Origin of the sequence: Chitinophaga sp. (assembly GCF_019236475.1) — a bacterium.
GTDB lineage: Bacteria > Bacteroidota > Bacteroidia > Chitinophagales > Chitinophagaceae > Chitinophaga.
This window is the reverse complement of the sequence record NZ_JAFAIX010000003.1, coordinates 1-57,671: the sequence shown is the minus strand read 5'-3', so window position 1 is coordinate 57,671 and position 57,671 is coordinate 1. Positions and strand designations below refer to the sequence as shown.

Genomic DNA, 57,671 nt, shown 5'->3' with positions numbered 1-57,671 from the left:
TTCATTAGCTTTACTTTCCAAAGTGACCACTTTGTCGGTCTGGTTGGTAACAACCAGGATATTAGAGAAAGTATTTGCCCTTTCTATTGTTACCGTATCCTGTTTAAATGAATAGGTAATGGGCGATTGTTGTGCTGTCGCTGTCTTAATGCCTCCAAAACTTATGAGCAACCATAGCAAAAAGTGATGCCAGCTATTAGAGGTACTTCTTCTTGTTTGTAAGGTAATCCTATTCGCTTCATATTTATCCAACTTTTTGTTCATTAAACCGATGTTTATTCCCACTTTCCTGATAGTCCCGCCAGAGACTAGGAGACTACATGTTAAAGTAACCTTTCCCACGTTTCACCAATCCCCCAAAAACCCAAACATGAAACGGGGAAAGGTTACCACAAATCTGAATGCAAAATTACTTCTCACCTCATCTTCAATTTTTGCACTGAATCGTGAAAAAGTTGTACAATTTATTAATCATTGATCTTGTGATCTCAAGAGCCTGGTTGTTGTTAGTTATAAATTATACCAGTATTTTTAGGTATTGTCCAATAAACGGTGTGGGTTATAGTGGTAATTTCGTTCATCTTCTTACAGAGTATTAACAAAATTACGCTCAATGAAAAGGGTTGAATTTGAACTTGGACAGTTTGCCCATTGCGCAGATAAAAATGCGGAAAAATTATACCAAGCTGTTCTGGAGTTACTGGTAACGGATGGGCATAGTGGTGTAACGCTTGATAATGTGGTTAAATCGTCAGGACTGGGAGTCTCCACAATTGAGCGTTCATTTGGAAGCCTGAATGGTCTTAAAGAATCCTTTATTGAAAGAATGCTTGACAAAGTGGAAAAAGAACAATTGTTTCAGCCGTTTCAAGTTCCCACGGGAAAAGCTTTTGGGTGTGAAGTGGTGGGAGATTATTTAGAGCGATTGATGGTACCGTTGTACAAAAATCTGATTTATCAAAAGGTGCTTATCTGGAGTTATGGAGAACGAAGTACAGCCCTTGACAAGGTTAGGAGTTGTTGGGAAGGGCTCCAGGAAGAATTGTTTAAACAATCTGAAGCTTATTTTGTAGGTACTGGTATAGATTACCGAACGGGTTATGCACAGTGTATTGGCGGTGTATTTTACTTGTTCCAATTAGATGACGGAAATCCCCGGGGCGTGGAAGGTCTGGTCCCTAGTAGTTGGAATCAGCAGGTATGCATTGCCAACAATTTGAGAAGCCAGGTTTGCGCTCTTTTTAAAGAGGCAGATGATCAAAAAAAAGCGAGAAATTGATAAGAAATAAATGATTGGCGTATTCCCTAAACAATTTTGGCTAATAGATAGGGTCATGTGATTTATTATATATCATAATAAAAAAGGTATTTAATTACCGGGTTATTGTTATGGATCTATACCCAGAGCGTAAAATCGATGAATTTCGATTAGAATTGGATGCAGCGCATGATGTGCTGTATTACCCATTGAACGGTGAAAACGAGATCTCAAAACCCCATAGTCATAATTTCTTGTTGTTGGTCTTATTTGAGACCGGTAGTGGCGTGCATAGTATTGACTTTATCAATTACGACATACGCCCCAAACAACTTCACATCCTGTTCCCGGATCAGGTCCATTCTTGGAAGCTGGACGCCAATAGTAAGGTACATCAGTTGATGGTTGACAGTAAGGTTTTTGACATTATCGGGAATGCCTTTCGGTTTGGCTTTGCACTTTATCGCAAACACCCGGTATTTGACCTGGAACAGGCAGATTATGACAAGTTGCTTCATGAATTTCTGACCGTACGTAACAATCTTGATGAAGTGCCCGTATTGCTAGATTTGGTGGTTGCCCGCATGTATGTGGTGATACTGATGATGAGCCAGATCGGAGAACGAGTATTTGACAACCTCACTGTATTTCTCAAACAGCCCATTTTAACAGATTATTTGGCATTGATCGACAAACATTTTTTGGAAGAACGATCTGTATCTTTTTACGCTGCACAATTAAATATTACCGCCAATTACCTGAATGTCTTGTGTAAGAAACACTTCTTTTGTAAGGCAACCGATATGATTGATGAACGAGTACTTTTAGAGACGAAACGACTACTCATTAGTGGGCACACAATCAAAGACACAGCTTATAAACTGGAATTTTCAGATGTGGCTTATTTTTCAAGATATTTTAAACTGAAGACAGGCTTAACGCCGAAAGAATTCAAGGATCAGTATTCCTGTTCCTGAGAAGGGCTCTATGAAATATGTGATTGCCTCTAAAAGCCAAACATTACCATTTGTAAATTACAAATACTAAAAACTGACCGAATTAGTGTCAGCGCCATTCTTAATGCTCCAGATTCTATAGTGTGCAAGAGCCGCAAGTATTTCAGCACACCTGCACTCCTCAGAAACAACATCAGTTAAGCATTAGAACAATTAAAGAGTTGCTTAGTGATGTGCTGGAAAAGCTGTATCTTCCCCACCGGGCAAATTTTTCCTTAAGGCATATTTATACCAAAGGCGGTGCTACCCACCAGGTAGACTTTAATGAGGATAATGGAGCAAAAAAGACGTGTGGGCGATATACAGACACTACTGTTTATGGGCCTTCCATCGTCTTGGAGGATATAGATTGGGCCAATAAAATTGTATTCAGATAAAAAACGAAAAATGAAGATAGTCGCTTTTGGAGCTTCATACAGCAAAAATTCAATCAATAAAAAACTAGCCATTTATGCGGCATCCTTCTTTAAAAAATCAGAAATAGAAATTCTTGACCTTAATGATTATCTGTTGCCGCTGTTTACCGTTGATGTGGAAAAAGAAATTGGAGTGCCACAGGCGGTAAAGAATTTCATAGCAAAACTGGATGAAGCTGACTTGTTAATTATCTCACTTGCGGAACACAATGGAAGCTATACTGCCGCCTTCAAAAACCTGTTTGACTGGACTTCTCGCTTTAAAATGAAAATGTTTGAAGGGAAAAAGATGCTTTTATTATCCACATCACCGGGACCAAGAGGTGGGCTGTCTGCTTTAGAAGCTGCCATGAGCAGGTTTCCGAGACACGGGGCCGAAATCATTGGCTATTTTTCGCTGCCTAAATTTGATGAAAATTTTTCAGCGGAGGAGGGGATCAGTAATACAGCAATAAAACAGGAGTTCGATTATTTCATCAGCACAGCGCTACAAAATATGAAGTATGAAAATTACGCGGGTATTTAGCGATCAGAATGGCGATACGCATTTCGATGAAAGAGAGATAGCATTGACCGATAACGGTGCCATCGGCTTCCTGTCGGAAAAGTATGCCGTAAAGGCATTGCAGTTCAGAAAAGTGTCGGCAGATTACGACTATGATTTTCATTGTGCTCCACAACAGCAGTACATTGTGCTGTTGGATGGCGGCGTGGAAATCGAGACCTCTTTAGGAGAGGTCAGGCAGTTTCAGACGGGGGAAATATTACTATTAGAAGATACAACCGGAAAAGGACACAAAACAAAAAACCTGGAACCAAAAGAACGGACCTCGCTTTTTATTCACATATGAATTATTGGTGCAACCCATTCTTGATTGGGGAACAGCAGTGCAAAAGCTTCTTTCAGTGGAGAAATGGCATCCTCATTCCTGTTTTAGGAACGTAAGTTATAATTAGTTATAAAGGCTCCTGAAAAGGGAGCCTTTGTTATTTATTTGAATTCCACATTAACCCGTAATTAGTGAAATATATTGGGTTAATAGGAAAGTCTTTGACCTGCCCAACCTGTAGTGCGTAAGAACTGCGCCCAATTCAGTGTGTCAGGGTTTATTTGCCTGCTCCACAATAGGTCGCGGTCTTTTCTAAAATACCCGTAATCAACGGTATACCCTACCATCCCTAAAATTTCCTGTACTAAAGGCTCATTTGAATGGAATTCAGGGAAATGATTAAGTAATTCCTCTCGTGTAAAGGCAGAACTATACACCGCCTTTTTGCCTGTTATCTCGGTAAAGGTATCTACCATTTCTTGGGGAGATATAATATCGCCGACTATTGGCAATGACTTACCAGCATACAGACTTGGGTTTGAAAAAATTTCCAAAACAGCCGGTCCGGTGGCTGTAAGAGGGTCAACAAAAGGTGCACGAAAATCTTTGGGTAAATACATGGGAAATACAAGTGTATCGCCCTTTAAAGTAGGGGTGTAAAATTCAATCAGATTAGTATAAAATAGGGACAAATAAATGAATGAACTGGTAACAGGTAAGGTGCGAATATATTCTTCGATATTAGCCTTGTCCGTAAAATGCGGAGCGGACATTTTTCCTCCTGTAATTTTATCCACGTTTTCCAAACCACTAAAAACAATATGATTTACTCCTGCTTCCACTGCGGCATCTGCCAGTTGTATGCCTAATTCCATTTCGTGGGTTGCTGGTGGGGGAAGGTTTGGGGTCATTATGAAAGCTGCATCTGCGCCTCGGAATGCTTCTACAAACTCTTTTTTATATCCGAGGTCAAGCGGTATACTCACCAGCTCAACTCCCTGTTGGGCTAATTCAATTGCCTCCGGGGAGTTAATCCTTCTGGTTATACCACGTACGCGGTAATGTCCGTTTTCTAACAGCGAACGTGCCACACTAATGCCCTGCTTACCCAGAACACCCACAATGGTAATAAGAGGATTGTCCTTTTGTGTAATTGTTTCTCGTTCTCTTAAATTGGTTGCCATTTCTTTTTTTGCGAATTATATAACTATAATTATTTTAGTTGCAAAACTATTTTTAGTACACTACTTTTACAATAACTATCGAAATAGATAGGTCGAAAAAAGCGTAAGATGAAAACAGAATGTATCGGTGATTATGTAAAACTGAACGGGAAAACTTACCCATGTACGGTAAGTCTTACAATGGATTTAGTAGGTGGAAAATGGAAGGCTGTAATCTTATATCATTTAAAGGACGAGCCGAAGAGATACAGTGAGCTGCGTAAAGAAATGCCAGCCATTACGGAAATGACACTGACCCTACAATTAAAGCAATTAGAAAAAGATGGCTTGGTGTTAAGGAAAGTATATGGGAAAAAACCACCTGTAAAAGTTATTTATAGCTTAACCGATTTCGGGAAAAGTTTTGTTCCTGTTTTAGAAGCGATTACCAAATGGGGAAATGAGGTGGTGAGGGAGAGTGGGGAATTTGTAAAAGCCTCTACTGAGTGATAGTGAAGAAGGAAATCAACTCGCCATTAAAGAGCAAGATCTTAGACTTTCCTCTTTAATGGCGAATAGAATACAATAGTAGATACCATCTCCCGGTATCTTTAAAAAGATTTTGCTAAATAGACGCCATAAAAATTAGGTGCAACAGCCGGCATTAATAATGCGTTGGAAGACTTCTTATTCTTTGAATGCGCCTTTATTTTATTGTAAATCCAATAGGTGGTGGTAGTGGAAGCAATGCCAATTCCTGCTCCTGCACACACATCTGCTACCCAATGTTCATCTTTGGCCACTCTGATGATAGCTGTGGTGGTAGCAGCCGCGTAACCTGCAACGGTATACCAGGCGGATTGATCCCCGTACTCACGTCTTAAAAATTCTGCGGAAGCAAATGCGATGGCCGCATGAGAAGATGGGAAAGATTGAAAGTCGGTATTATCAGGCCGCAGCACTTTTGTTGTTCCTTTTAATGGATATACGATAGCGGAAGTAAGCCCCGCAGATACCGCGTAAAGCAATACCTGCTCTGCGGGTGTATGTTTGCCATGTACACCTGCCAGGTTTAACGCAAATACTGCTGCTGCCGGCGCAAAGGCGGTATAATTTTCGGGCTGCATGAATATGCTGGGTTCCTTTTTTGTGGTGTTGAGCGCGACATTTTTATAATCATTTTGATGGACCCTAATGATCGTGGCTGTGGTTCCGACACCTATCAATGCCGCTGGAAGAAGGTATGACTTGTAGGTGATTTTATGTGGAGCAAAAACAGGAGATTTATCTTTACTTGCCGTAACTGTTGTATCCGTTTGGGCAGAGGTGGCTGTATACGTAAGTAGGAATACCAAGCCAAAACCAAGAGACGCAAGGGCTTTTATCGATTTTTTCAATACAAATAGATTTACGATAGATAAAAAATGATGAGATCGGAGGCACAATTTAGTGAATTACGGTCAATTTCTTTTTTGCCTAAGTTGAAAAGCATTATTGTTTGTATTGTGTATTTTCGTACTATGAACAAGCGGGAAGATATTTCAGGCTTTTATGAGCGTATCCATTATCTGGCTCCGGAGAGGATAGGGGCAGACAAGCCTCATATAAATGTTTTTGAGCGGGCATCCTGTATAGGAGCAGTTCCATTTTCCCGAAGAGATTATTATAAAGTGACTTTGATATTAGGAACCGGAAGGCTCGATTATGCTAATCAGTCTATTTATATTGATCGCCCAGCTCTTGTGTTTTCCAACCCCTTGATTCCTTATAATTGGAATCCTGATTCATCTGACCAACATGGATGGTTTTGTATATTCAACCAGGCATTCATCCAACAAAGAGAAGGATTGCTTAATCATCTACCGATGTTTCAGATTGACGCGGATAAGGTTTTCTTTCCTGATGCAGATAGTGTAGACGAAATAGCGGCTTTCTTTAAAGCTATGATGAGAGAGAATACGGAGAGCTATGTCCATAAAGATGATATTTTACGAAATTACCTTCATCTCATCATTCACCACGCCTTAAAGATGCAGCCTGCCCGGGATTATGACCGGGATTTGAACGCTGCTGCCAGAATAACCAATTTATTTTTAGCGCTGTTAAATAGGCAATTCCCTGTTGATTCGCGTCAGCATGAACTTCAACTCCGTTCCGCCAAGGATTTCGCCAAACAGCTTTCGCTACATACCAACCATTTGAATAGGATGGTTAAAGAATTTACCGGCAAAACAACTACCGAGCATATAGCTGCCAGGATATTGTTGGAAGCCCATGACCTGCTGCTACATACTGACTGGCCTATTTCGGAGATTGGGTATCGTCTTGGATTCCAGTATCCGGGCTATTTTAATAGCTTTTATAAGAAACATGCCGGTACGACCCCAAATGAAGTAAGGAAGCAAGCTGTTTGAATTTTAGAAGTATCCGCTTGAATAGTTTTATTATGCCATTGTTCGCCGGACTAATTTTGCTTCAAATTGTAAATTCAACATACATGGAAACTACAGCAAGTATGACCGAAGTAGCAGTGGAAAAGCAGTTGATCCTTCTTCCCTTAAACGATTATCTGGAAGGCCGTCCTGTTAAAGACATGGAAAGACTCCGGCGCGCCTTCCACCCAGATGCTTACATCAGGATGGTTGTAGACGGAAAACTGGCTCAGTGGACGGTGCCGCAATACCTCGATGCCGTTGAAAAAGCTGCGTTACTGGAGTGCCAATCCGAAATCCTTTCCTATACCTGGGATGGAGATACCGCGTCTGCCCACGTGCAAATGACTTTCCCCACTTTTCGGTTTATAGATCGGTTTAACCTGGTAAAGTTAGATGGGAAATGGCTGCTCATGGATAAGATCTCTTATCGCCAAGCGCTGTAACAACCAGAATTGATAAGCATTGCTGGCCTGTGGAGATGATTACAAAAGATGGATGGGGCCCCCCCAAAAAAGAGGGTGCCTTTTGAGACACCCCCTTTTGCACCCAATTATACCTAAATTTAACCGCGCTTTATTGACCAACAGGTTACCACCGTAAGGTTTCCACAAAAAAGGAACCGTTTTCCATCAGGGCATCAAAAAATATGGGCTTGGTAGCCAGTCGGTTCCAATCCCTTTGCAGCTCACAGGCATACTGTGTAACAGAAGATAATTGTACACCGGCTTGTTCCATTCTTCTAAGTGCCGTTTCGTGGGCGATAGTAGAGGTGCCACCTACGGCATCTACAATTGTATAGACCTCGTATCCCTCTTTTATAAGATCCAGCGCAGGGAAACACAAACAGACTTCCGTCCACAACGCGCAGATGACAAGCTTCTTTTTGCCAAGTGCTTTTACAGCGTCCTGGAACTCTTTGTCTTCCCACGAGTTTACAGTCGTTCTGTCAATTTCCTTTATATCCGGCAAAACCTGTTTGAGGTGCTTGATGGTTGGTTTATTGATACCACTTTCAACGTTAACCGTGGTAAGAATAGTTGGGATGTTGAACCCTTTGGCCAGCTTGGCAACCGTTACAATATTTTTGACAAGTTCCTCATGGTCCATTGATTTGACTGAATTGACCTGTAATGGCTGATAGTCAATAAGGATCAGGGCTGAATTTTCAGGGGAAATCAAATGGTCTGTCTTAGGGTCCCTGATGGGCGTTATGCTGGTCATTTTTGAAAAAATTTAAGTGATGAATTATTTGATAGCTGTTTTTGGGATTCCATCAGGAGCATGCATACTGCTCCCTGAAATCTTTCGGTGTTATGTGCATCTTTAGTTTAAAGTATCTTGAAAAATAAGCTACATCCGAAAATTTCAGTTGATAAGCTGTTTCTTTGATCGTAAGTCCGCTGATGAGCAATCGTTTCGCTTCTAAGAGTACCCGTTCGTCTATCAGATCGGTGGCTTTACAAGAGAAGTGCTTTTTACACGCGACATTCAGATAATTGGCGGTAATATTCAATTGTGCAGCGTAAAAAGACACAGATCGTTCCCCCACAAAGTGTTTCTCGATCAAGGCCAAATAATCTGTTAGCATGGGGGGGCGTTGAATAACGGTGTGGTTATCAAATATCCGTGCTGCCACCTGGCTGATCATGAGCCCTAGCACGTATAGGCGCGCTATCACGAGATCTTGCAATACCGGCTCTTTATGGAGGTGATTGCGCACGTTCAGAAATTCAGTGAGCAATGCTTCATAATCCGACTGTTCCAAGTCAAAGACTGGATGGTTCCGATAGAGGGCAAAGCCAAACCGGAAGGATTTGCCAATAATGTCAAAAACCTTGTGGTCTATTATCAACTGATGAACTTTGCTATTGTGGCCCAGCTCCCAGGAATGGACCTGGTCCGGGAACAGGATGTGAAGTTGTTTAGGCAGTATGCTGTAATTGATAAAGTCAATACTATGCACTCCATCTCCGGTTTCCACCAAAACCAACAGCAGAAAATTATGACTATGGGGTTTTGAGATTTCGCTTTCACCGTTCAACAGGTAATAAAGCACATCGTGTGCTGAATTTAATTCCAATCGAATATCATCAATTTTCCGCTTTGGGTATCGATCCATAACAACAACCCGGTAATAAGGTACCTATTTTTCTTAAAAAAAACACATCGCTACATCTATTAGTTCATATTGTTACAAGGAATATTGCACTAATAGACTTCACTTTTGATCATCCATTGTTCCAAAATAATCTCGCCACTTCAGAACCAAAAACTTTTCCAGCGGGCACCTGGAATGGCTCGCATAATATTGTTTTTGCTCTGGCAGGAAACAGCGCGAATTTACCATTATTAAACCTGCCAGCTTTGGACGATAGCGAGAAATTAATGGATTATTTATTACTAAAAGGATCACATTTCTATACAAAAAATAAACAATGAAATGCTATTGCGACGGTCTTTTTTCTAGGCACTCCTCACACGAGACAGTGTAAGAATGGGATCGAAGCTGGAACAGGCCAAGGGTAGTTTGGATTTTTAAAAGGATTTTGTATTTTGAGACTCCCAATAACATCCGTACCTACAATTGTCATTATGTTCCGCATTTGCATCCTATTTCTGAGGATTATACGATGGCCTAACCTTGTATTTATCTTCCTGACACAATTATTATTTCAATACTGCGTCATTCAACCGCTATTGTTGAGAATGGGCGTATCCTCACACCTTCGTATCTCCGATTTCCTGATGATTGCCGGGATATACCAGTTAATCGCTGGAGCAGGTTATATCATCAATGATTATTTTGATTTGGCAATTGATGAAATCAATAAACCCGATAAGGTATATATTGGCCGGGGGATCAGCAGGAACGGCGCTTTGATAGCCTATCTTATTATGAACCTATTGGCGCTGATACTGGCAGCGATCGAAAGCTTTACGCTGGGAAATATCAGTCTTACCATTTGTATTGCATTGTGCGAGTTGTTTTTATTCTGCTATTCTGCAATATTCAAAAAGAAATTCTTGATCGGCAACGTCATCGTTGCTGTGATTACTGCTTCTGCAATCCCGGTGCTGCTGCTAGCAGAACCATCGCTGGCTGCCATAAAGTATGGGGTTGTATTACCATCGACGTTTCGTTTTATCGTGAATGTTACACTGATCTATACCTGTTTTGCCATCGTTATCTCCTTTGCGCGGGAGTTGATAAAAGACTTGGAAGATGTAAAGGGAGACTACACCTATGGCGGTCGGACGATTCCTATTGTACTTGGTAGACGAGTGGCGCATTATATCGTTACGTTAAGCCTGCTGGGGGTAGTGGGAGGGGTGGCATTCCTTCAGCCGGTGTTATGGGAGACAAACATCCTTGGAAGTAAAGTCTTGTCTATCTACTCCATTCTCTTAATCATGTTCCCGCTTTTATGGATTATTCGGAAGATATCTTCTACAGAGGAAGCGGAAGATTACCATCGACTGAGTAGCTATATAAAAGGAGTGATGTTAACAGGAATATTATCTATGGTGCTCATTCAGTATCTATTTAAATAGGGTGGCATGTATCTTTTGAGATTTGGGGCAGGCATTGTACAGCGGGTGGTTCAGATAATGGTACGACGAAGAAAAGAAATGCGCTGGGCAGCGACTTGTCTTGCTGAATTGGAATCCAATGCAGGAGCAGTATTGCCAGAAGGTGCACGGAAGAAAGTGTTGACCTCCTACAGTATTTATCTTCCGATGGTGATAGATGCATTTGCAGCGGTGCGTGGCCGTTCAACGTCGGAGGGCGAAAGAACGCGGATGCTGCAATACTTCATTTGCAGTACTACCTTCGATAATTTTACGGACGAGGGAGAACTGACGGAAGGTGAGCTGAATGATATAGCCTATGCTTCTGAACAATTTTTGCCCAGAACTCCACAGGAGCGGATGTTCTTACAGTCTCACATTGCACTCAAAGATTTTGTGGAGGATAAGTTGCATTACGAGGAAATAACCCGTTCCTTGTATCAGGCACAAGTGAATTCCAACCGGCAAACAGATCCCGACCTGACAGATGAAGAGTTATACAGTATTACCATTGGGAAAGGAGCATTTGCTGTGTTACTGTGTAATTTTTATATGGATGATCTGGGGATATCCAATAACTGGCAACGATGCTGGTATCTGTTGGGAGGTATCATACAGTTGACAAATGATTTGTTTGATACCTTTAAAGATCTTCAGGCTGGCATACAAACATTGCCGACAAGGATGAAGGATGCAGATCAGCTCTATCAAACATTCCTAAAAATGGTAGATGAGTTAGCGGGAGAGATATCGGCATTACCTGTTCCGGAAGAACGGAAGCAAAAATTTCTGTTGAATATGATGGCTATCTGTTCTTTCGGGGATATGGCACTCCACCAATTCCGTTCCATACAGCAAACTTATGGTGTAATGCCCGATCTCCGTACGCTCCCCCGCAAAGCGCTGATTATTGATATGGAGAAAGCAGGGAATATCTGGCATTGTATGCGGTTTACCTACCGGAGATGTCGCCAGGCAAGCCACTAGTGCTGGTTGCCACTGCAGGCTGCCGGTTCAGTGGAATGTAATTCGAGATTCTCCCCATAAAGTAGTTTTTTCCATATTTTGCATCCCATTCAAATGCAAGAACTGGAGAAACAATATTATGACGCCTGCTTCCATTGATCTGTTGCAAAGTATTTTACATCACCTCACAGGTGTATTGCCTGGCGATACTGGGCCTTTATTTGCGCTTACCAGGCGTTTGCACCTGGAAGAAGGAGAAGTATATATCCGTGAGGGAGATACCGCCCGTAAGCTTGCTTTTATTGAGAAGGGGATCATGCGGGTGTATGCCATTAAGCAGAGTGGGGATGAAGCCACGTTGTTCCTCAGATGGGAGGAGCAGTTCATCGCCTCGCACGATACTATTATTCACCAGCAGCCGGCCCGTTTTATATACCGTGCCCTTGAGCGAGTAACCTTGCTGGAAATAGATTATGATAAACTCGACACCATACTTCGTGAGCACCCGCAGTTCGAGCCACTCCGTGTACATTTCCTTCAACGTATGATAGGGGAGGCGCTTAAAGTGGTGGAAGACTTCGTGCTGCTGTCGCCGGAAGAGAGATATTTGCAATTGGTAGAAAAACGCTCCGATATTGTTAACCGCGTATCAGATAAATACATCGCTTCCATGTTGGGTGTTACACCAGTATCACTGAGTAGGATTCGCAAACGAATTTACGATAGAGGGAAGAAGTAAGAGCGAAAATTATCTTTTGTTAATTAGCTTCTTATCCATTGTTAACCGCAGGAGGCGGGTATTGTTTTTATTTTTGAGGGATCAAAATGAAACAGCACATGAACGCCACTCTGGAAGCAATTATCCATATCTTAAGTTTCTCCGCAGCAAGGTACTTTTTAATTGCAGGTATACCTTTCGCCGTGTTTTATATTGCCTTCCCCTCCAGGATGAACCGCATGAAAATACAACAACGACTGGCATCGAAGAAAGACTTCCTGCGGGAGATATGGTATTCCATGCAGAGTACCCTGGTATTTACCCTTATCTCTGTTGCCATACTGGCTACGCCGTTAAGGCGCTATACTTTGGTGTATGATCATATCAGCGATTTCCCGTTATGGTACCTGGGTGCCACGGTATTCATAGGGCTCATTATTCATGATACTTATTTTTACTGGATGCATCGCCTGTTGCATCATGATAAGCTTTTCAAACTTACCCATCTCGTGCATCACCGTAGCACCAATCCCTCTCCCTGGACATCCTATAGTTTTCATCTCCTGGAAGCCATTGCGGAGGGGCTCATTCTCGTGATATTGTCTTGTGTGATGCCCATGCACCCCCTGGCTATACTGTTATTTACTATAGCTGCCTTTATCATTAACGTATACGGACATCTAGGATATGAACTGATGCCGCGGAGTTTCCGCCACAGTTGGCTATTTGAGGTGCTGAATTCATCGGTGTATCACAACGTGCATCATAGCAAATTTAAAGGTAACTATGGACTGTATTTTCGTATATGGGACAGGGTAATGGGAACTGAACATCCGGATTATGTAAAAGAGTACGATAAGATACAGGCACAGCGATTTGGGACTGCAAGCCTTCCTGAGAGCGGCCTTTAAGCGCTCCAGGAGGGATGGGAAAAAACAAAAGTGATTTTATAAAATGCGGTACTATCGATAACTTTTCATCTTTGCGATTTCTTTTTTTATTTTAGGGATGATATCAACTCTGGCTCCCGTAAAAACAAATATGGTTGTTCCGTATTCTCTTGCAAATCGATTGGTGATGGAATCAGCGGCTATAGAGGTAAGAAAATAGGGACTTGTTTCTTTCAGTTCATTACCTTTCTCATCATAATCTTTCACCCGGATTAGATTGGTAAACCGTTCATCTAATACAAACCAATTGATATAATCTGCATTGAATGATACAGCTTTGATACCTTTTTTAGAATAATAGTTTATTGCGCCAGCTTGCCCGTAATTATCACAAAGAACAAGTGTATTATTGGGGGTTGAAAGACCCGCATAAAGACTATCCACTTTGTAAGCCAATTCTTTCCAGCCTAACATATCTGCGAAGTCTTGTGGTATTGCGTGATCTTTGCCATCTTCCCAATGAAGGCGTCCCAATTTCTTATATGCTTGTTGATTCTCTAAAATATATTCAGGGCTTTTATTTGGAAAAGCTACCTGGTACATGGGAATAAAAAAGAGCAGGGGAATAATAACCACCACTGGTCGCAAATATCTTTTCCAGTCACTTGCTAACACATTAGAAAGGAAAACCGCTCCAAAAGCCATGTAAATTGGATATACTCCGATGGCATAATAATCTTTTGCTCTAAAATAAATAAAGATGGATAGTGTGAAAATCATCGACCAAAAGAAAAGTTTATATTTTCTAAATGGTTTATAGCATAACAATGCATATAATCCTCCAATGATCACCACAAAAGCGCCAATAAAGAAAATCAGTTGTGATCTTAGAAATCCCCATCTGTCTACATTCACTAATTGGTAGTCTGATAATTCTTTCAGATGATGAATGACAGGGAAATTATTATTGAACTGCCATAAAAGATTAGGAAGAATAAGTAAGAGCCCTGTTAACGCAGCTACATAAAATTGCTTTTGGGCTAATAGCTTGCGCTGTGGAGTTATAAGAATGGCAGGGAAAAGTCCAAGGAGTAAGAACACAATATTGTATTTATTTAGGAACCCTAAAGCAAATACAATTGCTCCAACAAAAAGCCATTTCTGCTTTTCTGAATTGATATACTTTATGACACAAAAATAGAAGGCTGTCCAACTGAGTACGTCTAATGAATTCGGCTGATACAGGGTGTTTAAAGCTAAAATGACGGAGAATAAAACACAGGTTGCTCCTGTAATCAATGCAAATAGATCTCCGCCAAGCTCTTCAATGGTTTTCCAGACAATCAGCATAGTTAATGCCCCAAAGAGCGCGGGGAAAAACTTGATCCAGAATACCGTATTTCCCAATGTAATAATTATATAGGAAATCCAGGAAGTTACAGGTGGAACTGATAAATATCCCCAGGCCAGGTGGTGTGCCTGATCGAGATGTAGATATTCATCTCGTTGCAAATCATACTCCGGGCTTATCAAGATATATTGTAATAAAAATTTCAAAATGATGAATCCTATTAAGACGATGGTACTTTTTTTCATAAGTAATTCCTATTTTGATCAATTTTCAAACAATGCAGTTTGCTGGGTTTGTTTGGGAAAGTTAAAGGGATAAAACGCAAAACAAGATAAAGATATTTTATTAAAATGAGAATGCCGGGGACAACCTCCGGCATTCTCATTTTATGCTTCTACTAATTGCCTTAATGCGTAGGCCTCATAGCCATACAAATGAAGTTATAAGTTATACTATTGAAGTTATGAATTATACAAGCATTTGTTATGGTTGAATAAGCGCCACTCTTTAATTTCGCAATTGTAAATCAGACATTTGTTGTTATAGTCATTGAAGTTTGGATGATGTAGCCATTGAACAAAGTTAGTATGCATATTTTTATTGTTTTAATGCATACCCACACTGTTTTTACCTGTAATATAAATCCCCGATGTTTCCCAGTTGTCCAATATTAGTATTCTCGGAACCTCAAAATGGGATAGTATTGCTTCGCAAAAAATTGCTTTTTAATGGAAGGAAACGAAGGTGGGATTCAAAGCGTCCACAAACCTGACTAAGTTTTTCAGCGCGAATAAGGGAATGGCACCATTAAAGTTCAGACGAGTTTTGGTAATAGCGCACATAGTCGGTATGTAACAGCATTTAAAGAGATAAATACAGGTGAAAAAAAATCCTATGGGAGATGGTAATAGAACAAGCGGGTTAAATGATCCCGCCCCACTTGGTTACGATTGGTTTTCATCCATGAGATCAGAAATTTCAAAATATATTGAGGCTGCTGGCATTTTTAGTCTATTGTTAAAGAGTGGAGACGTGATACATTATATCCCTCAGGATAAATGTGCATTTAGAAAGTGGCTGTATTTTCATGGCATAACGGATGTCAAAGGGGAGCATTGTGATTGGCGATTCCCTCGAGAGTAAATATTTAGGGCCGTTCTGAAGCCAGTTCACTAATAGGAGGAAAGGTGGCTTTGTTTCCATATTTGATTAAAATTATCAATATTCTCTGCGGCAAAGAAGGGGCGCCTTATATAAATAAGGGGCCCTGACTTTTTGATTTCTATATATCATTATTTAACCCAAAACTTCCAAATGTTTATGAAAACACAATTATTCGCTGCATTGCTGGTGGTATCGCTATTGGCTTCCCCTAAAAAACTGATCTCACAGAGCGTTTCCTGTTTTGATCCGAAGCCAAACTATTCCTTCGGGATCCCCACAGTTTATAATATTGCAATGTCATACAGTACTGCTGATTTCAGGTTGTATATTCAATGGCATGATAATCCCGGCGAAGTACATGGTGGTCTGATACCTATACAGGTGGGGGCACAGTATAAATTGGTTTTATATGGTGATTACGTCACGTCATTTGATATGAGCGGTGGACCTATTCAGCCGAATGTAGAACAGGAAATGTACTTTAATAATGGTAAAGTGAAGTATATATGGAATGGTGTTACCGTTACTGTAACTTGCCAGCCTAGTCCCGCCGGTGGCTGCCCATCGATGTAATACAATATGCATATGGGGCCTCATTACTTTAATGAGGCCTTGCTGGTCTTCGTCGAAGCCTGTAATTTTATTGATCTTCTTCTTGTCGGAAATCTGTTGGAGTCATGCTTGTATGGTGTTTAAAGAATTTTGCAAAATGCCCCGGATCATGAAAGCCAAGGTCGTAGGCTATTTCTTTTATGCTGGCCGTTGAAAGTTGAAGCTGGCGTTTGGCCTCCAATAGAATACGTTCTTTGATGAAGGTACTGGCCGTTTTTTGCGCATGCTTTTGACAAAGAATATTCAAGTAATTGGGAGTGATGTTCATCTGTTTAGCATAGTATTCTGGCAGTTTCTCCGTTTTAAAATCTGCTTCTAAAAGTTTAATAAACTCCATCAACTTGGGAGAATAGGCGATTCTTTGCCGAGTGTAAACTTGTTTTTCAGCTTCGCGTTGTATTATTTGTAGAATGATCCGGATGCGCGATTGCAGTATTGCGGATTTATATATTGCAGGAGATAACTCTTTTTTTATACTTCTGAATTCATGAATAAGGTCTTGAAAGTCATCTTCTGTCAAAGGAATAACCTGCCTTTGTTTAAAGGAAATAGTATTGAAGTGTAAGGTGTTGGCGATTAGCTCAAATTTTCTGACACTAATCATAAGTTGGTACGCTATAGTATCATTTGCCAGATCCCAATGGTGAACCTGTCCCGGAAATAAAATGTGGATTTGAATTCCTTTAACCTCATAGTCAAGAAAATCTATGGTGTGGGTACCATTACTACCTTTCGTTAATAACAGCATGTAAAAGGTGTGGCTATGTGGATTTTCTTTGACAAGGGAATTACCTTCCCATTCAAAGTACAGAAAATCCATATCCCGATTGCTGTTATCTCTATAATCATTCAAGGAATATTTTTGAGAATTGCTCATGGTTCGGATTAGTTAAAAAACGTTGGGGAGAATATTTTAATAGTTCATAGCAGCATCAGTTTCTTTCATTCGTCAACCTATTATGATTAAAATATAATGCGTTAAGTATGCATTAAAGGGGCGGTAAGGTAGTCTTAATTCCTGGCAATTATATCAATTTGAGATGTCTGTATCCAATATTCTATCATTTGGTAATTTCTATATGATGGTTTTAGTACATGGGCTGGATATTCGCTCCATTTTAATAGCTTTTCTTGAGATGGCGGCTAGTGGCTAATATTAGGAATGTTGACTTTGGATAAGTTTAAATAATATAAGATTGTATTTGTTAGATATTATCATTTGGTAAGATTTTATGATGGCAGTTAGGCTACGTAAAATCTCAAACAAATACAGCTTTTATGTCATGAATGACGGTAGTTATAATTTGTCATAGTTTTTATAGGAAATGTACAATGCTGGATTGTGTAAGATGTATTTTATTTGCGGTCGAAAAGATCGATAAACATATGTAAAGAGGGAAATTGCCTATTAGCTATTTTATAGTTGATAGTTTAGGTGAGCAAATGACTAACTAAAAACCTCCCAGCTATATCCATAGAAGGGGAGCCTATATAACAGATGGATTATTATTCAGAAAAGAGATGGGGTTTTAGCATTGATGTTAAGGAGTATTCGGTACAATCCAAATTTAATGTAGACTTCCAACTCGAGACACAAGAAAACGAGAGACCCTTTTTAAAAAGGGTCTTTTTTTTGATTATTTGCGATTGTTTGGTAAAGCCAAAACAAATGTAGGATCCAGCTTTATAAACGAATTTGTTCTGGGTATACTGCTTAAGTGCTATGTAAGTATGGAAAATTCAAGACTAGCTCAATTTTTATTTAAGGAAGTTAAGATAGACAGTAAATTTGCTGCACAACTGCTCAATAATCTGAAATTAATGGCTGTGCCGAAAGGTGCATTTGTATTAAAGATGGGGGAGATTGCCAATTGTGTTTATTTCATTGAATCTGGTTTGCTAAGATATTATTCTGTGGATAATTCGGGTAAGGATCATATTCTTCAATTTGTTGCGGAAAATAATTTTATCGGTAACCTAGAGAGTATTTTAACGGGTGACCCAAGCAGGTTTTATATCCAGGCATTAGAGAAGACAATTGTGATAGTATTAGAAGAATCTTTCTTTTTACAGTTTATAAAAAGACATCCTAACCTGTCCTTGATGAATAAGATGTTCCTACGGGACTATGTAGTGCATTTACAAAATAGAGTGATAGAATTGCTTTCTTTCTCCGCAGAACAAAGGTATGAGGATTTTATGAAGCAGTACCCGGGAATCATTACAAGGATTCCGCAATTAATGCTGGCTTCTTATCTGGGTATTACACCGGAAAGTCTTAGTAGAATAAGAAGGGAATTTCAGCGGAAGATGTGATAGTTAATTTGACATTCTTAGATGGACATTTTTGGGAAGGAGAGCCTTTGTCTGCCAGTAATAATACAAATTAAGACTTTCTTAAACATGTTATTGAATACCAGTTTATATTAGCGAGAGACCCCTAAATATACGCCCTTTTTGATTGCCTTACGCTGCTGCCATTCGGCAGCAGGCTCTTCCATTTTAACTATTCTGGCGATGCAATGGAGGGAGACGGGAAAATGGCCGTCTTATAAGTACTACAACTGATAATCTGATGCCGCGAACCTTAATCTGTACTTGCAAGGGGTGGGTTGTGTTTTTATGTTTACTATTATCTGCGAAACAGATTTGGGCACAACGCACTACTATTACCAACGGGAAGGTGGTGAATAAATTCACAGAAGAGCCCTTACCATTTGCTACCGTCTACTGGAAAGCTGCCGGCTACGGTGTTATGACCGATAGTGTGGGTAATTTTCAACTCACCAGAAGTTCCCGGAAAACCGACACGCTGATCGTGCGTTATGTGGGATACGAAGTGAAAGCATTGCCATTGGAGGCTACCAATGTATCGCCATTGGTGGTAGAGTTGGAAGCGGCTGTGAAAATGGGGGTGGAGGTAAAAGGAAAGATGGACAAAGGGCTAGTATGGTGGCGACAGATAGTGGCCCATAAAGAAGAAAACTCACCCGCACATTATCAAAGTTATTATGCTGAATTGTATAATAAACTGGAAATAGACTTATCCAATATCAACCGCCAACGCTGGGAGAAATCAAGGCTCATGAAGCCCTATGCTTTTGTTACCAAGCAAATAGATACTACTTCGGAACAGCGTCCCTTTCTGCCAGTATTTCTCAGTGAATCCGTATCGGATTATTATGCAGCGGGCACTCCTCCTAATATCAGAGAAGAAATTCGAGCGCTATATAACAGCGGGATAAAAAATGAGTCCGTAATGCAGTATCTGGGCGGCATTAATCAGAAGATCAATAGTTATCAAAATTCCCTGTATATCTTCGGTCGTGAGTTTATCAGTCCTGTTAGTAGTGTAGGCGATCGTTATTATCATTACAAAGGCCTGGACACTGTTATCCAACATGGAGAACAATATTACCATCTTGCGTTTACACCGCGGCGGGAAGGCGAAAATCTATTTGCCGGTGACTGTTGGATACAGGCTTCCACCTGGGCGATACAGAAAATCAGCATGTCGGTGGCTGGCGCGGTAGATATCAACTTCGTAAAACGGTTAGATATCATCCAGGAATTTACCCAATATAAAAATAAAGAATGGGTAGTGACAAAGGATCGCTTTATCGTTGAACTGGCGCCGCTGGGTAAAGACAGGACCACCTTCATAGGGCGTAAAACCACGTTGTACAATCATATTAGCACAAACGAGGCCTTTATCACAGAAAAGCTCATTGCCAACCGCAGAAAAGAAGAAGTGGTGGTACCTGACAGTGCAGTGGCATCTGGTAAACAATATATGGAGGACCATCGTCCGGAAACATTGACCCGCAACGAAGTTCATGCTATAACGTTGGTGGATACCCTAAAGTCAATGCCGGCTTTCCAGCGATTGAACAATACCATTACATTTCTCGTAGATGGACATAAAAAACTAGGAAAAGTAGAAATTGGCCCGTGGTATAAATGGATTAGCCGTAACCGGGTAGAAGGGCCGCGGTTGCGATTTGACTTGGGCACAACAGCAGCATTCAGTCGTAATTGGCGCTTAAATGGTTATCTCGCTTATGGCACGAAGGACCAATCGCTGAAAGGTAGTATGGCAGCCACTTACATTTGGCCCGGCGACCAAGGTTGGCAGATGACGGCCTTTTACAAAGATGATCTTGATAATAATCAGCGGGGCTTTAATGGAGAGGAAGTATCATTGGATAATATCTTTGGTCAGCTTGTTCGCCGACATGGTATCCCGCAGAAGTTTATCCGTGAAGCCACTGCAAGCCTGACGCTCATCAAACAGTTCCCACAACAGTTCTCCCTGCAGGGTACCATTGCCCGTAGTTGTTATAAAACATTTGATCCGCTTCCTCCGCACAAGCTATTCCTGTCGGAAGAAAAGGGACAGGTCGCGAATACGGAGCTACAGTTGAAATTCCGTTATGCGCCTGGAGAGAAAGAGGTGCGTACCTTCCGTAAAGTAAGGCGTGTGCGCAGCAATCTGCCGGTTGCCGAAGTAGCTTATGCATTTGCACCCACTGATATGTTCAGTAGCAAATACCAATACCAGAAAGTAAGTTTTAGTGTTCGGCAACAGTTTCCGCTGCCTGGCTGGGGAAAGGTGAACTATATGGTTTATGCTGGTCGAATTTTCACAGATCGTTTGCCTTTCATGCTGTTGCAAATGCATCCCGGGAATGAGACTTATTACTACAATAAAGAGTCTTTCAGCCTGATGAAGAAATATGAATTTTTTAGCGACCGCTACGCAGGATTAAACATAGAGCACAATTTCAACGGGAAATTATTGAACCTGTTGCCATTCATGCGTAGAACCGGTGTGCGCCAATTCTGGAATGTGAAATCGGTGATTGGTGATTTGTCTTACAGTAACCGCGTGTATAACCATATGGAATTCGGCGGTTATGGCATGCGCTCTCTTAAAGGGAAAGTATATACGGAAGTGGGTACTGGTTTCGATAATATTTTCCGGTTCTTCCGGATTGATGCGGTATGGCGGATTTATCCACAGCAGACAGCTTCCGCACATACTAGCGATTTTGGATTGTTTGGTAGTTTCCGATTGCAGTTTTGATAAGTGTATATTTCAAAAGCCTTCCGCATTGGCGGAAGGCTTTTGTGTATTTGGTAGTATCCAGATTTTTCGGGAAACTATTTGAATTTTGTGTAATCCTTGATATAATTCATGTTTGGTTTCTCAGATGAAACTTCAAATTGTTTCCGGGTTAGCTCTGCGCCATTGCGTAGAAATTTTACTTCCTTATGATCCGAATCTAAAAAGGCACTATCTCCTATAGCAATAGCAGGAAGAATAGCTGTATAGATTTCTGCATAATTCTTGTAAATCCTGTAAGGGAAAAAACCAGCATCTACTGGAACATAGAGGCTATCAACAGTTGCACTATCTATCGAAATGCCAATAATTCCAAAATTGTGATTAGATGACTTGTTCAGCGTGACCACCTTACCTGAAAAAGTAACATGATTCAACAGTAATTCCTGATGCTGGTCATATTTTTCAGAGCCGGATCTGAACCATAAAATGCCGATTAAAATACCTACGCCAATAACTGCTATTGTACTTATAAATCTCATATATATATTAATGTTTTAAACTTTTCAATCCGTCGATACCATACCTGATAATGGCAGAATGAACAGGTAGTAATTCATTAGAGATTTTATCGCCCCAGCTTCTTTCTGAAGTTGGCTTAACGTCATTTAAAAGCACTGAATACGATGTCTGTTTTCCCGCCGATCCAAAGTTAACACCACCACCAACACCAACGCTGACACCAATAGATACGCCTTTCCACCCCTTTTCTCTTGGATTTTCTGTGGAGGAGAACAACGAAAAGGACCAACCACCACCAACCAGATCTTTTATATCTCTGGATACAACTGCGGAATAAGTATATCCTGCAAAACCCGCTGGACTATCATCATCACTTGTATTGTATGCAGCAAAAATACTTAATCCGACATTTGCGCTTGCTGAAGCCTGAATTCCTCCTGTTGCGGTCATGTGTGCGCCTGCATAAACATAATTATAACCGCTATAGGCAGCACTTGTGAAATTGACAATTGATAGATCAAGGCCATAGTCTATACTGCCAACGAACGCAACCGAAACATCCGCACTCAAGTTAAAACCAAATGCAAGTTTTGCTGGGTCCCTATCACTAATGCCTATATCAAAAGTCTTGTTTACTACCAGTGGTGCAGGCACATCTATCACTTTGTCAACTCCAGCTGTTTTAATTCTAATCTCGTTTTTATCTACCCCCCTAAAAACGATGTCTGTTGGGGATCGTCCATCCATGTCCACATGGATGATGGGGTTGTTTAAAGCATAGTTATATGGAGATACTGATTGGAATTTTTCCAACAGCGGATCAACCACATGCCATCTGCCGATTTGGGCATCAAACATTCTTGCACCGTAATCGTACCACTCTAGCCCAGAACTATCTTTAAACTCCTGGTTTTGTATCTCTTTGCCATTATATTTCAGCTTGTTCACAGGATAATCTGTGCCTCTCAAGGCAGTAGTAGAAATCCCTGCCATCGTCAATCCAAACGGATAGTAATGGGTTTCTTCGAGCAATGGCCCATTGTTATGCACTACGGCCAGGTTATCAAAGTAAACATCCTCACTGCTTTCATCCGAAGTATAAATATAAACAAATCCGGTTTTCTTTATTACTATATCACCTGTCCCTAACTCTTGTATTGCATCAGGAGTACCTTGTACTTGTCTAACCCCACTATTTTCATCCACTAGTTTAAACTGATCATCAAATGTCACATAGTTGAGGTAGGCTTTAGGTTTGTCTGGCAATTGCTGGGAGTTATCCTTTGCCATCAGGTGTTGTAAATCGGAACTGCTGAAATTTGACGACAGTTGAGAGGCCGCTGTATTGTCATGTACTCCATTTGTGCCAGGTACTCCGCTGAAGGCGTTAACGATGGCAGTTAATAAATCGTTAGGAGTTGTGCTCCTTACATTTGCAGCGGGTGACTTATAGAAAGCATTAACACCAAGTTTGATGGTGTCACCTGCCATCACTCTTAAAGTAAGACAGGGGCCTATTTTAGATCCGTTGCCGGCATTGAGCTTTGCAACATACTGGTTGGCTCCTGTACTTCCGCCGGGATAACCTGGTGGTAAAGGACTACGTGTACCTGCAATGTTACTGAAGAGGCTTTCCTCCGTTTGGGCGGTTGCTGCTTCCATCGTTGCCACGTATTGTGAAGTATTGCTTTGTTCGGTTAGTACCAAACGGGTATTGCCTAAATGGTCTTTTACAAAGTAATCATAAACATAGGCAACTGGTATATTCTGCTTATAAACGGGTCTAATCCTGCCTTGCGGGTGAGGGGCATATTCAAGACTGTCCCTCCGGTAACAAAATCCTGCAATATAATCATATACCAAAGTTGCGACTGGCGATGCAGTACTGTCAATGATGGTTTTTCGCAGTTTATTTCCGCCTGCATCATATAGGTAACGAATGATTCCTTTTCCAAGTACATGAATTTCTTCCGGTAGATTAAGATGATTATACTTAATACCGTCGATTTTCTTGTTAAGATCTGTAGTTAGATTGCCATTAATGTCATAGGTATAATCTGCACCAATATTATCGCCATTTTTAAAATCACCCAGGTTAGTGGTCAGGTTGACGGTATCTGAAACAGCGGTTAGCCTGTTACTTGTTGGCTCATAGTCGTAGCGAAGTTTGTCAATCGGCGTGATCGTATTACCTACCATTCCCTGTTGTGCCAGATTCCGAATGTTCCCATTATCATCATAGGATACGGAATTCAGGCTAAAGTCCATCTGGCCAGACGTCCATGGGGCGTCGGTAATATTCTGTTGTGTAAACGTAGCTCCTGTCAACCGGGACGCTTTATCATAGGCATATCCAAATGCACGGTTGACTTTATCATTCCAACCCTTCCACTGTACACCGGAGATATTCCCATTGTATAACTGTGTGGAGAAGCCTTTATTGAAGCTAACCAGTTCCGCAAAATGTCCATTACTGCTGTTTCCTTTGAAATAGTCTTCATTGACACTGGTCTGCGAGCCATGCAAATTATATTTATAAACTTGTTCATCCAGCGCTCCCTGGTCGGTAACACCCAGTTTCTGGGACTTTATTTGGCCAAGTGGCTGATAGGAATAGGTGGCAACGGTACGTTCCGTTGCTGCATCATCGTTTAATTTAATCTTGATATTTGCGAGCCGGTTTTCATCGTCATAGGTATTGGCTGTCAACATGGTAGTGCCGGAAGTTACACTACTGTGTGGGTTTTGATGCAGGAGATAGGTACTCAAAATTTTTCCAGCAAAATCAAAACGATTGGTAAGAATATCTTTACCACCATTAGCATTTTCAGAAAGGACCTGAATGATATTCTCCAATTTATCGAAATAATTGGTGGTGGTCATCCATTGATCGGTTCCAAGTATTCTTACTTTTTTCCCAGTTGCCAGGTCTTTGGTATTCGTGTAGACCACTAATTCATTTGGATTAGGATTGTTTCCTGCTGCTGCTTTTATAAAAAGATCCGTATGTGCGGAAGACGCTCCGGCAAATGAATAATCATCATAATAGTTAAATATAAGCGGATATAGATCTGCCGTATTAATCGCTGGCAGCGGATTTGAAACGATCACCTGCTGTGTTCCATTATTAGCATTCGGATTGATCCTAATTTCTACATCATCTCCGTCTAAGGTGGTAAATCCATCAAGCAGGGTCACAGAGTTGGTGGCTTCGTATATTGGTTTGTCATGAATAGCAGTGATAAGGTCTGCTGTACCTGGAAAGGTAAACGGCAAGTTCTGGCTAACACTGGTAACACTATTCATGGCAGACTGCAACGCTTCTCTGGCAGCACCAGAGTTATAGAGTGCAGTTTCGATAATACGATTTCTTCCATCATAGAGATTTATTAGCCATTTCCCCTGTGCTTTTAAATTACCATCTCTACTAAACACCAGTCGGTCCCGTACGTCATACACCATTTCCAGGGAATCCATCTGAGGTAACTTTTTAACTATTGTTCTGCCTCGGCCATCGTAGCGGTAAACAAAACAGAGGTTATTTGCCAGATCAGGAGTTAGGTTCCAGTTCCCGACCATGGCAGTAACGGCGAGAGGGGGGATTATCAGCCTTAACTTACCCGCGTGATCATAAACGTAATAAGTACTTAGCCAGCCCGTATAAGCCCGGCCTGTAATATCTCCGGCCTGTACTTTTTTCAGGATTGTATTTCCTTCCTTATCAGTAAACTCCACCACCTTGTTGCCATCCTCGTCGGTAGTAGCATGTTTATTGAGTTGCCCTGTTGGGAAGGTTCCCATATAAGCAGGTTGGGTATTTAAAACAGGAAAATCCCATATCACCACTGAATCAACTGTTGTATTTACTTCATAACTGTGGGCAACTGGATGATTCCCTATTTCTTTGGCCCAGCCATTCCCTGCTGCATAAGATCTTAAGACCCTGTTCAGTGCAGATGGTTCTATATCCGTTTGACTATAGAAAACTTTTTCATCTGCTGTCCCTGGATTTAGCCCGGCGTCCTGGTAGTAGGCTGCGACGCCTGAATAAGGATCTGTTTTAAACTTTCCTTCATTGCCACTAATGGGTACGGCTACATAAGGCAGGTATTTTCTGCTTTCTGCACCGCTGAGATCATAGTAGTTGAAGTTAACAATGTCTTTTCCACCTGTTCCTTTTTGTACGGATTGAATGGGTCTTCCAATACCATCTACATAGGTAGTTGTTTGGTTAACTTCTTTCACTGTTCTGGCTGCATTAGCGACCATGGCAGTATCTGATGTGGGAAAAAAGGGTACCCAGGATCTCACGAATGATACGATGCTATTGGGATGTGGTGCTGGCTGTGCAACATTAGGGGCATCAGATGTCGTATTAGCCGGTATATTTTGGGCTAATAAAAAATTACCATATAGGATACAGCAGGTGGTGATAATGAATTGACGATATCTAAACATTTGCTGGCAATTTCTTTAGGTTTAAAATCTTACTAATTCACAGATTTCATTTCCAGGATAAAAGGCAGGCTGCTTACGGGGAAGTCAAAACTTCCAGTAACAGTTTGTTCCAAACCATTTATCGCTACAATCATACTTCCGCTACATGAAACGCGACAAGTAAGTGTCTGTCCTGTTGGTAGAATGGTTGCATATGCCGGAATGCCGGATTCATTCCCGTAGAAGTCTTTCATATCGACAATAGCATTCGTATAACTATCAAATATCCTCACCTGGAACCCTGGAACAGGGCCTCTTTTGATAGTTACATAATAGTTTGGTGTACCACAGGTGCCATTATTATTGGCATATTGTTGGCCATTGGCATCAATTTCGGCTTGTGCCTTGTTGTTTGCATCCTGCTGCGAAATGGTAGACATATACTTGTGTGCAGGAACATTATAGATAACCGTTGATCCAATCTGTCCACTGGAACAGCTTTTCTGAAATGCTTGTCCTCTTGGATCATTGTAATACATGCAGAAACCATTTGTATTGGCATATGTCTGGCCGTTTTGCGTGGCGTCGTTATTTGCCATAGCATCCGCCGCCTGCTGACTAACCATGGAGTTATATTTAGCTGCTGGCACACGATATATTACACTGCCACCAGTAGCTGTTCCGTTACAATTATTTTTCGTATATGCGACATTCAATGGAGCGTTCCAATAACCTGCCGGACAGGTACCATTGCTGTTAGCATATTCTTGAACATGGCTATCCAGGTCGGCCTGTGCCTTCGCATCGGCATCCTGCTGATTCAGCATAGAGCTATATTTACCTGCAGGAACAGTATAAGTGACAGCAGAACCGGTGGTGCCGGTTGCGCAGTTGTTTCTATTAACTGTCTGCTGTTTCAGTTGGCTTTTAAATGGTGCGGATAGTTCATTCTGCTGAATGACATAACTATATTGTTTGAGAATATTTCCATCTCCATTCAGTTGGGAAATAAGTCGCCCGAAGCCATCGTAGTTATAGTAACTTATCATCCCATTGGAGTTATTCTGGCTGGTAATGCCTATTAAAGGGCGATATGTATAGGTGCTCATGCTCGCATCAGTGGGATACATCCGTAACTCATCCACCAGTGAAGAACCGGATATTGCCAACTGTGTAATATTATTTACAATGTGCTCCATATATGTCCAACCGTTGCGCGAAATACCGGTGGTAGATTTAACGGCACCACTTACGGTTACGCTTCCGGGACTTTTCATCCAGTAGGATACCGTATAGCTTTGGGTGGCATTCAGGTTAGACTTGGTAATACTTCCGTTTTGAAGGTCATATGATTGCTGACCAGTCATTGCAGCGGATGTATTTCTTACAGTGGATGGAATGACCCAGGAGCCATTTCCGTCAGCTTCAAAACTTGTGAAAGCGATATCTGAAAAGACCGCATTATTGACCTCTGCAACTGGCAGCATTGCATGATAATCCCAGATGTAAGACATCGGGATTCCATTGTTTAATCGTTGCTGCAACACATTGCCATTTGCATCGTAACTATCTATGAACATTGCAGGAACGTAATGATTGTCTGGAACTGCTGCTCCTCCTGTAATACTCAGTTTATTGAAAGCGTTGGGTGCAAGTATTGACTCAACCCGGCTCGTGCTGGCGAGGATAGGCCTGTCTGGCTGATATTGGTATAAGACAGTACTGATCAGCTCCTTTGAGTTGTTTCTGATTCTGTAACTACTTGCTTCCATGGGAGCTCCCACATAATTGAAAGCAACCATTTTTTTAATGCCCGCGGAAAATGCATCGTTTGCGGTGACAGCGGCATAGTCCTGCACATATGTATTCTCTGTTTGCAACACATCCCCGTTATTGCCACTTGTTCTGACTACTGATGGGAGATCAAGTGCATTATAGTCAGTTTCTTCCTGCTGTAGGATGAAATTGCCATCTGCAGCAAAAGTGGTATCTATTTTCCGGGCAACTACTTTCTTACCTCCATAAAGCGAATAGGTAGCATAGTTGAAAACAGATTCTATTTCTGAACCATAGTAATCATATACCAGGGGAGAGAAAGGGTCGTCCAATGCGTGCTTGGCATAAGGTGCAACTTTCAGGCCCTGAAAAAACGGTCTGGAATGGCCATATGTATAATCATAGTGTTCAGATTTTACTTTTCTAGGGGAGGATAGGTTTTCCATATTATAATATATCCTATCTGTGAGTACAGGTTTGTTTGCATAGTCATAGGTTCGGACCAATGGTGGATGATTGGTCATAGCATTGAAGTTGGTAGGAAAAGTGGTAAATTCAATATAATCCCTGTTGAATTTGCTGAGTGTTTTTCTTTGGGGAAGGCCATTGGCCAAATCAGTTTCCATCACTTCATCGTAATACCCCCAATTACCGGAGGTATAACTATCGCTGAGTTCCGGGTTTTGAACGGAACTGTATCTGACCGTTACGGCCCTGATTAGGTTTGTTGATGAAGAGGCTGTACGGATTTCCCTTCCTTCAAGTATATCATTATCGTGTTCAGGCACATTAGACATAATACCTATTCCGGCTTCATTTTTTCCATAGGTAATAGCTTTATGCAATACCAGTTGATCCCAGTTATTATAGGTTTTGATGTTGGCAATCCTGATCCCGGGGCCTTTTTCATTTCTTCCAGTTGGTGTTGAATAGGTATTGCTTTCGTATGCATATTTGGTATAACCACCAGTTGGATAAACTATTTTATTTAGTGTAAACTGATCTGCTGTAAAATATCGCTTCTCCATTCCAAAATCCTTTGGAGTATTATAATGCATGTAAGAGTTTATCCAAGCCTCATCATTGGTCCATTGTACCGTGAACGTCTGCAGTGAAATTTGTTTATCTGTCGGGATACAATATCCCCACATATCAAAGCTCCTGGAAATATCCCGTTTGGCATTATAATCGAATTCATATTTTTGGAAGTCTGTACCTCCCTGGTTATAAATCCTGAGGGAGTCAAGAAAACTAAATGGCTGCCCATTTGAATAAGTGCCATAGTAAAACCTGACTGTTTTGAGCAGATTATCATCCTTATCTTTTATGGAGAAGTCGTTTAATACTCCGGATACCGCATCCCTGTTAAAAACTATTTTCTCATGTGGTGTTACTATCTCATAAGGAAAATATACTTCATAGTAGGTGGTAGAAGGAGGACCAAATACTTCACTCATTTGGTCAGGTAATATACTCGGCCCATCATCAATAGAATTCTTCCATGGGTATCCTCCATATCTTAGAGAAAGCATATGTGCAGGCTGGCTTATTTGGCCAATGGTATATTTTCTGTAGTGGAACGTTATTTCCTGGCCTAAAGGGGTAATGATTCGGGTCAGCGGCCAGGCTGTCGCATTCATTTCAAAACTTCCATTTGTTAGCTCGCATAGTGTATCATTATTATTTTCGTCTTTCCCGAAAATATATTTTACGCCTTTCAGATCTGTTATTTCAAATGTATTAATGCCAATTGGATTTTTGACAGTGTAACTCAGTTTGATTTGATCTGCATTATCAAGCATGGTTACTTGCTTCTGGTTCCGGTTAGATATAACAAAATAACCACTTTGGTCTGCCAGACTAAAGTTGAAAATATCATACTCGCCATCAATGTGATCAAACGGGCCGTCCATGAAACGTTCTCCATCTTTAGATACGCAGAAATTGGAAAGATATCTGTCACGATCTAATTTAGTGGGGGCGAAGGACATTTTGTTATTGATCTCCTCGATGGAAGGCATGGGATATTTATCATCGGGAAGGCCATAAATTGTTCTGGAAATTCTCTGCCCGGGATTAAGTACCCAGCCAACACCCACCTCTCCGGTGTTCTGGTTGAATTTAATTCCCGAGGCATGATAGGAAAGGCTGAGCGGTAATTCTACACCTCCTACAGATATTTTATAGAGGTCAATATTTATATCCGGTAAACCATTCACCAAAGACACTGTATGACTGGAATATTTTTCGAATTCACTCGAGACAGGCGATGGTGGTATCATTTTTCGTAATTCCTGTGCACGGATATACGTTGTAAAAAACATCGATAATACCAGGGAAAACAGTATTCTCCACCTAAAGTAGTGGAAACGGGCATCCATAACTAACATGCGATAGGTATAAGTGATTCAAATAAATTACGGGGTGAGTTGTCTGTCCTGTTGAGGAAAGATGCATTATTCACTCATTATTCACTGAGGGTAAGGTTAGGATATTCAGGAAAAAAGACAAATTAATTTTTTGTTTACAAATATTAAACCTGTGTCATGAAGTGTTTTAGGTTTAGCGAAGGCTGAACTGTTGCTTATATTCTTATCTAGCTAATCAATGTTGTACAACAAAAAGGACCATGCCCAGATTATTATCTGAGCATGATCCTACATCACTTTGTTTTACTATTTCCCCCAGTTCAACTCAGCAAGTGGCCTTTGCATGGCATCGAAAATGGTCTGGCCAGGTTGGTCGATTGGCAATTGCGATAGCCGTCCATAGCGTCGCATATCGACCCAGCGATGTCCTTCATAAAATAAAGAATAACGGCGCTGTTTCAGGAGTTCATCAATGAGAGCATCCTTCGTTTGCTGGCCAGCATAGTTGCCCAGGTGGCCGGCTTTTGTTCGGATGATATTCAACGCCTGCATTGCATTGGAATACTGCCCTAATTGGATCATGCATTCTGCATAAATCAATATCAGCTCCTCATTACGGATAATTGATACAGGCGTTAAATTGGTAGGGTAGAGGTTAACATCATAATTTCCGGATATTCCCACCAGGTTGAGCGCGGAAGATCGTTGGGCTACTTTATTCAAGCGGGCATCACCGGGTTCTGCCTCGGCCACAAAGGCATTGTTGGCCACTACTGAAATCGCATTGTTCAGTGGTTGGTATAAAGGATTCAACAGATCTGGCGCTACGCCCCAGTTAAATACTGGTCCGTTAGATAAAGGTCCATCGATATTAAAATAGCTGGCTTCTAGTGCAGACAAAGCCCCCTGCCAATCCCGCTGATATAGCGCTACACGTGCAGCGATCGCGCGGTTAAATTGCAGGAAGGTGGATGGCTGGTCAAACCCTGAAAATCCTGGAGGGCAGGTGAACATAAATGCGCTGCCTGCCGCCTGAAGTTGGGTGCTCGCGGTATCAAGTAGTCCTTTGATAACTGCAAGTCCTGAATCATAAGATACGAATGGACCAGGGTTTAGATAATCCTTGAGATCCACACGGATACCATTTTTCCCCTGCATATTTAGGATGTGTAGCATCTCGAATGCAATAATGGTATTCGTAAAGCCTAGTATGCCTGATTTCTCCTGGCTATTGATAACGCTGGTATTTAATGCGGATTGTTGGAATATAGCTGCTGTTTGCCGGGCGCTGTTGAAGGAAAAATAATATCCATTGTAGAAAGCACCTGGGTCTAGTACACCGTTTAATCCGGCTAATTCATTTACCCACCTAGTTTCTGAGCTATTGATCACATATACCTCCCGACCCAGTGTCCCAGCCACTTTGCAATAAGATTCATAACTACTGGTACCATTTCCTGGATTGGTATTATAACCGGTACGCATCACCGAGAAAGTACCAGTAGCCAATTGCTGGAGCTGAGCGCGGGAGGCATTGGTCAATACTGTCGAGAGTTCGGCTCCATTCGGATTGGTGACATCGGGGGTATTGATGATTTTATTACAAGCCGTGGTTGCTATGAGGATCATTCCTGCAACTGCCGGAATTAATTTATTTTTCAGGTATGCCATAAAAGTTTGCTTTTTAAATCAACGAATAGGTTTCCACTATTAGATTAGAAATCGACGCCCAGGTGGAATAATATACGCTTCGTATAAGGTGCGCTTACGATATCAAAATTGCTGCCTACAGAAGCCTGTCCGAAGGCAGAGACCTCAGGATCGAAACCAGTGTATTTGGTAATAGTGAACAGGTTTTGTGCAGACACGCCTACTTTTAGTCCATGCACGCGATTGCCTAAATATTTTTGCAATTGGTACTTACCTAGCACGTAGTTCAGTGCCACTTCGCGTAGCTTGATATAGCTGGCATCTTCGATAAAGTATGCTGCGGTCAAACCCTTTTGTCTGGCAAGGCCAGTTGGGATAGCAGGGCCAGGGATCTTATTGCCAGAAGCATCGAGATTGGTGGGTACCATCCAATCAGGGCTTTGTCCACCTTGGTCTAATTGGAACCGCGTGAAATTGCTGACGTGACTGCCATAATTCCAGTGGAGTAGGAAGGTCAGTTGAAAGTGGTTTAAAAAGTCAATCTGATTATAGTCACTCATTTGAAATTTAGGCTGCGCATCTCCATAAAGGGTCAGAGAGCCATTTGGTTTAACGGGGGTTCCAACGAAAGCAGTGGGAGACTGACCTACCCTCAGCTCATTGAATCCATACAATGCTCCCAGATTGGGACCGGCAGCAGCAGGTGGAATGATCAGTCTTGTCATTTTGCTCCTGTTGTACCAGTAGTTGAGTGTAGAGCTCCACTTCACATTAGGTTTATTCACCGGAGTAATACCGAGTGATACTTCTAATCCTTTGTTTTGTAAATCTCCGATTGGATAACCGGTGATGCTTTCATAACCTACGGAAGGTGCAAGGATGAAAGGCTGTAACAGATTTTTGACTTTCTTGTCATAATAGGTGAGTTCCAAAGTGATCAGGTTGTCGAAGAACCCGAGGTCAGCACCATATTCCATTTCGCTGGCTATCTCATATTTGATCTTGTTATTTCCAATAGTGATAGGAGCGCTAACACCCAGGGTATTCTGGTATATAGTAGGATTCAGTTGGCTATAATTGCTGCCAAAAGTTGCAGGGCCACCTGTCTCCCCATATGCAAACCTCAGTTTGAAATGGTTAATGGCACTCAAATTCCACCAATCAAATTTTGTAAGGTTGGCAGCTAATGAAGCTTTAGGGAAGGGATAGAAAGTATTGTAGGATGCATTTGTTGTGTTTTTGTCTACTCTGATGGCAGCGGTCGCAATGATTCTATCCTGCCAGTTGACCTCATGCTGCAGAAATGCGCCTGCATTCATAATTTGTTGAAAGTAGCTGTAGGTGGAGCGTACAACAGCATTATTCGGATTCTGTTGGCCAGTTACTAAGCCTTCTCCCTGAACTGCATTGACAGACAGGTTTTGATTGAAGCGAACGAGTCCTGCGGAGGTTTTATTCGTAAAGCGATTTCCAAATATGGTATTGACTAGTGCCAATTGGAAATTGGTATTTATATTCCTGTTATTGGTAAACCTGGATGCGCCAGGAAAGCCGCTGATAGCATTGACCTGGGACTGTGCATCTTCCGGAGCATAGAGTTTGGCTTCCGTCAGTAAGTAATCAAATCCACCCTGGAAGCTAGCTTTTAACTGATCGCGTTCATTTTTGATCAGCATATAGTTGGTAGCGAATGATTCGATCAGTCGGTTGGTGGTTTCACGATTGATAAAAGCATCGATCACATGGAAGGGATTTTCCGCATAATACGGATTGATAGGGTAAGTCCCGTCAGGTAGGCGATGGATCTGTGCATAAGCGGGCAGTGAAGTCAGGTTGGTACCGATATTTACGCCATTGTTATCATTGTTCTCCCAGCCGCGGTCGGTAACATTATTGATAAAGTTAGAATTGAGTTGGAAATCCCATCTGTCATTGATGGAATGGTTGATATTAGCACGAAGTGTAGCACGTTGGAAACCGGTGTTCTTAGTGAGTCCATCTTCATGGTTATATCCCCCTGAAATATAGAACTTGGTTTTTTCTGATCCGCCGGAAATCCCCAGTTGACTGTAAGTTCCAAGGGCTGTACGGCCGTAGATTTCTTTTGGATAATTATAAATATGGCCTGCTGCTTTGGCTGCCTGATAGGCGGCGATCTCTGCATCTTGCTGGGCAGTATCACTATAGAAAGCTCTGATTTTAGCTTCGTCCCAGCTTCCGTATGGTAATAGTTTCGTAGCGGAGATAGCGGCTATATCTTGTGTAAAGCTAACTTTTGTAGGACCCGTGCTTCCTTTTTTGGTGGTTATGATTACTACCCCTGCATTGGCGAGCGTACCATAGATGGCTGCTGCGCTGGAACCTTTTAATATCTCTACAGATGCAATATCCGAAGCATTCAAATCGGCCAGTCGGTTGGCGAGGTTGTCTTGTCCTTTGGCAATGCTGTTTGAGCCGTTAAATGCATTGGTGCCTCTACCGGCATCGAAGCTGGCATCGTTGATAATGACGCCATCGAGGATAAACAATGGCTGCGAACTGCCTGTGATGGACGATATTCCCCTTAGTTGCATGGAGATGCCGCCGCCTGGTGCACCGCTCATTTGCGTAATGGTAGCACCTACTACTTTTCCGCTGAAAGCACCATCCAGGGTAGAAGGTACTACTGTTCCTGTTAGGCGACTTGCAGATAAGGATACTACTGCATTGGCTGCATTACTTTTCTTAATGCCAGTGGCAAGACCTGTGGTAATAATGACTTCTGTGAGATCTTTTGAGCCCTGTTCTAATACAATATTTAATATAGATGGTACATGACTTGTAACTTGTTTTGTTTTATAGCCCATCAAGCTGAAGGAGAGTTCGCATTCATTCGTAGGTATATTGATCTTATAAGTACCGGTTGAATCTGTGGTTGTTCCTCGGTTGGTACCTTTTGCCATAATGATTACCCCAGGCAATGCCTCGCCTTTGTCGGAGGTTACTTTCCCCGAAAGAATGCCTTGTGCAAAAAGACTTGCCAGTGGAGTGGTAAGCAGCAGCCAGATGATACCTAAACTGTTAATTGTAGTTTTGATCTGCATAAATTCTGAATTTGTGATGGTTTTCTTCAGGCATGGCAATGCCATGCAGCATTAGTGCTGTTAATTTTTGGTTTGTCGGAATTGTGGAGAAAAATTGCTGAGAAAAGAATTTTTCCCCGCAATAATCATGATGATGGCCGATACGGCTGCAGCAGACAAGGCGCGGCAATAATGACTATAGGATAGCCATAGTCTTCATGTCGCGAACTCTTAAATAGCGTTTTGAATTTGAACATGACTTCGTTTTTTCCACATTGGGAAGACAACCAAAGTCATCTTTACAATGGGAAGGTTAATAATAGATGTGCCAACTTGGAGGTTCAGTATCCATTGTATTGTTTTTGTTAATGCGCCGCAAACGTAGAGCAGTTCGCTGGATAATGTCGTTAGGATTGAAACAGAAATTCATTAGAAAGTTATTGGAAGAATTTTTCTTGTAATGGTGTATTGACGAGTTAGGTTCTTTCAGATGTTGGGGTACCATTCATCCGTTTAAAAAAAAATGGCCGCTTCAACTTCTTGAAGCGGCCATTTTTAAAAAGGAAGTCTTACTTATTTTATCACCTTGACTTCATCATGTTTCTCTTTATTTGCTATGTTGACAACATACATTCCTGGTAATAATCCTCCTAGGTCATGCAGTTGTATAACGTTTGCTCCCTTGTTTACATTGGTCACAAGTCGTCGTACCAGATTGCCTCGTAGATCATACAATCGTACCACTACCGGACCTTCTACAGTGGATTGGTAGTTGATGTTGATGCGGTCTGTAAACGGACTGGTAGCAGTAATGGTATTGTTGTTAGCAATTGCTGCTAGAGTAGCAGTACCATTGCTGATTTTAATACTGTAATCTTCCACTTCTCCTTGATAGGTATCCACGCCACATGGTACCATATTCTGGCCATATCCCATGCGTACGCGCATCATTGTGGTACCAGTAATGGCATTGGCAGGTACGGTGATGCTTTGTGTGAAAGGACCTGCACCACGTTTAACATATACTTTTTCGGTGGTATCATTGAAACGTTTGTCGCCGTTCCAATCTATCCACACTGCCACGGAGATGTCTGGCCAGTATTCTATGCCGAGATTCACTGTAAGGGTATACGCCTGACCTTTGGTAACATTGGCCGTAAGTGCGGTGAAGTCGCTGTAACTAGTCCATCCAGATGAATTATCGAGGTTAGCCAAACGAACCCTAGTAATGCTGTTATAGTTGAGCAAGGTGCTGGCCGTGCAATAGTTCGAAGGCACTACTGTCGTATCAGAAGGCAAGGTTTGCTGACCAGCCTTGATGGCCGTTGACGGCTTCGTATTATAGGCATAGTCTATCAGCGTATATCCGGTACCGTTTGGTTGTACTTTGAATCTGAACCAACCGTAGTAGGTATCGCCTAGACTGGTGAAGTTGAAACCAGCGTAGCCTGTTTGGCCGTTCCATGGAGTATAGGTGGAGGTACTGAGCATATGTTCATTTGGATATGCCCCACCCGCTACAAAGCTGGAAGTATCGCTGATATTGGTATTGAGTGGCAGGAGGGATATGTTTTTAGTACTTGGCACACATACCATCGGCTTAGAGTAGGTTTCGAGTCGCAGTCTGGCGCTGTCTATCCAGAGGCCATAAGCCGCGTCGTTGTTATTATCAACGAGGAAATAATACCAATTGTTGCTAGCATTCACGGTAAATGCAGTCGTGTCTACCTTAATATACTTAATCGTGTATGGATCTCTGAAACTGATAGCCAGTTGTTGTGAAGCCGTATCTGGTCTGGCGCTGAATGCTGCTGCCAAGAAATTGATAGTAATATTTGTATTATTGGCTACTGCATTATTGGCTGCCTTTCCTGTGAAAGTAAGGCGGGCTGTGGAATTGCTGAGCGCAGTGATTTTCACGCTTAATCCTGCTGGTAATGAACTGACGTTGTATTGCGAATTGCTGAAATCTCCTGAACTGATTGCAAATGTATTTCCTAGTAAATCAATATTCACCGTATCACTGATACTTCCATCGTTGGCTAATGCCTCGCGAACAGTTGTTTTGGAGAGAATAGGCAATGTACCTCCAGGATCGCCGGCCTTGATGCTGCCATAAGGTGTTTGGCTATAGGCGTAATCTTTCAGCGTAAGCGTGCTACCATCAGCGGATACATTCATGCGTATCCAGCCGTAGCGGGGTTTCCCGTTGATGGTGAACTGTATACCAGCATAGGCGGTTTGGCCAGCCCATTTGGTAAAGGAAGTGGTCCAGATGTTATGTTCATTTGGATAGGCGCCTCCTGGCACAAACCCTGATGTCGTTGAAATCACCGTATTGACAGGCAATGGCGAAATATTGAGGGAACCGCTATCGCATACTGCATATTTCTGATAGGTTTCCAGGCGCAGTTTTCCGCCATCGTACCATCCGCCATATGAGGCGTCGCCGGTGTTATTGAAAGTAAAATAGTTCCATGTATTAGCTGCATTGATGACCGTATTGGACAGGCTGCCAAATATTATTTTGTATGGGTCGATGAAATGTATGCCCAGCAAAAGATTTGCGCGATTCAATATACCTGTACCTCCTTGGATCGCCGCACTGAGGAAGGTAAGCCGTACACTGTCGGTACTATTAACCGCATTATTCTGCGTAGCATTTCCGCTGAATGATAGTACAGCAGTAGAATCATTTACCAGTTGGATAACCGTGCTGAGGCCAGTTGGCAGGTTCTGTATGCTGAAGTGCGTACCCTGTACCATATTGCCGCTGCTCATGGTGAATTTAGCACCTCCAGCTAGGCGGAGTGTATCCATCAGCGTTATACTACCGTTATTGGTATCACTTTCCAGGAAGGTAACATAGGTTGGAATGATGCGTTTGATAGAATCAGGGATCAGCGTAGCCGTAAGATTGGTGTTGCTCCATAGGTTGCTGCGAGACGCCACAGTACTGTTCAATGCGGCCATCATGCGGTCTTTCTGACCGAGTGTAAACATTTTCACACAGGAAGAATAATCCATATAGTTTTCAACGTTGGCCACCACGCCGCACCAGTTCGCATTGAGGTTACATCCGCCGTAGTTGGACTGGGTAGGAGGGGTGTCGTCTACATAATCACCTGGCGCATTACAACCGTTTTCGAAGGTATGCCACAGATTGAGGAAGTGGCCTACCTCATGTGTGAGCACGCGCTTCATGTTTGGATAGCCGTTTTCAGAGGAGCCGATACCGGGTGCGCCGAGGTAACGCCAGTTATACACCACACCATCTACATGGGCGGCGGCTACGCCATCGTCTGGAAGGTAAGTCCAGCCGGAATTATTATAGACGCCTTTCTGTTCTACCTCACTCACAATCCATATGTTCAAGTATTTTTCTCCTGGCCAGTAGGAAATACTTTTTACGGCGCTGCCGGAACCATCTGGGGAGCGGCCGTCTAGGTCATTGATATGATAGGTAACGCCCGTGGTAGGGTTGCCATTGGGGTCTATGTCTGCCAGTTTAAAAGTGATGTGCAAGTTGGCGGCAAGACCAATAAAGCGAGGATCGATTTGTGAGTAGTCCTGATTGAGTAGGTTGTAATCCTGATTAAGGATAGCGATGGCAGAGCGTATCTGTTCCATTGTTACCTTATATGGGTTTACAGGATCATTGATGTGAAATACAACCGGTATGGTGTATTGCACGGGTTGGGTTGTTTGTGCGGCGGCCCGCATTTGGCGGGCGTTGGCGATAAATGATCTGGTAAAGGCCTCCATTTTTTCTGCCCTTTTTTTGGCAGCAGGCTGTTTTTTGTACAATTCCAGCATGGCCTTAGAGGCGGTACAGTGGTCCGCCAGGGGAGGCAGTGGAGTGGTTTGCTGCGCCATTGCCTGAAAGGCAATTAAAAGGCATAGCAAGGCCCCTATTATCTTTTTAGATAATTGTGACATAAAATTTGTTTAAGGTTATTACATGAGTGTAGCGATTGGCAGTGATGGACTGCCAGCAAAAAGGTCTACAGGATTTCTATTTCATAACTCTGATTTTGTGTTGATGATAGCTATTATCTGGGTGATGGAAAATGATCTATTAGTCTTGATTTTGGTATTTGCTCTCGTTTGGTCGAATAGGGCCGGGTATTAAACAACTGGCATCTGTATAGGAAATGCTGTTGGTCTACGTCTGCTCAATGGTCTCTACATATATAATAAACGAATTTAGCATACAACTTAAAAAGGCGGTAGGCTAATTTTGATTACTTATATGCGGATATTAACCTTCTACTATACTTTAATAAATCGTAGAAAAATTACGATACACTTCCTTCTTTCTGGCGTAATTATTGCTTAAAGCCGTACCAATAGTATCAGAGAATGCCAACTGAATAAACCATATCGTACAACACTATGTTTGGCGTCCTGTATTTTAAGTGATTCTGTGGAATCCATTGATTGTCCTAAACTCTATCGCCTGTAACCATTCACATTCATAATGAAAGAAACTATGCTATCTAAGCCGTGGTCGTGTCTGTATGGTATTAATTGTGAATGGATTTAGCATTCTTGTATCGTTACATCCCCTTTGTTGAAATCAGATTAAAAATGCATGGAAGAACCTTCAACCAGTTTTTACTATGTGATCTGAAAAGACCATCATATAAACCATAGATGTGCTCATGGATATTGAGCATGCTGTAACCAGATTAATCTGTCGCCAATGGTAAACAGAGGAAAACCTATTCGAATTAGGCTGTGGAACTTTCTATTTTTATTATTTCCAGGCCTGAATGCTTATGGCCAGTCAAAAACGCTCAAAATAAGCGTTACCGACTCTCAACAGCAGGGTGTCAATGCCAATATTATAGCGGGGGCAGCAACAGCCGTTACCGATGCAACAGGCGCCGCCCAACTTCATCTGGCACCAGGACAGTGGCGGATTACAATTAGTGCGGTTGGTTATTCCAGTAGTACGCAGCATATCCTATTGCATAGTGATACCAGCATTTCGTTTATACTGCAGAAAAGTATAAAACAACTTAAGTCCATTACCATTGAGGCCGACCGCCTATTGCAGCTCAACCAGATGAGTTCCCATCAATTGGGTATTGAGGAGATAAAGAAATTACCTCCACTGCTTGGGGAAATTGATCCACTAAGATCTATCACCTTACTACCAGGTATTAAAAATGCCGGAGATGCCGGCGGTGGGATCTATGTACGTGGTGGTGGCCCCGATGAGAACCTGGTATTGATGGATGGAATTCCAGTGTATAACCCTAGCCATCTATTAGGTGCCTTCAGTATTTTCAATGGAGATGCTGTTAAAAATATATCCGTCATTAAGGGGGGAATGCCAGCAGAATATGGTGGGCGATTGAGTAGTGTGATTTCCGTTGCCACTAGGGAGGGCAATAAAGATTCCCTGAAACTTAATGGTAGTCTAGGTTTGATTTCCTCGCGACTTACCGTAGAGGGCCCTATATCCAAAGGGAAATCTTCCTTTATTATAAGTGCCCGCCATACCTATATAGATCAGATCGCCAGGTGGATTGCACCGGATTCCATGCGCAATAATGGGTATTATTTCTATGATGTGAATGCGAAAATGAATTTTGAGTTAAATGCTGCTAATAGTATTTCCTTGACTTTCTACACTGGTAAAGACAATTTCAACTACGATAAGAAAGAATCTATTAGTAGGTATCGTCATTTTAAAGCGAATTGGGGTAATACGCTTGCTGGTGCTACCTGGAAATCGCAAGTCAGCAAAAAGATTCAGCAGGATTTATCGTTGTTCCGCAACTCTTTTGAGCTTGGTAGTAGCATTACCTATAATACAGATGGAATGATGTTTTCATCAGGTCTTTCAGACTACCAAGTGAAAAATGATTGGATGTATATCCCATTCAACAATTTTAAATTAAAAGCTGGTTGGCAAGGTATCTGGCATCAATTCCAACCAGGTGCAGGGAGTACGCGGGCGGGGCAGCAGGAATTTATATCAAATATCCAAAAACAGTATGGCAGGGAGGCTGCTGCTTACCTTAGCGCAGACTGGGATATCACTAAACAATTGAACATCCTTGGAGGGTTACGGGTAAGCTATTTTGATATGGTAGGCCCTAGGAAGGTGGTTGAATATGGAAAAGATGGTGTGCCTACTGGCAAGGTAATTAAATATGGCAATGGCACGCGGATAGCCAAGTATATGTATCCTGAACCACGTCTGGCCATGCGATACCTGTTGAACAATGAAACAAGTATCAAATTTTCGTATACCCGTACGGTGCAGTACTTACATCTGGCCACCACCAGTGCAGCCACTTTCCCGAGTGATCTATGGATTCCTGTTAGTCGATTGATAAAACCAGGAATAGCAGATCAGCTAGCAGCCGGATTCTTCAAAGAGTTCTCCAAAGGGTACGAATTCAGTGCAGAAGCCTACTACAAGAAAATGGACAACGTACTTGAATTTATGCCTGGCGCCAAACTGTTTTTGAATCAGAACCTAGAAAGTGAAATGATTTTTGGTACAGGAAAGGCATATGGATTGGAGTTACTTATTAAGAAAAAAATAGGAGCACTCACTGGCTGGATTGGTTATACGCTTAGTCGTACAGAACGGACTTTCGAAGCACTCAATGGAGGCAAACCCTTTCCCTATCGATATGACCGCGTGCATGATCTAAGTATAGTGGCCAATTATCAATTGTCGAAGAAATGGATGTTCTCCGGGTTATTTGTATTCAACACGGGGAATGCACTCACCATGCCTAATGGGCGATTTGTGTATAATCTGGGATATAATTTTAACAATAATTCACCCGTATTCACCAATATTGATCGATACGGCAACATCAATGATTATCGTATGCCGGCTTATCACCGACTAGACCTCTCCTGTACTTTTACGCCAAATCCTGAAAGCACGCGGCGCTTTAAAAGTAACTGGGTGTTTAGTGTATATAATGTATACAATCGTAGTAATCCTTACTTTATTTATATAGATGTGGATGAAAAAAAGCAAACCTTACAAGGTAAACAAGTTATACTATTTCCTATCCTGCCAAGTGTTTCATGGAATTTTAATTTCTGATGTATGAAAAAATCAAATAACGGTTATATCATTTTATTACTGCTATTTCTCTGTTGTGCTTGCGAAAAAAATATAGATCTTCAATTGGATAAGAGTCCTCCAATGCTGGTGGTGGAAGCGTATATCAATAACAGCCTTTGTACCTACAATTATGTGATCATTGGAAAAACTGTCAACTTCAATGAATCGCAATTTGCTAATACCGCTGTGGAAAAGGCAACGGTAACGATTACAGAAGGTATTTTAGATAAAGGAAAAGGGTATCAATGGGATGCTAGCAGTAAAGTAACGATGAAGGAAGGCAAAATACCATTCATGAATTCCATAAATATTCCGGGAGTCTATTTTGATCCCAGACTTGTCACGGATTCCACTCATGCATTATTGGGTACACCAGGAAAATCTTACTTACTGGAAATTGAAGCAGAAGGCAAGAAATACACAGCTATCACCACTTTGCCGATTCCAGTACCTATTGATAGTCTTACCAATACCACCCCATTTAAAGACGCTTCTGGTACTGTTCGCGTCCGACTAACGGTCCATTATACAGACCCGGACACACTTGGTAATGCGCAGATTTATTACTGGGGAAATCGTTACACCAAGAATACATTTGGATGGGGGGCGCTGAATACGGATAGGTATATCCCAAATACAGATGAACTGGTGAATGGGCAGGCCATACATATTACGCATTCAGCGGCCATGCTGGTAGGGGACACTGCTGTTTATTACCTTGTTAGTGTAGAACGGCCGGTCTATAATTTCTGGGATAGTTATAATAAAGCGAGAGCCAATGGTGGTCCATTTTCGACGCCTGTTGTGCTAAAGAGTAATATCCAGGGAAATAATGTAGTAGGGTGTTTTAGTGGTTTTGCGGTGAGCACGATGAAACATGTGATGAAGTAGAGACACGTAGTACGCTGGCCAATATTAGCCATTTGTTGCTGCGAATAAGTGCTTGCAATGCATATAACAAAGCCGGGAAGTATCTCCCCGGCTTTGTTATATGCATTGCCTTTATGCGTTTTGCATTGCTAAACGTATGAAGGCAACATAGGTAAGTATTGTGGCTTTGCTTATTTCCTGATCATAGGCAGGTATTTCTCCTTATTGTCCACCATTGTCCAGAGAATGATGGCGATCAGGATAATTACCAGTGGCAGACCTGATGGAGCGGTGCTGATATTGGCCAGCAAGATGCCCACTAGAATAGGTAAAAGTACAATTGCACCAAGCGCCCTAGTTCTAGTTGGAATCAATAATATTCCGCCAATTAGCTCGATTGATCCTACCAGCGGCATCAACCAACCTATTTCCATAAATGCTTTCCCTGCTTTCACCATTTTCTCCGGCATATTTGCGGGTATGGGCATGTAATGAAAGAATTTATCCAAGCCTGCATTAATAAACATAAGCCCAGTCAATAGGCATAAGACAAAAAGAATCTTGTTTTTCATAGTTATTTAATTAATTGGGAAACTAATTGGTTGCAAATGTATGCACAACCGATTGGTTGCGCAAATTTTTGTAAGAATTTTTTTTGAGTCTCGATTTTGTGGAAAGGGTTGGGTGATGAAATATTCGCGGGCAGAAATTTTAATGATGGACGCATTGGTTAAAGGTACAGTGTATCAGGATGGCTTTATAAGGCCCCAATATTGATCTTTTACGGGATTTAAAGTATATTTATAGACCGGTATCATATACGGCCGCTTATGAGTATTAATTTGTCGCCCGGTCATTATTTTGGAAAGGAGCAACAGTTTAACGAAAATGCTTTTTTCAAGTTAAATATCACGGCTTACCAGCCGAATATGATTATTCATGACCACTATCACGAAAATGCTTATCTGAGTTTATTGATTAGCGGTAGCTATCGCGAAGTGGGCCACCATACTGAAAAAATAATTCAGCCGGGAGAAGTGCTCTTTAGGCCCGCAGGGTATTCACATGCCAATCATTTCCATGAAGCCCCTGGCCGATGCTTGAACATTGAGTTTAAACAACAAGCGCTGGAAGCAGTCATGATGGATGGCTGTCTCCCTAAAACACTGGTGAAATATAATACTGGCACTTTTAATTACCTCTATCAGCTCTTGTATGCTTTTCTGCAAGATCCTTCCACCTCCATTTCTGAAGAATACATTTTGAGTTGGTTATCTGAAGCGGCGGAAGTGAAAATGCCCACCCGTATGCCGTGGTTCTCGCAGGCAAAGATGATCCTGGAGAATGAGTTTGATACCCATCATACGATTAAATCCATTGCAGAAAGGGTTTATGTTCATCCCATCTACCTGGCACGTGCTTTCAAAGAAAGAGAAGGGATGACAATAGGGAAGTACCAGTTGGAAATGAGGATTAGGCGGGCGGTGCAACTGCTTTTCAGTACACAATTACCAATAGCGGATATTGCATTTACGGCGGGTTTCTCGGATAGTGCCCACCTGGTAAGGATTTTCAGGTCCTATTACCAATGCTCTCCCCATCAATTCCGGCGATGGCTGAATAGTTAATCTGATACAATTTTTATAACGGGGCATACCGTTACTTTGTAGAAAAGATGCGCCGAGTTCTTGCTTTTATATACTTTCTATCACCTATACTGCTTTACGGACAGCAAAAGCTGGACTATCAGTTGCATGTAAATGTAGATCCAGCAAAGAAGACCTTTGCCGTGCAGGGTAGTATGTCTTTTGAAACCGATAAATCAATGGCTGATTCAGTCACGGTTGTTATCAATAAAGGCACAGGGAAGACACCGTTACAACTCCAGGGCACCCGCGCTAGTATGGACACCAGTCTGAATGCCTCCGGGGATGTTGTTTACCATTGGCGATTTAAACCCTCCTTGCCTGTAGGTACCACTTTACATTTTACTTTCGCATATGATCGGGGAGATGCCCCTGCTTTTCAATTTTACATGGATAGTAGTTTTTGTATGGCGGGCGGGTATGGGGCTCCATGGTATCCACAGGTAATGTCGCATACAGATAACGGCAATGATTATACGCGCGGAACGGGTACACTTTGGGTAACCACACCGCTGCCAATGACTGCGGTCATGGCCGCCAGTACCGTTAAAGCGTCCACAGTTGGAGCTACACATACCTTTGAATTTCATTATGCACAACCAGATATATTTTCCCTGTATTTAGGCAAATATACTCGGCAGACATACCAGGGGCGGTTTCCATTCTATACCTACAGTCTGAGTAAAGAAGTGAACGGCGATGATATTTCCCGCAAAGCTGCCGCAGTATTGGATTACCTGGTATCCGAATTCGGACCACTTTCTATTCCCAATTTCTCCATTATTGAATTTCCGGATGTGGTATCTGAACTGACCGGTATTGGCGGCGCCAGTATACAGGGTGGGGTAGTGATGCCTACTGCGGCACTTCGGGAGTTTAACTACGCCCTCTTTGGCCACGAGATCGGGCATCAGTGGTGGGGGAATAAGGTGCTGTCCAAAGGCCCTGCGGGAGCGGACATGCTGTCCGAAGGTATGGCGCAGTATGGCTCTTTACAAGTAGTGGAACATTTTGATAGTTTGCATGCAATCGACTATCGGAAGACGGGATATCCTGGGTATCTCCGGGATCAAAGTGGACTGGGGTATCTCAAAAATGCAGCCGCTGGAAATGATGAGCCATTGGTATCCCTCACGGGTAGTAATGGTCATATCCTCGGCGACAGCAAAGGGTTTCTGGCATTGGAATTATTATCTAATATCGTTGGTAAGGATAAGTTTCATAAAGCCTTGCAAAAGATAACAGCACAGTACAGCCAGGATGGACTTTCTTGGAAAAGCTTTTTGGAAGAAATTTCCATTGCCAATGGGAGTAGTCTGCAATGGTTTTACCAGCAATGGTTTGAGCGCACAGGAGCGCCTGCATGGGAAAGCAACTGGCAGCAGCAACAAAAAATGTTTGCCATTACCGTACTCCAAAAAGATAGTATTTATCAATTGCCACTAGACGTGCTGGTTACTTATCAGAATGGAACCACGTCTCTGCAACATATCAAAATTCACGAACGTAAAACGCAATTACAATTGCCAGTAACAAGTACAGTGGCTAAAGTGGAGATAGACCCTTATTTTAAGGTGCTTCATTGGGATGAGGCATTAACTCCCAATGCTAGGGCGCAAGCGAAAGTAGTGAAGGTGTTGAATTTGCGCATACAGCAAAAGCCAGATGAAGCGGCGGCATTGGCGAAATCCTATATTGATGAAGGGATTACGGAGGATAATTACGGTGTGGAATTTACCTTGTATTATCACCTAGGTCGGATTGCGGCAGCTCAAAATAAACGGGAAGAAGCGCTGGGATATTATCAGCAAGCATTACAATGTCCATCGCGTGCACAAGACTTGTTAGCGTATACCTATTACCGGATTGCGCAACTTGCAGATGCTAAAAAGGATGAAGCATTATTGCAGTGGGCATGTAGGAATGCTATCACAGCAGATGCTGCCAATGGGAAAGCAGATGGGATGGAAGCGAAAGTGCTATTGTTTCGGAAATAGGGGGGAGATAAAATTAGCCGGTTGAATCCAGTGTTGGTTTTCAACCGGCTGTAAACTTTGGTATTTGAAGCATTAATGTTTTGCTCCAGCTTTCTTGATTTTTTGTTCTATTTGTTCGTGGTGTTCATCTAGCATTTTATCTACTTCTTCCCTGGTCATTCCTAATTTGGACTGTATACGGGTATATAAATCTTCTTCCTTACCTGCAACATATTTCAGGTCTTCATCTTTGAGTTTGGAATACTTTTGTTTCAGTGAAGTTTGCAGTTCACTCCAGGAGTTTTTTAATGTTTGTGTGTTCATAATTGGATGTTTTTATTGTTTGTTATAGAGACGATCTTTTTTCGGGATGCGGTAGGTTATATTTGTCGGAATTCTTGTTTGATCTTACCCGCGGCTTCCTTGAAATGATCGACTGTTGATTTTATATTTTTCAGTTGGAAGGAGAGGTAGATATACAGTAGACCCGCTAGGATAAATGCAGATCCGGATACCGCTATGATACCGATTACGCCAGCCGCTGGATAGTAGATGATGAGGGCGCCTAGTAAAAGCACTATAACACCACCGAAGAGGACCCATCCCCAATTATCCACGCCTAGGTTTTTTAGATCAATAGCAGCCCCCATGATATAGCAGGACCTGAATGTTAGCCAGAACCCAAGAAAATAGGGGAGTGTTACCATTGTTACTATAGGATACATGAGTAGGTAGGAGCCTATTGCTAGGTCTAGTATACCTGATACCAAAATCCATCCCCATCCTCTAAGAATATTGCTATTGGAAATGGAAAAGAATAGCTGGCTAATGCCGGAACCAATCATTACGATGCTGAAGAGTATACTGAGACTTACATAACCATCCAGTGGTTTTGCAAAAATGGCGATACCTGCTGCGATAAATAGCAATCCAGAGATGAGGTACCACCACCAGTTTTTGACGTCAGATCGGAGCGTTTCGATAACGTTGTTCATAGATTTGTTTTTGTGAAGTGATTAAATAGGGGAAAGACGGATTATTCATCGAATGCATCGGCCATTTTTTCGGTTACTTTGTCTAACTTATTTTTAACGGCTTGTTGATGCTTCTTTATTTTCGCTTTAGTTTCATCTGCCACATTTTTCATCTTCTGATCCAGGTTATCTACACGTTCTTGGAGTTTGTCTTTTGTTTGTGCAGCGCGGGTTTTGAATGCCGCTAGCTTTTTTTGCTTTTCATCTTTTAACCGTTCCAGTTTTGCCTGGATAGCGGCTTTGTGTTGTTCATTTGCTGCTTTTAATTCTTTTTCCGCTTCGTCAATTTCGTTGTCTAACTCATCCCATTGTTCTTGGTTGTATTGATCCCATTGATCTGTGATAGGCGTATGTACGGAGGTCCCACCATAGGGTTGTAAATAACTATTGATCATGAACTCGCTATCTTCCTCTACATCCGCTATTAATACAAAAGTTCCTGGGGTGACATGGCTATTCACTTTATGGAGGAAGTCCTCCGAAAAAGCATCTGTATCCATGCCGTCTGCTGCGCCTAGCAGGCCACCGGTAAGCATCCCGATCATCATGCCCACAGGGCCGCCGATGGCGCCAATCGCCGTACCGGCTGCCATTCCTGTGATGGGATAGGCGGTGGTATCGGCCCCTTCTTGGTGGAGGAATTCAAATTGATCGTCATTGGTTTTCCGGATGAGGGCTACATGATAGATAGTTATATCGTGAAGCTGGTCAAGTTCCTTGAGCCGGTTCAGGCCGTTCATGGCATTTTCATGGCCCTGGAACGTGGTTACGACAAGATTTTCCATAACTGAATTTTTCTGGTGATTAAATGATAGTAAATTGGATGGAGTATTCTAAATGGCCTTACGCTCAGCGAAACGAATAGTAACTAACTGGTTAGCACTTTGAGGTATTCTCATCTTACAGCTCCCATTGACAGATAGAACGGAGTGAAGGAGCTGTAATTTTAACTACCTGAAGGTATCTTGTAATCCATACTATATGGTTATCTAATTCTTCAGAATAGTTGGATATTTCTTCAATTAGGGATTTCTATGGAGGAATTCGATTTAACCCGTATTTTTATAGTATATGACGGATGAGCAAATAATAGTGGAATATAGGGTCATGTTTCAAAAATATGCCCAGGATGGTGTTATCGACATCGATAAACGCCTGCGTCATAAATTTAACTTTCAGATCCAGCTACTGGAGGACCTGATCAGGGAGCTCGAAGGGGTGGTTCCGCCCAACAAACAGGCGCAATACTGCATTATTTATGTAAAGAAAGGGGAAGGAGAGAAGTCTGTAGGGAATTTCAGCTTTTCCTTTAAGGGAAATACCTTGCTCATCATCCCTAAAAATGTGATTCATTCCACCCGGTATTGGGATTTGGAATGTTCAGGGTATATCTTGTTGTTTAATAGTGATTTTTTCCTCAACAATGCGTTTCCAAAACATTTGATTGAGAACAAAAATATACTGAAGCGCTCTATCAGGCCTTGGTTGGCGCTGGACCTTAAACAGCAAAAAGCGGTGGATGGCATCATGACCATGATCCATACAGAGAATCAATCCCATCATAAGAATAAAAGTGAACTGATCGCCGTTAAAATTCTGGAGTTGCTCATTCAGTGCGATCGATACTTCATTGACGCCGATGTGCCTGCAGAAGCAGTTGTTTATCATCCTACTATCGAGGCATTTAACAACCTGATAGATCAATATTTTTCGCAGCATCGGTTGGTCGGGTTTTATGCAAACGAGCTGCATATACATCCCAATCACCTGAATTTCCTCGTCAATAAATATAATGGGAAGCGTGCGAAGGAAATGATCGATGATAAAATAATGCAGGAGGCCAAATACCTGTTAAGTTCCACTAAGCTATCTGTTAAAGAATTGGCCTCTCAGTTGGGCTTTGAGAATTCAGGATATTTTTCCTCTTTTTTCCGAAGAAACGCTGGCATATCTCCTCAGGAATACCGGGAATCCATTCTTTGATTTTCAATTGAGATACTTTGTTTTTGCGACTATAATCGGGTATAGAAGGAGCATCTTTAGGTGCTATGATACCGATTGTTATCTTCCGAGAGATTGATGATTTACTCGCCCATGTGCAAGTGGCTGGGCGTACACACAATGGAGATTTTTACAGTTGTAACCTGGCACATGCACGGGGTGAAGGATTTGCACGCACCAGTAAATGTACCAGAACATTATTTTATATCGCTGCCATCATAGAGAATGAGGCATTTGATTTTTCCATCAATAATGCGCCCTATCAGGCTACACGTAGTTGTACCCTTTTCTTTACCTCCCCCTTTCACTTGTTTGATTTTAGTCAAAAAGCTCCGGCCAAAGGTTATTGTTTTTTCTTTACGGAACCGTTCATCCAACAGGCTTATCCGAATGGTCGTTTCCACCAGGATTTTTCCTTTTTCTGGGAAAATGAATGCTTCCATTTTATTAGTAAAGAACAGGCGGATATCCTGCTGCAATTGGGTGAAAGAATCCATGCGGAGTTTGAAAAGAACGGTGCATGGTCTGACAATATCATTGCCGATTATCTACACATCCTCTTGATTGAATCTAAACGGCTCATCACCCCTAAAGGCAGCATCCAGGATCATTCGGCCGATTACCATCTGCTGCAGCAATTTTATAAGTTGATCAAGGGGAGTTACCCAATTATAAAATCGGTGGAGGCGGCGGCTGGTATTTTGTCTGTCACCCCCGCGCGATTATGGCTGGCCACCAAAAGAATTACCGGAGAAACACCATCGGAAATCATTAATAGGAGAGTGTTGACAGAAGCGCAACACCTCTTATTACATTCCACGCTCACTGTTTCTGAAATCAGTTTTTACCTGGATTTTAAGGAAAAGTCGCATTTCACACGTTTCTTTAAAAACCTTACTGGTGTTCCTCCGGTTGATTATATTAAGCAGTTTAAAAAACCGCCAACGGAATAATTTAATTAATACCCCATGCCTTGTTGGGAGTAGCTCCCAGTAAGATTTCCAGCGTACCACCTTTTGCCAGGGTATCATGCGGGAATCGAAAATCATTGAGGGCTTTCCCATTTAGTTTAGCGGATTGAATGTAACAATTGCCTGATTTATTGTTGATCGTTTTGATCACGAATGTTTTTCCTGGATAATAGCTTTGGTCTAGTTGAATGGTGATCTGATCAAAGATAGGGCTGGTGATTTCATAATGCGGATTTATTGCAGCGCCGCCTTCTACGTCAAATAGTCCTATGGCCATTAAAACGCCTAACGCACCTACTTGCCCCTGGTCTTCATCACCATTATAGCCTCCATAGGGAGTGATATCTCCATAGCACTCTTCTTTGATCCTGCGTACCCAATATTGTGTGAGCCATGGTTTTTTGCAATAATTGAAGAGATGTGCCATATGCAAGGATGGTTGGTTTTCATAATCCAGCCAGCCTTCGGCATGGTAGCCATGTGGCACGACAAACCTATTGGGTGCTGCTAGTTCAAACTGTTGTTGCAGTTTTGCTGCAAACTTTTCGTTTCCTCCAATTAGTTGGATCAGGTCGGGGATATTGTGTGGTACGTAGTAAGTGTAGATAGCTGAATTACTTTCGATGAAGCCTCTCGCATTAAAGCCTTTACTGGTGGGGGTAAAGTCTTTCATCCAGGAGCCATCCAGTTCCCGGGGATGCATCCATCCAACGGTACTGTCAAAAACATGGCGGTAGTTGAAAGAGCGACTGAGATAATGTTGATAATCTTCCATCATGCCTTTGCCCTTTGCCAATTGGGCCATGCACCAGTCTTGGTAGGCAAAGTATAAAGTAAGCGCGCAGCCTTCCCGGTGCATATGTTTGCCGTCAATGCCTTCGGGGACGTAACCACTATCGATATAGTGTTGCATATAGGAGTGCGGTTGCAGTTCATATCCCACATGATCGCGGATACCGCCTGGCGAGGCATTTTTAATGCAGCCTTTGTAGGCGGCTTCCACATCAAAGGTCCGGATACCTTTGTTGTAGGCAGCAGCAATCATCGGGACTGCCTGGTCGCCGGACATGACAAAGGTGTAGTTGCCTCCACTAGGGCCTCGAGCGATCATGCCGGCATTTTTGTAGTATTCTACGAGGGTAGAGATCATATCGCTCATCACTTTGGGATAAGCAACGGACCATAGAATATTCAAATTCCATTCGCTGCCCCAGAATGCATCGGAGTTGTGTACGTTGAAGAGTGGCTTCCCTTGTGGATCTGTAGGTATCTGTCGGATAACAGTTTTTGCACCAGTATTATCCGCATATTGACCATTAACATCGCTGTAGATATGGCGGCCCAATAGGCTATGCCAGAGGTCTGTATAGAATTTAATGCGTTGTTTGGCTGTACCGCCTGTCACTTTTATTTTACCAAGTTGATCATCCCATTCGTTGAAGGACTCGTTTACTACTTGATCGAAGTTCCAGTGGGGGAGTTCGGATTGTAGGTTGAGTTTTGCTTGTTCAATGCTGGTGTAGGAAATGGCTACTTTTAGCAAGACTGGCCCTTTAGCTTTGTAAAAGGTAACATAGCCGCCGGCTTCTTTACCGGAAACGGCTGAAATATTGTCCAGGAGGGTGCGTTCGGGGGTATTGGTTATCTTTTTCCAGCCGCCGAATTTTGAGATAGGTTGATTGAATTGTGCGACGAAATATACGGTGAGTGGCTTTTGCCGCCGACTAGTACGTGCCATGACTGCAAGTCCTGATAACTGCGAAGGGCTTTCCATTTGAATAGCCGCGGAATCCATTCGGCCTTGGCCTAGCGTCGCGCCGATGTCAAATAGGATATTGGCGGTATCGGTCTTAGGAAAGGTATATCGGTGAAAGCCTACGCGGCAGGTAGACGTCAGTTCAGCGGTGATACCATAATCCTCCAGGAGTACTTTATGGTAGCCTGGTTTAGCGATTTCCTTGTCATGGGTGAATTTTGATTTCACGGCTTCGAAGCCTAATTGACCTTTCATAGCGCCGGTTGTAGGCATCACGGGGATACCTGAGATTTCCCAGCAGTGTATATGGCTGAAGCAGCGGATATAGGAAGAATCGTATAGATAGCCCGACTTCCAACTGCCAGTAGCCCAGGTATCGGGGCTTAAGCTCACCATGCCAAAAGGGCGGCATGCAGAGGAAAAGAAGAACCAGCGGGAGTTATGGGTATCGATGAAGGGATTCACTTCATCCACGAGTCGTTTGTGTGCCTGTTGACTTTTCGCCGGGAGGGCGAGGAGCGTGAGCAGGAAAACGAGGATTCTTCTATACATAGGTGCTATTGTATTATGCTATCATCAAGATAGAATAAAAATAATACCTGTTTTGGAATGTTTATAGTGTTAATGAAACAAAGGCCGGTTAAAAGCGGAGGTGCTTTTAACCGGCCTTAAAGAATATAACCAGCTATATAATTGATACAATCCTCATCAGATAAGGTTATTACTGAGGAGTTATCAAGAATAGGCCATTAAGGAGTTATCTCTATCCCTTCTCCAGCATCGATGGCATCTTGGAATAACAAATCATAGCATTGGGTTTTGACCTTACAGGGGATATTATATTGATTAAAGAATAAATACAATTCCTGTATCTCGTTTAAATTCGTTGTTTTACCAAAAATTCTATACTCAGGGCTGTTTTTAGTCTTATTAATTATTTGGACCAAAATCATCCTTTTGCTATGACTATATGTGGCGCCAATAGCAAATATATGTAGTTCACCGTTTTTAATGTGCTGATTTCCTAGGCTTGATATATAATAAACTCCTTTTGTATCCTTTATAGTTTTGTATATAGAATGTGGTAAATAACCTTCATTCCATAAGAAATTATTTACATATTCACTCAGAGCAACTGAGCCCTTTTGAGCAGAGAGACTCGGAGTAAATAAAAATAGGAAAAGGCAAACTAATATCCATCTGGTATTTTTCATTAATTATTATCTTTTGATTCAGTATTGTTTTCTTTTTCTTTTTCCATTTCCTTTTGTTTTTTGTTCTGTTCCTCTATCTCCTTAAAATGAGAAGCTTCGTTTGCTTCTGGCGTTTTTTCCGGTGTTTTTGCCTCGGGTCTAAATACTTGCGACTTGGGGTCATAAGCATGGGTCCCTTCATGAGTTGCAGTTGCCCCAATAATATCATCTATTGAGAAATTTACATAATCAACTATGTATCCATCTCTGGTGAATTTTATCTGTTTCTCCTTTATTGCTGCTATGGTTTTTGTAAAAATGGTAATCTTTGATTTTTTTAATACTTTATCTGCAAGAGTAGGTTCTGTATAGCCCATTAATATCTTAGCTCCATCACTTTTTACAGTTTCTATCTTTTTGGTGGTTATATTGTAATAACCTTGATTCTCAGTGTTTATATATAATTCTATGTTGTGATTTGCACGAATTAACTGTTTTACTACTTCGGTACCTACTTTAGTTTTAGTCATCAGGTTGACTATTTTTTTTATATCATCCGTAACGAAGTCTGTGAATTGAATATTACCTTTCGCATCTAAAATTACGGCGGTCTTACCTTTAGGATCTGTAATTACACGGCCATCTGGGTCCATAAACTGAATGGGATTATTATTTACAAACGTGTATGGACTTAAGGCACTGTATTTTTTATAAAGTGGATCGACACTTATCCATCTGGCTATTAATGGGTCATAGCCTCTTGCACCAAAATCAACCTGTTTCCCTGCACCCTTTACCTCGTTATCATTCTCCTTACCATTAAACCCATATCTATAACTACCAGCACTAAATGATCTGCCATTCAATCCCATACCAAACGGTGCGTAATCCTGGACAGATACAATCCTTGGTATAAAGTAAGCAATTGTGCTGTCGTTGGATGTTATGGAAAGCTTATCATCCCCAACTGTTGCGAGTATGTTACCAAGATGGTTGGATAATTCGAAGAACTTATAACCACGTTGGAAGTTACTGAAATATCCTGAACCTAAACCTAATAGGGGGTAACTATTTACGGTATCCGGAGCCGCCATATTGGTGACCCAGTTATTGATGCCTAATCTGCTACTACCATACAAATGTGTTTCTGTTTGGCTCATTTGACCCTGGTTGATTTTGGGATCTCCTGTTTTGTAAATACTCATTACATTACCACTGGCATCACGTACATATCTAGTTTCAATGTCGCCTACAATTTTGCTGATTCGATTACCAGCCACATCATAGATATATCTGATTTTTGAATCATCTTCTTTTACAATTTCAGCAATCTTACCATAAACATTCCATTTGATAATTTTAACCTTACCGGCTGTGTCGTTGATCATGTTACCACTGGCATCGTAATGATAGTTACCTGCTGCTTGATTATCAATATCAGTATCATAATAACTACTATCTACAGCATCAGAGATGTATTCCAGTTTGTTGGTACCAGGGATATAGTGATAAGTCATTTTGTCCATTGCCAGATTTTTTCCGGCCCAGGTCTTGTTACCGTTACGGTTATAACGCAGGATGTTACCATTAGGATCATAAGCAATAGATTCTGCGAAGTCATTGACAGCTATTGGTGTCCACTTGTTACTAGCTGTATCCAGTCCTATGAAGGTATTCATTGCCTTGATGCGGTTGAGTGCATCGTAGGTGTAGCTATAGAGTAATGGCTCTCCCACCTTAGGTAGGTTAACTCCCATTGCAGCAATGTTGCCATTGTACAGTGGACGATTAACATTAACTACAGAAATAGCAGCGATACCACTAATGTTCGAATAGTCGTTATTGTTATAATGGAGACTATAACTATAGGCATCTTTGGCTGTTTCTCCAGATGGCTTACCATCTTCACCCATATCCTTATCGGTACCAAGGGAAGAACTATTTACTCCTTTTAACCAACCTTGGAGCGTATAGGCGTAATCGATGCCCTGTACTTGTGCTTGTCCTAAGACCTCTCTTGCGAGTGGACCGTGTTTGTAGTATTGGTAAAAGGCATCTTTTTCCCAATAAATACTATCTCTACTGGTCTCCACATTGGTGATTCTGTTTTCTGCATCATAACTGTAACGATGGTAGAATGCGTCTTTTTGTCCTGGCTGGTAGCTGACAAGATTGACTTTCCCACTAACGAGGTCATAGTCGTAGTTGATTTTTTTGAAGGCATTGGCTGTATCTGCAAAACTAGAACGGTAATCCTGTAGTAATGATTTTACATTCCCATGGATGTCATAACTGTAATAAGTGGCTGCTATGTGTTTTCCAGGGAGCGTATCTGCGATGTCATTATACACAGCACTCCAAGCCACACGGTTTCTCACATTATCAGGTACCCAGTAGACCCATTTTGTAAATGGATTAGGGGTATCATAAGTGGTACGGGTAATCTGGGTGCGGCTTACACCTGGAGCAGTTAACCAGCTATTAAGTGTAGCCTGGTTTCTGGAAACGGCATCCGACATCACAGCTATGGTGTTTATCTGACCAACTTCAGTAATTCTACTGATCTCATCATATAATGTATAGCTGTAATTGTTGTCCAGTTGCTGTTGCGCGTTCTGAGAAATGGAGAGTCTACCCAGACGATCATACCAGAAATTAGAGGTACCCGCATCTGGAGATTTTTGCGTCACGATAGTATTTAGGGTATTGTAACGGTAATTTGTTGTCAAACTGTGTAGAGGTACCAGCGTATTACCACTGGCCACTGCAGCTTTTATCTGGTTGATCCAGGCAGTGGATCTGTCTTTAATTACACCCGCAGGAGGAACGGTTTTTACTAAGTTCCCTGCTTGGTCATAATAGTATAAGGTATAGTGATATTCACTGTTGTTATACTGCATGGCCAGTTCTTCCTGCATGGCAGCTTCCATCGCCTTACTGGTGTAAGACTGATCGAAGATGTTGAGCACAGAATCCCTGCGATAGTTAAAGATTTCATTTCCTTTAAGATCTGCTAACAGTAAGCTATCAGTACATTTGGTTGGCATCTCTGGTGCTTCGTCAAATACCGGGCTGGTATTACCGCATAACATAGCAGTATAAGTATAATAGCAGGTATCAATACCAGGGCATGATAACGGAGACGCCAGCACGCTGTTAATCCGTTCGCCAATGCCCAAGTCGCTGAAATTCCAACTTCCCAGATAGGTGGCCTTTCCAAGCGTAGTGGTATCGATTACATTCGGATTTAAGGAAGACGCCATATAGCTCATGGAAGCAGGAGCATCGTTACAGCCTGTTTTACCACTGGCACTAGTCAGGATCAACATGGCGTTGTTGCCCGTCATACCCACCGCTGCATAGGTGGCATTTTTACGTTGGATAATATTATTGATGCGTTCATTGGCTGGGAGCTGTATATGGTTAGACCATAATACAGCGTCTGGGTACATCCTGTGCAGCCAAACGTCTCCGTTGGACTGGCCGCTGATGATACTACCATCGCCGGTAGCACCTGCCTGCCAGCTACCGGTAGCACGTCCGGCGGGGGCCTGCATTACCTGGAGGGTAGCATCAGCTTTATCAGCAGTGATATTGATTATACCACCGCTACCGCCAAACTCACCACTTAAAGTATATCCCAGTGGCGTGCTGATGATATCAAAGTTGGTACTGGTGGCAGTTGCTGTTTTATAGGTTAAGGCATCATAGTTTTGACCAGTACTAACCGATTGCCTGATGACAGTAGGATAGAGTCCGGAGACATTAGGCATTACTGCGGCCAGGTACAAGGTGTCGTCTCTCTCCATCAAACCTACGCTACTAATGGCAGCACCGATAGGTTGTTGT

Annotated in this window: 40 protein-coding genes (1 of these 40 running past the window's edge); 20 read left to right on the top strand and 20 right to left on the bottom strand. The window is 42.0% G+C overall.

The window, feature by feature from the left end:
* Positions 1-264 carry the beginning of a hypothetical protein gene (locus JO154_RS02375; protein ID WP_291941525.1) on the bottom strand. The gene continues 2,658 nt to the left of window position 1, outside the view, so 264 of the gene's 2,922 nt are visible here — the first part of the coding sequence; the start codon lies at positions 262-264; its stop codon lies off the left edge, out of view.
* Positions 265-613: 349 nt separating this feature from the next.
* On the opposite strand from JO154_RS02375, the gene JO154_RS02370 reads away from it, so the two are divergent.
* The 4 genes from JO154_RS02370 (at position 614) to JO154_RS02355 (ending at position 3,541) form a co-directional block, all read left to right on the top strand.
* Positions 614-1,279: a hypothetical protein gene (locus tag JO154_RS02370; protein ID WP_291941524.1), complete on the top strand. Its 666-nt coding sequence runs from the start codon at positions 614-616 to the stop codon at positions 1,277-1,279.
* Between the two features lie 110 nt (positions 1,280-1,389).
* Complete coding sequence (locus JO154_RS02365) at positions 1,390-2,235, top strand: helix-turn-helix transcriptional regulator (RefSeq protein ID WP_291941523.1); 846 nt, start codon at positions 1,390-1,392, stop codon at positions 2,233-2,235.
* 426 nt (positions 2,236-2,661) lie between these two features.
* Positions 2,662-3,216, top strand: a complete 555-nt coding sequence (locus JO154_RS02360; RefSeq protein WP_291941522.1) for an NAD(P)H-dependent oxidoreductase — start codon at positions 2,662-2,664, stop codon at positions 3,214-3,216.
* Positions 3,194-3,541 (top strand): hypothetical protein, encoded by a 348-nt coding sequence (locus tag JO154_RS02355; protein WP_291941521.1) that lies wholly within the window; start codon positions 3,194-3,196, stop codon positions 3,539-3,541. The genes JO154_RS02360 and JO154_RS02355 overlap by 23 nt, the downstream gene beginning before the upstream one ends.
* A gap of 185 nt (positions 3,542-3,726) precedes the next feature.
* Here the strand turns inward: JO154_RS02355 and JO154_RS02350 are convergent, their stop codons facing one another.
* On the bottom strand, positions 3,727-4,704 hold the full coding sequence (locus JO154_RS02350) for an NmrA/HSCARG family protein (protein WP_291941519.1): 978 nt from the start codon (positions 4,702-4,704) through the stop codon (positions 3,727-3,729).
* Positions 4,705-4,812: 108 nt separating this feature from the next.
* On the opposite strand from JO154_RS02350, the gene JO154_RS02345 reads away from it, so the two are divergent.
* Positions 4,813-5,193: a helix-turn-helix domain-containing protein gene (locus JO154_RS02345; protein WP_291941517.1), complete on the top strand. Its 381-nt coding sequence runs from the start codon at positions 4,813-4,815 to the stop codon at positions 5,191-5,193.
* Positions 5,194-5,294: 101 nt separating this feature from the next.
* Here the strand turns inward: JO154_RS02345 and JO154_RS02340 are convergent, their stop codons facing one another.
* A complete protein-coding gene (locus JO154_RS02340) occupies positions 5,295-6,080 on the bottom strand; it encodes a phosphatase PAP2 family protein (protein ID WP_291941515.1) in 786 nt (261 codons plus the stop codon).
* A gap of 123 nt (positions 6,081-6,203) precedes the next feature.
* On the opposite strand from JO154_RS02340, the gene JO154_RS02335 reads away from it, so the two are divergent.
* Together JO154_RS02335 and JO154_RS02330 are read left to right on the top strand one after the other, a co-directional pair.
* Complete coding sequence (locus tag JO154_RS02335; RefSeq protein ID WP_291941513.1) at positions 6,204-7,097, top strand: AraC family transcriptional regulator; 894 nt, start codon at positions 6,204-6,206, stop codon at positions 7,095-7,097.
* Between the two features lie 83 nt (positions 7,098-7,180).
* A complete protein-coding gene (locus tag JO154_RS02330) occupies positions 7,181-7,561 on the top strand; it encodes a nuclear transport factor 2 family protein (RefSeq protein ID WP_291941511.1) in 381 nt (126 codons plus the stop codon).
* 145 nt (positions 7,562-7,706) lie between these two features.
* Here the strand turns inward: JO154_RS02330 and JO154_RS02325 are convergent, their stop codons facing one another.
* Both JO154_RS02325 and JO154_RS02320 read right to left on the bottom strand, forming a co-directional pair.
* The gene (locus tag JO154_RS02325) at positions 7,707-8,339 is read right to left on the bottom strand and encodes a hydrolase (protein ID WP_291941509.1); all 633 of its coding nucleotides are present in this window, start codon (positions 8,337-8,339) and stop codon (positions 7,707-7,709) included.
* 52 nt (positions 8,340-8,391) lie between these two features.
* A complete protein-coding gene (locus JO154_RS02320) occupies positions 8,392-9,237 on the bottom strand; it encodes a helix-turn-helix domain-containing protein (RefSeq protein ID WP_291941507.1) in 846 nt (281 codons plus the stop codon).
* A gap of 473 nt (positions 9,238-9,710) precedes the next feature.
* Between JO154_RS02320 and JO154_RS02315 the strand changes: the two genes are divergently transcribed.
* The 4 genes from JO154_RS02315 (at position 9,711) to JO154_RS02300 (ending at position 13,283) form a co-directional block, all read left to right on the top strand.
* The gene (locus JO154_RS02315) at positions 9,711-10,670 is read left to right on the top strand and encodes a geranylgeranylglycerol-phosphate geranylgeranyltransferase (protein WP_291941506.1); all 960 of its coding nucleotides are present in this window, start codon (positions 9,711-9,713) and stop codon (positions 10,668-10,670) included.
* A 6-nt stretch (positions 10,671-10,676) separates the two neighbouring features.
* Positions 10,677-11,675, top strand: coding sequence for a class 1 isoprenoid biosynthesis enzyme (locus tag JO154_RS02310; RefSeq protein ID WP_291941505.1), 999 nt, complete (start codon positions 10,677-10,679; stop codon positions 11,673-11,675).
* Between the two features lie 118 nt (positions 11,676-11,793).
* The gene (locus JO154_RS02305) at positions 11,794-12,393 is read left to right on the top strand and encodes a Crp/Fnr family transcriptional regulator (RefSeq protein WP_291941503.1); all 600 of its coding nucleotides are present in this window, start codon (positions 11,794-11,796) and stop codon (positions 12,391-12,393) included.
* Positions 12,394-12,491: 98 nt separating this feature from the next.
* A complete protein-coding gene (locus tag JO154_RS02300) occupies positions 12,492-13,283 on the top strand; it encodes a sterol desaturase family protein (RefSeq protein WP_291941502.1) in 792 nt (263 codons plus the stop codon).
* Between the two features lie 51 nt (positions 13,284-13,334).
* Here JO154_RS02300 and JO154_RS02295 read toward each other — a convergent pair whose 3' ends face one another.
* On the bottom strand, positions 13,335-14,858 hold the full coding sequence (locus JO154_RS02295; RefSeq protein ID WP_291941500.1) for a glycosyltransferase family 39 protein: 1,524 nt from the start codon (positions 14,856-14,858) through the stop codon (positions 13,335-13,337).
* 1,075 nt (positions 14,859-15,933) lie between these two features.
* Here JO154_RS02295 and JO154_RS02290 point away from each other — a divergent pair.
* Positions 15,934-16,350 carry a hypothetical protein gene (locus JO154_RS02290; RefSeq protein ID WP_291941499.1) on the top strand — a complete coding sequence of 139 codons (417 nt, stop codon included), beginning with the start codon at positions 15,934-15,936 and terminating at the stop codon, positions 16,348-16,350.
* Between the two features lie 67 nt (positions 16,351-16,417).
* Here the strand turns inward: JO154_RS02290 and JO154_RS02285 are convergent, their stop codons facing one another.
* Positions 16,418-17,266, bottom strand: a complete 849-nt coding sequence (locus JO154_RS02285; RefSeq protein WP_291941498.1) for a helix-turn-helix domain-containing protein — start codon at positions 17,264-17,266, stop codon at positions 16,418-16,420.
* An 854-nt stretch (positions 17,267-18,120) separates the two neighbouring features.
* Between JO154_RS02285 and JO154_RS02280 the strand changes: the two genes are divergently transcribed.
* Positions 18,121-18,705: a Crp/Fnr family transcriptional regulator gene (locus JO154_RS02280; protein ID WP_291941496.1), complete on the top strand. Its 585-nt coding sequence runs from the start codon at positions 18,121-18,123 to the stop codon at positions 18,703-18,705.
* A gap of 259 nt (positions 18,706-18,964) precedes the next feature.
* On the top strand, positions 18,965-21,475 hold the full coding sequence (locus JO154_RS02275; protein WP_291941494.1) for a DUF5686 and carboxypeptidase-like regulatory domain-containing protein: 2,511 nt from the start codon (positions 18,965-18,967) through the stop codon (positions 21,473-21,475).
* 77 nt (positions 21,476-21,552) lie between these two features.
* Here the strand turns inward: JO154_RS02275 and JO154_RS02270 are convergent, their stop codons facing one another.
* The 6 genes from JO154_RS02270 to JO154_RS02245 all read right to left on the bottom strand — a co-directional run bounded on the left by JO154_RS02270 (position 21,553) and on the right by JO154_RS02245 (position 39,209).
* Entirely contained in the window at positions 21,553-21,996 is a 444-nt protein-coding gene (locus JO154_RS02270) for a hypothetical protein (protein WP_291941492.1), read from the bottom strand.
* Between the two features lie 7 nt (positions 21,997-22,003).
* The gene (locus JO154_RS02265) at positions 22,004-26,434 is read right to left on the bottom strand and encodes a DUF6443 domain-containing protein (RefSeq protein ID WP_291941490.1); all 4,431 of its coding nucleotides are present in this window, start codon (positions 26,432-26,434) and stop codon (positions 22,004-22,006) included.
* A 32-nt stretch (positions 26,435-26,466) separates the two neighbouring features.
* The gene (locus JO154_RS02260) at positions 26,467-30,579 is read right to left on the bottom strand and encodes a DUF5977 domain-containing protein (RefSeq protein WP_291941488.1); all 4,113 of its coding nucleotides are present in this window, start codon (positions 30,577-30,579) and stop codon (positions 26,467-26,469) included.
* Between the two features lie 285 nt (positions 30,580-30,864).
* The gene (locus tag JO154_RS02255) at positions 30,865-32,229 is read right to left on the bottom strand and encodes a RagB/SusD family nutrient uptake outer membrane protein (protein WP_291941487.1); all 1,365 of its coding nucleotides are present in this window, start codon (positions 32,227-32,229) and stop codon (positions 30,865-30,867) included.
* Between the two features lie 44 nt (positions 32,230-32,273).
* Positions 32,274-35,291, bottom strand: coding sequence for a SusC/RagA family TonB-linked outer membrane protein (locus JO154_RS02250; RefSeq protein ID WP_291941485.1), 3,018 nt, complete (start codon positions 35,289-35,291; stop codon positions 32,274-32,276).
* A gap of 552 nt (positions 35,292-35,843) precedes the next feature.
* Entirely contained in the window at positions 35,844-39,209 is a 3,366-nt protein-coding gene (locus tag JO154_RS02245; RefSeq protein ID WP_291941484.1) for a M43 family zinc metalloprotease, read from the bottom strand.
* 766 nt (positions 39,210-39,975) lie between these two features.
* Here JO154_RS02245 and JO154_RS02240 point away from each other — a divergent pair.
* Positions 39,976-42,354 (top strand): TonB-dependent receptor, encoded by a 2,379-nt coding sequence (locus JO154_RS02240; protein ID WP_291941483.1) that lies wholly within the window; start codon positions 39,976-39,978, stop codon positions 42,352-42,354.
* Between the two features lie 3 nt (positions 42,355-42,357).
* Positions 42,358-43,266, top strand: a complete 909-nt coding sequence (locus JO154_RS02235) for a DUF4249 domain-containing protein (RefSeq protein ID WP_291941481.1) — start codon at positions 42,358-42,360, stop codon at positions 43,264-43,266.
* 170 nt (positions 43,267-43,436) lie between these two features.
* On the opposite strand, the gene JO154_RS02230 is transcribed toward JO154_RS02235, so the two are convergent.
* Entirely contained in the window at positions 43,437-43,817 is a 381-nt protein-coding gene (locus tag JO154_RS02230; RefSeq protein ID WP_291941480.1) for a DoxX family membrane protein, read from the bottom strand.
* A gap of 258 nt (positions 43,818-44,075) precedes the next feature.
* On the opposite strand from JO154_RS02230, the gene JO154_RS02225 reads away from it, so the two are divergent.
* Both JO154_RS02225 and JO154_RS02220 read left to right on the top strand, forming a co-directional pair.
* Positions 44,076-44,873, top strand: a complete 798-nt coding sequence (locus JO154_RS02225) for a helix-turn-helix transcriptional regulator (RefSeq protein ID WP_291941477.1) — start codon at positions 44,076-44,078, stop codon at positions 44,871-44,873.
* Positions 44,874-44,920: 47 nt separating this feature from the next.
* The gene (locus JO154_RS02220; RefSeq protein ID WP_291941476.1) at positions 44,921-46,888 is read left to right on the top strand and encodes a M1 family aminopeptidase; all 1,968 of its coding nucleotides are present in this window, start codon (positions 44,921-44,923) and stop codon (positions 46,886-46,888) included.
* A gap of 72 nt (positions 46,889-46,960) precedes the next feature.
* Here JO154_RS02220 and JO154_RS02215 read toward each other — a convergent pair whose 3' ends face one another.
* From JO154_RS02215 to JO154_RS02205, 3 genes are read right to left on the bottom strand one after another with little or no spacing between them, the layout of a single operon-like run.
* Positions 46,961-47,191 carry a general stress protein CsbD gene (locus tag JO154_RS02215; protein ID WP_291941475.1) on the bottom strand — a complete coding sequence of 77 codons (231 nt, stop codon included), beginning with the start codon at positions 47,189-47,191 and terminating at the stop codon, positions 46,961-46,963.
* A gap of 56 nt (positions 47,192-47,247) precedes the next feature.
* Complete coding sequence (locus tag JO154_RS02210) at positions 47,248-47,862, bottom strand: HdeD family acid-resistance protein (protein ID WP_291941474.1); 615 nt, start codon at positions 47,860-47,862, stop codon at positions 47,248-47,250.
* Between the two features lie 41 nt (positions 47,863-47,903).
* Positions 47,904-48,686 carry a DUF1269 domain-containing protein gene (locus JO154_RS02205; RefSeq protein ID WP_291941473.1) on the bottom strand — a complete coding sequence of 261 codons (783 nt, stop codon included), beginning with the start codon at positions 48,684-48,686 and terminating at the stop codon, positions 47,904-47,906.
* Positions 48,687-49,008: 322 nt separating this feature from the next.
* Here JO154_RS02205 and JO154_RS02200 point away from each other — a divergent pair, with 322 nt between their 5' ends.
* Both JO154_RS02200 and JO154_RS02195 read left to right on the top strand, forming a co-directional pair.
* Positions 49,009-49,884, top strand: a complete 876-nt coding sequence (locus JO154_RS02200) for an AraC family transcriptional regulator (protein ID WP_291941472.1) — start codon at positions 49,009-49,011, stop codon at positions 49,882-49,884.
* Positions 49,885-49,949: 65 nt separating this feature from the next.
* Positions 49,950-50,855, top strand: coding sequence for an AraC family transcriptional regulator (locus tag JO154_RS02195; RefSeq protein WP_291941470.1), 906 nt, complete (start codon positions 49,950-49,952; stop codon positions 50,853-50,855).
* A 1-nt stretch (position 50,856) separates the two neighbouring features.
* Here JO154_RS02195 and JO154_RS02190 read toward each other — a convergent pair whose 3' ends face one another.
* The 3 genes from JO154_RS02190 to JO154_RS02180 form a co-directional block, all read right to left on the bottom strand.
* Positions 50,857-53,181 (bottom strand): GH92 family glycosyl hydrolase, encoded by a 2,325-nt coding sequence (locus tag JO154_RS02190; protein WP_291941468.1) that lies wholly within the window; start codon positions 53,179-53,181, stop codon positions 50,857-50,859.
* 197 nt (positions 53,182-53,378) lie between these two features.
* Positions 53,379-53,843, bottom strand: a complete 465-nt coding sequence (locus JO154_RS02185) for a hypothetical protein (protein WP_291941466.1) — start codon at positions 53,841-53,843, stop codon at positions 53,379-53,381.
* Positions 53,843-57,671: RHS repeat-associated core domain-containing protein (locus tag JO154_RS02180; protein ID WP_291941465.1), on the bottom strand; the 3,829-nt coding region annotated here is incomplete at its 5' end. The genes JO154_RS02180 and JO154_RS02185, both read right to left, overlap by 1 nt.

Excerpts from the sequence above, each read along its gene's own strand:
- JO154_RS02370 (WP_291941524.1), top strand. The coding sequence starts at position 614 with ATGAAAAGGGTTGAATTTGAACTTGGACAGTTTGCCCATTGCGCAGAT.
- JO154_RS02365 (WP_291941523.1), top strand. The coding sequence starts at position 1,390 with ATGGATCTATACCCAGAGCGTAAAATCGATGAATTTCGATTAGAATTG.
- JO154_RS02360 (WP_291941522.1), top strand. The coding sequence starts at position 2,662 with ATGAAGATAGTCGCTTTTGGAGCTTCATACAGCAAAAATTCAATCAAT.
- JO154_RS02355 (WP_291941521.1), top strand. The coding sequence starts at position 3,194 with ATGAAAATTACGCGGGTATTTAGCGATCAGAATGGCGATACGCATTTC.
- JO154_RS02350 (WP_291941519.1), bottom strand. The coding sequence starts at position 4,704 with ATGGCAACCAATTTAAGAGAACGAGAAACAATTACACAAAAGGACAAT.
- JO154_RS02345 (WP_291941517.1), top strand. The coding sequence starts at position 4,813 with ATGAAAACAGAATGTATCGGTGATTATGTAAAACTGAACGGGAAAACT.
- JO154_RS02335 (WP_291941513.1), top strand. The coding sequence starts at position 6,204 with ATGAACAAGCGGGAAGATATTTCAGGCTTTTATGAGCGTATCCATTAT.
- JO154_RS02330 (WP_291941511.1), top strand. The coding sequence starts at position 7,181 with ATGGAAACTACAGCAAGTATGACCGAAGTAGCAGTGGAAAAGCAGTTG.
- JO154_RS02325 (WP_291941509.1), bottom strand. The coding sequence starts at position 8,339 with ATGACCAGCATAACGCCCATCAGGGACCCTAAGACAGACCATTTGATT.
- JO154_RS02320 (WP_291941507.1), bottom strand. The coding sequence starts at position 9,237 with ATGGATCGATACCCAAAGCGGAAAATTGATGATATTCGATTGGAATTA.
- JO154_RS02315 (WP_291941506.1), top strand. The coding sequence starts at position 9,711 with ATGTTCCGCATTTGCATCCTATTTCTGAGGATTATACGATGGCCTAAC.
- JO154_RS02310 (WP_291941505.1), top strand. The coding sequence starts at position 10,677 with ATGTATCTTTTGAGATTTGGGGCAGGCATTGTACAGCGGGTGGTTCAG.
- JO154_RS02305 (WP_291941503.1), top strand. The coding sequence starts at position 11,794 with ATGACGCCTGCTTCCATTGATCTGTTGCAAAGTATTTTACATCACCTC.
- JO154_RS02300 (WP_291941502.1), top strand. The coding sequence starts at position 12,492 with ATGAACGCCACTCTGGAAGCAATTATCCATATCTTAAGTTTCTCCGCA.
- JO154_RS02295 (WP_291941500.1), bottom strand. The coding sequence starts at position 14,858 with ATGAAAAAAAGTACCATCGTCTTAATAGGATTCATCATTTTGAAATTT.
- JO154_RS02290 (WP_291941499.1), top strand. The coding sequence starts at position 15,934 with ATGAAAACACAATTATTCGCTGCATTGCTGGTGGTATCGCTATTGGCT.
- JO154_RS02285 (WP_291941498.1), bottom strand. The coding sequence starts at position 17,266 with ATGAGCAATTCTCAAAAATATTCCTTGAATGATTATAGAGATAACAGC.
- JO154_RS02280 (WP_291941496.1), top strand. The coding sequence starts at position 18,121 with ATGGAAAATTCAAGACTAGCTCAATTTTTATTTAAGGAAGTTAAGATA.
- JO154_RS02275 (WP_291941494.1), top strand. The coding sequence starts at position 18,965 with ATGCCGCGAACCTTAATCTGTACTTGCAAGGGGTGGGTTGTGTTTTTA.
- JO154_RS02270 (WP_291941492.1), bottom strand. The coding sequence starts at position 21,996 with ATGAGATTTATAAGTACAATAGCAGTTATTGGCGTAGGTATTTTAATC.
- JO154_RS02265 (WP_291941490.1), bottom strand. The coding sequence starts at position 26,434 with ATGTTTAGATATCGTCAATTCATTATCACCACCTGCTGTATCCTATAT.
- JO154_RS02260 (WP_291941488.1), bottom strand. The coding sequence starts at position 30,579 with ATGTTAGTTATGGATGCCCGTTTCCACTACTTTAGGTGGAGAATACTG.
- JO154_RS02255 (WP_291941487.1), bottom strand. The coding sequence starts at position 32,229 with ATGGCATACCTGAAAAATAAATTAATTCCGGCAGTTGCAGGAATGATC.
- JO154_RS02250 (WP_291941485.1), bottom strand. The coding sequence starts at position 35,291 with ATGCAGATCAAAACTACAATTAACAGTTTAGGTATCATCTGGCTGCTG.
- JO154_RS02245 (WP_291941484.1), bottom strand. The coding sequence starts at position 39,209 with ATGTCACAATTATCTAAAAAGATAATAGGGGCCTTGCTATGCCTTTTA.
- JO154_RS02240 (WP_291941483.1), top strand. The coding sequence starts at position 39,976 with ATGGTAAACAGAGGAAAACCTATTCGAATTAGGCTGTGGAACTTTCTA.
- JO154_RS02235 (WP_291941481.1), top strand. The coding sequence starts at position 42,358 with ATGAAAAAATCAAATAACGGTTATATCATTTTATTACTGCTATTTCTC.
- JO154_RS02230 (WP_291941480.1), bottom strand. The coding sequence starts at position 43,817 with ATGAAAAACAAGATTCTTTTTGTCTTATGCCTATTGACTGGGCTTATG.
- JO154_RS02225 (WP_291941477.1), top strand. The coding sequence starts at position 44,076 with ATGAGTATTAATTTGTCGCCCGGTCATTATTTTGGAAAGGAGCAACAG.
- JO154_RS02220 (WP_291941476.1), top strand. The coding sequence starts at position 44,921 with ATGCGCCGAGTTCTTGCTTTTATATACTTTCTATCACCTATACTGCTT.
- JO154_RS02215 (WP_291941475.1), bottom strand. The coding sequence starts at position 47,191 with ATGAACACACAAACATTAAAAAACTCCTGGAGTGAACTGCAAACTTCA.
- JO154_RS02210 (WP_291941474.1), bottom strand. The coding sequence starts at position 47,862 with ATGAACAACGTTATCGAAACGCTCCGATCTGACGTCAAAAACTGGTGG.
- JO154_RS02205 (WP_291941473.1), bottom strand. The coding sequence starts at position 48,686 with ATGGAAAATCTTGTCGTAACCACGTTCCAGGGCCATGAAAATGCCATG.
- JO154_RS02200 (WP_291941472.1), top strand. The coding sequence starts at position 49,009 with ATGTTTCAAAAATATGCCCAGGATGGTGTTATCGACATCGATAAACGC.
- JO154_RS02195 (WP_291941470.1), top strand. The coding sequence starts at position 49,950 with ATGATACCGATTGTTATCTTCCGAGAGATTGATGATTTACTCGCCCAT.
- JO154_RS02190 (WP_291941468.1), bottom strand. The coding sequence starts at position 53,181 with ATGTATAGAAGAATCCTCGTTTTCCTGCTCACGCTCCTCGCCCTCCCG.
- JO154_RS02185 (WP_291941466.1), bottom strand. The coding sequence starts at position 53,843 with ATGAAAAATACCAGATGGATATTAGTTTGCCTTTTCCTATTTTTATTT.